The 55,303-nt window shown below is 62.8% G+C and carries 57 protein-coding genes, 1 tRNA gene and 1 pseudogene (2 of these 59 only partly in view); 31 read left to right on the plus strand and 28 right to left on the minus strand.

The window, feature by feature from the left end; all coding sequences use genetic code 11:
* Positions 1-383: the 3' portion of a M15 family metallopeptidase gene (locus ACKI1H_RS00795; protein WP_440467389.1), read on the plus strand. It extends 301 nt beyond the left edge of the window; the window shows 383 of its 684 coding nt (coding positions 302-684); its start codon lies beyond the left edge, outside the window; it ends in the stop codon at positions 381-383.
* 33 nt (positions 384-416) lie between these two features.
* On the opposite strand, the gene ACKI1H_RS00800 is transcribed toward ACKI1H_RS00795, so the two are convergent.
* Positions 417-905, minus strand: a complete 489-nt coding sequence (locus ACKI1H_RS00800; protein ID WP_138524664.1) for a hypothetical protein — start codon at positions 903-905, stop codon at positions 417-419.
* A 178-nt stretch (positions 906-1,083) separates the two neighbouring features.
* Here ACKI1H_RS00800 and ACKI1H_RS00805 point away from each other — a divergent pair, with 178 nt between their 5' ends.
* From ACKI1H_RS00805 to ACKI1H_RS00825, 5 genes are all read left to right on the plus strand, one after another.
* A complete protein-coding gene (locus ACKI1H_RS00805) occupies positions 1,084-1,515 on the plus strand; it encodes an anti-virulence regulator CigR family protein (RefSeq protein WP_138524666.1) in 432 nt (143 codons plus the stop codon).
* A 109-nt stretch (positions 1,516-1,624) separates the two neighbouring features.
* Entirely contained in the window at positions 1,625-2,257 is a 633-nt protein-coding gene (locus tag ACKI1H_RS00810; RefSeq protein ID WP_138524668.1) for a GrpB family protein, read from the plus strand.
* 55 nt (positions 2,258-2,312) lie between these two features.
* Positions 2,313-2,516, plus strand: coding sequence for a hypothetical protein (locus ACKI1H_RS00815; RefSeq protein ID WP_017520627.1), 204 nt, complete (start codon positions 2,313-2,315; stop codon positions 2,514-2,516).
* An 83-nt stretch (positions 2,517-2,599) separates the two neighbouring features.
* Positions 2,600-2,821, plus strand: coding sequence for a DUF6434 domain-containing protein (locus ACKI1H_RS00820; protein WP_440467390.1), 222 nt, complete (start codon positions 2,600-2,602; stop codon positions 2,819-2,821).
* 3 nt (positions 2,822-2,824) lie between these two features.
* Entirely contained in the window at positions 2,825-3,247 is a 423-nt protein-coding gene (locus ACKI1H_RS00825) for a hypothetical protein (RefSeq protein ID WP_440467391.1), read from the plus strand.
* Here the strand turns inward: ACKI1H_RS00825 and ACKI1H_RS00830 are convergent.
* Both ACKI1H_RS00830 and ACKI1H_RS00835 read right to left on the minus strand, forming a co-directional pair.
* On the minus strand, positions 3,209-3,658 hold the full coding sequence (locus ACKI1H_RS00830) for a hypothetical protein (protein ID WP_138524674.1): 450 nt from the start codon (positions 3,656-3,658) through the stop codon (positions 3,209-3,211). The two genes, ACKI1H_RS00825 and ACKI1H_RS00830, sit on opposite strands and share 39 nt — an antisense overlap.
* Positions 3,655-3,915 carry a DNA-binding protein gene (locus tag ACKI1H_RS00835; protein ID WP_440467392.1) on the minus strand — a complete coding sequence of 87 codons (261 nt, stop codon included), beginning with the start codon at positions 3,913-3,915 and terminating at the stop codon, positions 3,655-3,657. Before ACKI1H_RS00835 ends, ACKI1H_RS00830 begins: the two co-directional genes overlap by 4 nt.
* A gap of 227 nt (positions 3,916-4,142) precedes the next feature.
* On the opposite strand from ACKI1H_RS00835, the gene ACKI1H_RS00840 reads away from it, so the two are divergent.
* Positions 4,143-4,439, plus strand: coding sequence for a hypothetical protein (locus ACKI1H_RS00840; RefSeq protein WP_440467393.1), 297 nt, complete (start codon positions 4,143-4,145; stop codon positions 4,437-4,439).
* Positions 4,440-4,447: 8 nt separating this feature from the next.
* Here the strand turns inward: ACKI1H_RS00840 and ACKI1H_RS00845 are convergent.
* The 6 genes from ACKI1H_RS00845 to ACKI1H_RS00870 form a co-directional block, all read right to left on the minus strand.
* Positions 4,448-4,543, minus strand: a tRNA-Sec gene (locus ACKI1H_RS00845).
* An 8-nt stretch (positions 4,544-4,551) separates the two neighbouring features.
* A complete protein-coding gene (locus ACKI1H_RS00850; RefSeq protein WP_440467394.1) occupies positions 4,552-5,592 on the minus strand; it encodes a phage integrase in 1,041 nt (346 codons plus the stop codon).
* On the minus strand, positions 5,592-6,887 hold the full coding sequence (locus ACKI1H_RS00855) for a hypothetical protein (protein WP_440467395.1): 1,296 nt from the start codon (positions 6,885-6,887) through the stop codon (positions 5,592-5,594). Before ACKI1H_RS00855 ends, ACKI1H_RS00850 begins: the two co-directional genes overlap by 1 nt.
* A gap of 630 nt (positions 6,888-7,517) precedes the next feature.
* Positions 7,518-7,907: a hypothetical protein gene (locus ACKI1H_RS00860; protein ID WP_440467396.1), complete on the minus strand. Its 390-nt coding sequence runs from the start codon at positions 7,905-7,907 to the stop codon at positions 7,518-7,520.
* Positions 7,900-8,115: a hypothetical protein gene (locus ACKI1H_RS00865; protein WP_440467397.1), complete on the minus strand. Its 216-nt coding sequence runs from the start codon at positions 8,113-8,115 to the stop codon at positions 7,900-7,902. The genes ACKI1H_RS00860 and ACKI1H_RS00865 overlap by 8 nt, the downstream gene beginning before the upstream one ends.
* A gap of 22 nt (positions 8,116-8,137) precedes the next feature.
* Positions 8,138-8,353, minus strand: a complete 216-nt coding sequence (locus tag ACKI1H_RS00870; RefSeq protein ID WP_023084896.1) for a hypothetical protein — start codon at positions 8,351-8,353, stop codon at positions 8,138-8,140.
* An 81-nt stretch (positions 8,354-8,434) separates the two neighbouring features.
* On the opposite strand from ACKI1H_RS00870, the gene ACKI1H_RS00875 reads away from it, so the two are divergent.
* From ACKI1H_RS00875 to ACKI1H_RS00890, 4 genes are all read left to right on the plus strand, one after another.
* Positions 8,435-8,755: a helix-turn-helix domain-containing protein gene (locus ACKI1H_RS00875; RefSeq protein WP_440467398.1), complete on the plus strand. Its 321-nt coding sequence runs from the start codon at positions 8,435-8,437 to the stop codon at positions 8,753-8,755.
* A 51-nt stretch (positions 8,756-8,806) separates the two neighbouring features.
* Positions 8,807-9,769 carry a hypothetical protein gene (locus tag ACKI1H_RS00880; protein WP_440467399.1) on the plus strand — a complete coding sequence of 321 codons (963 nt, stop codon included), beginning with the start codon at positions 8,807-8,809 and terminating at the stop codon, positions 9,767-9,769.
* A 71-nt stretch (positions 9,770-9,840) separates the two neighbouring features.
* A complete protein-coding gene (locus ACKI1H_RS00885) occupies positions 9,841-10,923 on the plus strand; it encodes a toll/interleukin-1 receptor domain-containing protein (protein WP_440467400.1) in 1,083 nt (360 codons plus the stop codon).
* Between the two features lie 135 nt (positions 10,924-11,058).
* Positions 11,059-11,631 carry a hypothetical protein gene (locus ACKI1H_RS00890; protein WP_440467401.1) on the plus strand — a complete coding sequence of 191 codons (573 nt, stop codon included), beginning with the start codon at positions 11,059-11,061 and terminating at the stop codon, positions 11,629-11,631.
* A gap of 357 nt (positions 11,632-11,988) precedes the next feature.
* Here the strand turns inward: ACKI1H_RS00890 and ACKI1H_RS00895 are convergent, their stop codons facing one another.
* Entirely contained in the window at positions 11,989-12,774 is a 786-nt protein-coding gene (locus ACKI1H_RS00895; RefSeq protein ID WP_440467402.1) for a hypothetical protein, read from the minus strand.
* 447 nt (positions 12,775-13,221) lie between these two features.
* On the opposite strand from ACKI1H_RS00895, the gene ACKI1H_RS00900 reads away from it, so the two are divergent.
* Together ACKI1H_RS00900 and ACKI1H_RS00905 are read left to right on the plus strand one after the other, a co-directional pair.
* Complete coding sequence (locus ACKI1H_RS00900) at positions 13,222-13,440, plus strand: hypothetical protein (protein WP_440467403.1); 219 nt, start codon at positions 13,222-13,224, stop codon at positions 13,438-13,440.
* A gap of 337 nt (positions 13,441-13,777) precedes the next feature.
* The gene (locus tag ACKI1H_RS00905) at positions 13,778-14,077 is read left to right on the plus strand and encodes a hypothetical protein (protein ID WP_440467404.1); all 300 of its coding nucleotides are present in this window, start codon (positions 13,778-13,780) and stop codon (positions 14,075-14,077) included.
* A gap of 201 nt (positions 14,078-14,278) precedes the next feature.
* Here the strand turns inward: ACKI1H_RS00905 and ACKI1H_RS00910 are convergent, their stop codons facing one another.
* Positions 14,279-14,683 (minus strand): hypothetical protein, encoded by a 405-nt coding sequence (locus ACKI1H_RS00910; protein ID WP_440467405.1) that lies wholly within the window; start codon positions 14,681-14,683, stop codon positions 14,279-14,281.
* 990 nt (positions 14,684-15,673) lie between these two features.
* Between ACKI1H_RS00910 and ACKI1H_RS00915 the strand changes: the two genes are divergently transcribed.
* From ACKI1H_RS00915 to ACKI1H_RS00925, 3 genes are all read left to right on the plus strand, one after another.
* Positions 15,674-16,555 (plus strand): M24 family metallopeptidase, encoded by an 882-nt coding sequence (locus ACKI1H_RS00915; RefSeq protein WP_440467406.1) that lies wholly within the window; start codon positions 15,674-15,676, stop codon positions 16,553-16,555.
* 383 nt (positions 16,556-16,938) lie between these two features.
* Entirely contained in the window at positions 16,939-17,409 is a 471-nt protein-coding gene (locus tag ACKI1H_RS00920; RefSeq protein WP_138525844.1) for a hypothetical protein, read from the plus strand.
* Positions 17,410-17,474: 65 nt separating this feature from the next.
* On the plus strand, positions 17,475-18,929 hold the full coding sequence (locus tag ACKI1H_RS00925) for an alpha/beta hydrolase (RefSeq protein ID WP_440467407.1): 1,455 nt from the start codon (positions 17,475-17,477) through the stop codon (positions 18,927-18,929).
* A gap of 37 nt (positions 18,930-18,966) precedes the next feature.
* On the opposite strand, the gene selB is transcribed toward ACKI1H_RS00925, so the two are convergent.
* The 7 genes from selB to ACKI1H_RS00960 form a co-directional block, all read right to left on the minus strand.
* Entirely contained in the window at positions 18,967-20,883 is a 1,917-nt protein-coding gene (gene selB / locus ACKI1H_RS00930) for a selenocysteine-specific translation elongation factor (RefSeq protein ID WP_440467408.1), read from the minus strand.
* Positions 20,880-22,286, minus strand: a complete 1,407-nt coding sequence (selA, locus tag ACKI1H_RS00935) for an L-seryl-tRNA(Sec) selenium transferase (protein WP_440467409.1) — start codon at positions 22,284-22,286, stop codon at positions 20,880-20,882. Before selA ends, selB begins: the two co-directional genes overlap by 4 nt.
* A 153-nt stretch (positions 22,287-22,439) precedes the next feature.
* Positions 22,440-23,372: a formate dehydrogenase accessory protein FdhE gene (fdhE, locus tag ACKI1H_RS00940; RefSeq protein ID WP_440467410.1), complete on the minus strand. Its 933-nt coding sequence runs from the start codon at positions 23,370-23,372 to the stop codon at positions 22,440-22,442.
* Between the two features lie 124 nt (positions 23,373-23,496).
* A complete protein-coding gene (locus tag ACKI1H_RS00945) occupies positions 23,497-24,123 on the minus strand; it encodes a formate dehydrogenase subunit gamma (RefSeq protein WP_138525837.1) in 627 nt (208 codons plus the stop codon).
* A 57-nt stretch (positions 24,124-24,180) separates the two neighbouring features.
* Positions 24,181-25,113, minus strand: a complete 933-nt coding sequence (gene fdxH / locus ACKI1H_RS00950; RefSeq protein ID WP_138525836.1) for a formate dehydrogenase subunit beta — start codon at positions 25,111-25,113, stop codon at positions 24,181-24,183.
* A gap of 8 nt (positions 25,114-25,121) precedes the next feature.
* Positions 25,122-28,199, minus strand: coding sequence for a formate dehydrogenase-N subunit alpha (gene fdnG, locus ACKI1H_RS00955; protein ID WP_440467411.1), 3,078 nt, complete (start codon positions 28,197-28,199; stop codon positions 25,122-25,124).
* A 155-nt stretch (positions 28,200-28,354) separates the two neighbouring features.
* Positions 28,355-28,543, minus strand: coding sequence for a hypothetical protein (locus ACKI1H_RS00960; RefSeq protein WP_081515654.1), 189 nt, complete (start codon positions 28,541-28,543; stop codon positions 28,355-28,357).
* Between the two features lie 190 nt (positions 28,544-28,733).
* Between ACKI1H_RS00960 and ACKI1H_RS00965 the strand changes: the two genes are divergently transcribed.
* Positions 28,734-30,758 carry an oxidoreductase gene (locus tag ACKI1H_RS00965; RefSeq protein ID WP_440467412.1) on the plus strand — a complete coding sequence of 675 codons (2,025 nt, stop codon included), beginning with the start codon at positions 28,734-28,736 and terminating at the stop codon, positions 30,756-30,758.
* Between the two features lie 120 nt (positions 30,759-30,878).
* On the opposite strand, the gene ACKI1H_RS00970 is transcribed toward ACKI1H_RS00965, so the two are convergent.
* Entirely contained in the window at positions 30,879-31,280 is a 402-nt protein-coding gene (locus tag ACKI1H_RS00970; RefSeq protein WP_440467413.1) for an SRPBCC family protein, read from the minus strand.
* Positions 31,281-31,406: 126 nt separating this feature from the next.
* Here ACKI1H_RS00970 and ACKI1H_RS00975 point away from each other — a divergent pair, with 126 nt between their 5' ends.
* The 7 genes from ACKI1H_RS00975 to ACKI1H_RS01005 all read left to right on the plus strand — a co-directional run bounded on the left by ACKI1H_RS00975 (position 31,407) and on the right by ACKI1H_RS01005 (position 36,743).
* Positions 31,407-31,856 (plus strand): DMT family transporter, encoded by a 450-nt coding sequence (locus ACKI1H_RS00975; protein WP_081515646.1) that lies wholly within the window; start codon positions 31,407-31,409, stop codon positions 31,854-31,856.
* Positions 31,857-31,906: 50 nt separating this feature from the next.
* A complete protein-coding gene (gene idi, locus ACKI1H_RS00980; protein WP_440467414.1) occupies positions 31,907-32,446 on the plus strand; it encodes an isopentenyl-diphosphate Delta-isomerase in 540 nt (179 codons plus the stop codon).
* Between the two features lie 104 nt (positions 32,447-32,550).
* A complete protein-coding gene (locus ACKI1H_RS00985) occupies positions 32,551-32,952 on the plus strand; it encodes a YkgJ family cysteine cluster protein (protein WP_138525831.1) in 402 nt (133 codons plus the stop codon).
* Between the two features lie 158 nt (positions 32,953-33,110).
* Positions 33,111-34,460: an MATE family efflux transporter gene (locus ACKI1H_RS00990; protein ID WP_440467415.1), complete on the plus strand. Its 1,350-nt coding sequence runs from the start codon at positions 33,111-33,113 to the stop codon at positions 34,458-34,460.
* A gap of 17 nt (positions 34,461-34,477) precedes the next feature.
* Complete coding sequence (locus ACKI1H_RS00995) at positions 34,478-35,521, plus strand: sensor domain-containing diguanylate cyclase (protein ID WP_138525829.1); 1,044 nt, start codon at positions 34,478-34,480, stop codon at positions 35,519-35,521.
* 32 nt (positions 35,522-35,553) lie between these two features.
* On the plus strand, positions 35,554-36,009 hold the full coding sequence (locus ACKI1H_RS01000; RefSeq protein WP_138525828.1) for a DUF2214 family protein: 456 nt from the start codon (positions 35,554-35,556) through the stop codon (positions 36,007-36,009).
* 95 nt (positions 36,010-36,104) lie between these two features.
* Positions 36,105-36,743, plus strand: coding sequence for a hypothetical protein (locus ACKI1H_RS01005; protein ID WP_440467416.1), 639 nt, complete (start codon positions 36,105-36,107; stop codon positions 36,741-36,743).
* 2 nt (positions 36,744-36,745) lie between these two features.
* Here the strand turns inward: ACKI1H_RS01005 and ACKI1H_RS01010 are convergent, their stop codons facing one another.
* The 3 genes from ACKI1H_RS01010 to ACKI1H_RS01020 are packed head-to-tail and all read right to left on the minus strand — an operon-like array spanning position 36,746 to position 38,851.
* Positions 36,746-37,585 carry an arylamine N-acetyltransferase family protein gene (locus ACKI1H_RS01010; protein ID WP_440467417.1) on the minus strand — a complete coding sequence of 280 codons (840 nt, stop codon included), beginning with the start codon at positions 37,583-37,585 and terminating at the stop codon, positions 36,746-36,748.
* Between the two features lie 22 nt (positions 37,586-37,607).
* Positions 37,608-38,114 carry a cupin domain-containing protein gene (locus ACKI1H_RS01015; RefSeq protein WP_440467418.1) on the minus strand — a complete coding sequence of 169 codons (507 nt, stop codon included), beginning with the start codon at positions 38,112-38,114 and terminating at the stop codon, positions 37,608-37,610.
* Positions 38,111-38,851, minus strand: coding sequence for an NAD-dependent epimerase/dehydratase family protein (locus tag ACKI1H_RS01020; protein ID WP_440467419.1), 741 nt, complete (start codon positions 38,849-38,851; stop codon positions 38,111-38,113). Before ACKI1H_RS01020 ends, ACKI1H_RS01015 begins: the two co-directional genes overlap by 4 nt.
* Before the next feature lie 183 nt (positions 38,852-39,034).
* Here ACKI1H_RS01020 and ACKI1H_RS01025 point away from each other — a divergent pair, with 183 nt between their 5' ends.
* Together ACKI1H_RS01025 and ACKI1H_RS01030 are read left to right on the plus strand one after the other, a co-directional pair.
* Complete coding sequence (locus tag ACKI1H_RS01025) at positions 39,035-39,595, plus strand: NADPH-dependent FMN reductase (protein WP_440467420.1); 561 nt, start codon at positions 39,035-39,037, stop codon at positions 39,593-39,595.
* A 159-nt stretch (positions 39,596-39,754) separates the two neighbouring features.
* Positions 39,755-40,504 carry a hypothetical protein gene (locus ACKI1H_RS01030; protein WP_138525823.1) on the plus strand — a complete coding sequence of 250 codons (750 nt, stop codon included), beginning with the start codon at positions 39,755-39,757 and terminating at the stop codon, positions 40,502-40,504.
* Positions 40,505-40,510: 6 nt separating this feature from the next.
* Here the strand turns inward: ACKI1H_RS01030 and ACKI1H_RS01035 are convergent, their stop codons facing one another.
* Positions 40,511-40,813: a chaperone modulator CbpM gene (locus tag ACKI1H_RS01035; protein ID WP_225594885.1), complete on the minus strand. Its 303-nt coding sequence runs from the start codon at positions 40,811-40,813 to the stop codon at positions 40,511-40,513.
* Entirely contained in the window at positions 40,810-41,778 is a 969-nt protein-coding gene (gene cbpA / locus ACKI1H_RS01040; RefSeq protein ID WP_440467421.1) for a curved DNA-binding protein, read from the minus strand. The genes ACKI1H_RS01035 and cbpA overlap by 4 nt, the downstream gene beginning before the upstream one ends.
* Positions 41,779-42,041: 263 nt before the next feature.
* Between cbpA and pdxR the strand changes: the two genes are divergently transcribed.
* The 3 genes and pseudogenes from pdxR (at position 42,042) to ACKI1H_RS01055 (ending at position 46,714) form a co-directional block, all read left to right on the plus strand.
* Complete coding sequence (gene pdxR / locus ACKI1H_RS01045; RefSeq protein ID WP_440467422.1) at positions 42,042-43,472, plus strand: MocR-like pyridoxine biosynthesis transcription factor PdxR; 1,431 nt, start codon at positions 42,042-42,044, stop codon at positions 43,470-43,472.
* A gap of 339 nt (positions 43,473-43,811) precedes the next feature.
* Positions 43,812-46,010: pseudogene (locus ACKI1H_RS01050) on the plus strand (ribonucleoside triphosphate reductase); the annotation flags it as partial.
* Between the two features lie 5 nt (positions 46,011-46,015).
* Positions 46,016-46,714: an anaerobic ribonucleoside-triphosphate reductase activating protein gene (locus ACKI1H_RS01055; RefSeq protein ID WP_138525819.1), complete on the plus strand. Its 699-nt coding sequence runs from the start codon at positions 46,016-46,018 to the stop codon at positions 46,712-46,714.
* Positions 46,715-46,878: 164 nt separating this feature from the next.
* On the opposite strand, the gene speA is transcribed toward ACKI1H_RS01055, so the two are convergent.
* The 4 genes from speA to ACKI1H_RS01075 form a co-directional block, all read right to left on the minus strand.
* A complete protein-coding gene (gene speA, locus ACKI1H_RS01060; RefSeq protein WP_440467423.1) occupies positions 46,879-48,792 on the minus strand; it encodes an arginine decarboxylase in 1,914 nt (637 codons plus the stop codon).
* Between the two features lie 285 nt (positions 48,793-49,077).
* Entirely contained in the window at positions 49,078-49,449 is a 372-nt protein-coding gene (locus tag ACKI1H_RS01065; RefSeq protein ID WP_138525817.1) for a translation initiation factor Sui1, read from the minus strand.
* Positions 49,450-49,758: 309 nt separating this feature from the next.
* Positions 49,759-50,298, minus strand: coding sequence for an NUDIX hydrolase (locus ACKI1H_RS01070; protein ID WP_440467424.1), 540 nt, complete (start codon positions 50,296-50,298; stop codon positions 49,759-49,761).
* 3 nt (positions 50,299-50,301) lie between these two features.
* On the minus strand, positions 50,302-51,366 hold the full coding sequence (locus ACKI1H_RS01075; RefSeq protein ID WP_045216423.1) for a DUF2333 family protein: 1,065 nt from the start codon (positions 51,364-51,366) through the stop codon (positions 50,302-50,304).
* Between the two features lie 288 nt (positions 51,367-51,654).
* Between ACKI1H_RS01075 and ACKI1H_RS01080 the strand changes: the two genes are divergently transcribed.
* Positions 51,655-53,265: a GGDEF domain-containing response regulator gene (locus tag ACKI1H_RS01080; RefSeq protein WP_440467425.1), complete on the plus strand. Its 1,611-nt coding sequence runs from the start codon at positions 51,655-51,657 to the stop codon at positions 53,263-53,265.
* A 1,513-nt stretch (positions 53,266-54,778) separates the two neighbouring features.
* Positions 54,779-55,303: the 5' portion of a methyl-accepting chemotaxis protein gene (locus ACKI1H_RS01085; RefSeq protein ID WP_425048997.1), read on the plus strand. It continues 63 nt past the right edge of the window; the window shows 525 of its 588 coding nt (coding positions 1-525); its start codon is at positions 54,779-54,781; its stop codon lies off the right edge, out of view.

The following is a 55,303-nucleotide window of genomic DNA, read 5'->3' on the forward strand; positions in this document are numbered from 1 at the left end:
TGGATGAATTCCGCCGCTGGGCGGCCGACCCGCAGGACATCCGGCAGAAGGCCCGCTACTACCCGGACCTGGACAAACCCGCACTGTTCCGCGACGGCTACATCGCCAAGCACTCCGGGCATTCGCGCGGCAGCACGGTGGATCTCACCCTGGTGGACTCAGCGACTGGGAAGGAGTTGGACATGGGCAGCCCGTTCGACTTCTTCGGGCCCATCTCCCATCACGGCACTGCGCAGGTCAGCGTGCAGCAGACGCGCAACCGCGAAACCCTGCGCCAGGCCATGCTGCGGCATGGCTTCGAACCCTACGGTGCCGAGTGGTGGCACTACACCTTGAAAGCCGAGCCCTATCCCGAGACTTATTTCGACTTTCCGGTGCAGTAAAACCGTCGCGGCCGTCCCTGGCCGCGGGATGGATCAGTCGTCGTTCTTCGTCGAGTTGTCGCCGGCGTTGTCCAGGCCCTTGGTGTTGTGGGTGCCCGGAGTCGTGCCGGAAATCGCCGTCGCCTTGGACAGGCCACGGGTGTCCTTGGAATGCGCCACCGAAGAGGTCGTCTGGCCGTGGCCCTTGCTGTCGTTCTTCTCGCTGCCGTAGTGGTTGCCACTCAGGCCGTGATCGCGAGTGGCCTTGCCGGCGTGCTCGCCGCCATCGTTGGCGCCGTTGCTGTTGCTGCCGTGATTGCCACCGGCGCCACCCTTGCCACCACCATGGCTGCCGCCGTTACCACCAGCATTACCGCCGCCGTGGCCACCACCGTTACCACCGCCATTGCCGCCACCGTTACCACCGCCGCCGCCATTGCCCTTGGCATAGACCGAACCGATCGGCGAGAGGTCGGCGGGCAGCAAGGCTGTCGTGCCGAGTGCGAACGCACAGGCTACTGCAACAACCAGGGACTTTTTCATCTTGTAATCGCCTCCATGGGCGGGGGTTGAGATACCTCTATGACTCCGCTACAGACCCCGTGGTTCTTGGCCTTCCGACGAAATGCCAGCACGCGGGTGCCAGTTCTGGCGCTGCCATCACCGCGCCTCAGCGGCTACGCTTTGCAACACAGGACCCTCAACATGGAGCAGTACGGAAATGTCCAGACTCAAGCCTCTGCTATCGGCAATCCTCGGCCTCGCCCTGCTGGGCTCCAGCCCGCTGCTGCTGGCCGATCCAGGCAAGAACAAGGGCCATGGCAACAGCGGCCAGCACGGCAACCAGGGCCAGGGTGGTGGCAACAACTGGCAGGGTGGCGGCCCCAGCATCGATATCGGCGGTGTACAGGTCATCCTCAATGACAACCGCAGCTACTGGAACCCGGGTGCATCGCTGCCACCTGGCATCCAGAAGAACCTCGCGCGCGGCAAACCACTGCCACCGGGCATCGCCAAGAAGCTCGACGGCCGCCTCGTCGGGCGTCTCCCTCACTACGACGGCTACGAATGGCAACAGGCCGGCACCGACCTGCTACTGGTAACCATCGCCACCGGCGTCATCTACGAAGTGCTGCATAACGTGCTGGATTGATCCTCCCGAACCTGTAGGGGCTGGTCGCTCCTACAGGCTTTACCTGGAACTCCGCCCTTGCGATTCTCCTCAAACCTTGCCCCCATCGCCTTGCCGCTGGAGTTCCCGCATGCCCCCTCAAGCCCCCGAATTCGACGGCCAGCGTTGGAGCAACGCCGACGAAGACCGTGTCGAAGTCGTGACCGCCGATCCCCGCTGGCCGCAGCGTTTTGCTGAAGAAGCCGACGCCATCGCCCAGGCAGCCGACCTACCCGGCCTGGGCATCGAACACATCGGCAGCACCGCCGTGCCGGGGCTGGACGCCAAGCCGATCATCGACATCCTCCTGCTGCCGCCGCCTGGCAGCGACCCGCACCACCTGATCGAACCTCTGCAGGGCCTGGGCTACCAGTACTGGGCCGAAAACCCCGACACTTCGCGGATGTTCTTCGTCAAAGGCATGCCGCCGCTGGGCAGCGGGCGCACCCACCACGTCCACGTCATGGGCCTGAACGAAGCCTCGCGCCGTCTGCTGTTTCGCGATTGGCTGCGCACCCACCCCGAAGACGCCCGGCTATACGCGCAGGTGAAACACGAAATGGCCCGGCGCTTCCCCACCGACCGCGACGCCTACACCGAGGGCAAGGACGAGGTGGTCGCGCAGATACTGGGGCGCGCGCTCAACCCACCGGAGCACCACCGCGACAGCTCAGGGGATGCACCCCAAGGTGGAGAAATCCAGGGCCCGGGCTGCCCGCGTTAATCCGCCGTTAATCCACCCGGCAGAAGCTCGGGGCTCACTCCCAGGAGGAAGTCCCATGCTCAAACTCTCCGTGGTCACCTTCGCCTGCGTCACCCTGGTCGGCTGTGCCGATGCCCCGCACTACAACCACTTCGGCGCCATCGAATCGCCTGTGCGCGAATCCTTCGGCGAAGACAACCTCGAACGCCAGCCCACCCGCGTGCGCCTGCAAAGCGACGATTACTCCGCGCAGCAACAGCGGATGATGTGGGGCCAGTGACGCCGCTCCCCCTCGGCAGACCGCGCCAGCGGCTGCCGATTGCGTTATAACGGGCGCTCCACCACGCCACAGGAATGGATGCCATGGCCTTCGACTGGCACAGCGACCCGATCACCCGGCAAACCCCGCTGGATGCCCACTACCGCAACACCCAGAACGTCCGCCGCTTCATGACCCAGCATTGCGGTGACGGCTTCCACTTCGACCGCGCCTTCATGGCCTGGGTACGCAGCGGTGCGCCGGCGAACATGGGGGCGGTGGTGGATGAGTGGAAGCGCCGCACCATGGACCATAGAAAGGCGTAGTGAATGCAACGACCGACATTCACTGCCGAACAGGTATGCAGTCGCACCGGCAAAGGGAAACAGGACAAAAACGTCCGCCAGTGGCTCATCAGCGTCCCCGTTACCGAAAGAGCTGAATTCCTCAAGAAACTCTGGTCGCTGAACTACCGCTACGCTCTCGAGCTGTTCCAGGCCGCGCAGCTTCCTGCCAATGAGAACAGGCAACTGGTCCAACATTGGCTCCTTACCGGTCACCACAATGCAGCCCAAGCTCTTATTCAGCGCGCCACGGCAGTCGTGGGGGAAAAAACGTTCTGGCGCATCGCCTCTGAGGAGACGCTGACTCCTGCCATGCGAGAACTTCTGAACTACTACGGCGGCAGCCAATTGGATCCAATGTGCGCGGTCTCAACAGCTCCCAGCGTTGACTCCAGCTCCCAACCATAGTGTGAAGCTGCCATCGGGAATCGGCATCGCCTGCCGCACCACGCTATAGCGCATCGGCAGCACACCGCCGGTGCTGACCTTCAAGCGATCAGCCAACGCCAGCACCTCCTCGAAGGAAGCCTCCGGCAGGTACTTGTTGAGGGCGTAGCTGTCACGGCCGATCAGCACCTGCACTGCATGGACGTCCTGCCCGAGAGGGTCATAGGCCAACAGGCCCTGCAACTCGATGCGCGCCGGCAGCCGGAACAGCGCCCTCACCAGCAGCAACGACACACCGGGCACCACCTCCGCTGCCGTCGCCAGCGGCACCAGAAAGACATCCTCCCGCGCGCCATCCTGCCAGCGCCACAGGTCGCTCAGTTCCAGATGCTCTTCGGTGAATTCGTCCAGCCTGACCATGGCCTGCTTCAAGAGTCGTTGTCGTTCTCGGCGGGAGTCCCGAAGTCAGGCCTGAATTGCTCAACTTGAGGCACAACCTCTCCGGTCAGCAACCAAACGGCGTACTGCGGATAGACCCGCAGCAGAATGCTCACCTCTTCAGTGCCCATGCGAATGATGCCTTTGCTGATGTTCTTCCAGCGCTGGTGGTTCGTATCACCCTGGAAGCTCAGATATTTGGGGCCCGCCAAACGAACTAATTGGACCGCCCTGCCGAGGATTTCATCCATATCGGAAATTTCATGCAGAGTTCAATATTTACCCCAAAGAAATCATGGGAGTAATATTTGAACCGTAAGTGAATACCTACCCACTAGCGATGGGCGTTATCGCTCGAATACTGAATGAATGACTCAACAACGAAAAGCGCGGCGGTCCGGTTTGCTCATCGGGGACAAAGGACGTGAATTCGTCATGGAGCCGCCAGGTTGGAATCCTCGATGCCCAGGAGAAAGACATGGTTAAGCTCGACCTAACCCAAGCCGCCGATCTCATTGGTAGCTACGTCCTCGTCGAAACCGTCTGCGACTCCGAACCAATCCCCGAGCAGTACTGCATGCAACTCGTCGGGGTAGTGCCACCTTTGGCCGGAGTGATCGAGCATCCCTATTTTCTCGTCATGGACCTGCTCGCCCCGTCGAAATTTCCCGAGGAACTGTTCTGGCACAACATCCAGTCATTGATTGTGCTCGGTTCCGAGGTGGCAAGCGCTCGCAAAGAATTGATGCCCGAAGAGGGGATCATGATCTGCTGAAAGAGAAGTGGCGGAAGGCAGTGAGAGTCGAACTCACCCAGGAACGGCTGCCGTCCCCCACCGGGTTTGAAGCCCGGCCACGCCACCGGGCGTGATTGCCTTCCATATTGATTTACAAGGCTTTTTCTCCAGCTTCCGTGGCCGACTCCGGTGGAGTGTCGAAGAAGTGTCGAAAATCTCTGCTGGGACCGAACGCTAGCACGTCCTGCATGTGCCCTGGAGCGAGGTGCGCATAACGCATGGTCATCGCAAGGGTCGAATGGCCGAGTATCTTTTGCAGGGACAGGATGTTGCCACCGTTCGCCATGAAGTGGCTAGCGAAGGTATGTCGCAGGACGTGTGCCTTCTGACCTGGCGGTAACTCTAGACCAGCCTTGGTGACAGCTTCATCAAACGCATTGCGACAGTTGGTGAACGGCCCGAAGCGTTTGAAGTGATCGAGAATTCTGCTCTCCAGTTCGGGTGAAATCGGTATCGAGCGTCGACGCTTGGATTTGGTGTTGATGAAGTGCACAGCAGCTCCCTTCACCCTAGATGGCACAAGCCCCTGCGCCTCTCCCCATCGGCAACCCGTGGCAAGGCAAATGGCTGATATCAGCTCTACGTGGACGTGCGGCATCTGGTGTAGCGTGTCGAACAACGCCGCGATCTGGTCATGATCCAGATAGGCCAACTCGTTCTCTTGCAGCTTCAGCGGCTTCAGAGTGGCCAGTGGGTTCGGGTAATCAACCTCACCGAACTGGATCAGGCAATTGAACATCGCGCGCAGGTACGACAGCTCATTGTTGAGAGTTTTTCGGCTGTAGCCATCCGCAAGACGCTTGGCTCGATACTCCGCAAACTGAGTGGCCGTGAAGGCCCGCCCAATAGGGTTCTTGAGCCGTTCAATCATTCGCCGCATCAGCAGCTCGCGCCCGTCGTAATCACTCAGCGCATGACCATGCAGAACGCCCCAGCGATTGAGCAACTCCAGCAACCGGCGTTGATCCTTCGGAGTGGGGTTCCAACCAGGGCTATCGATGCACTTCTGACGCACAGTAGCCTCGAAGCGCTGGGCCTCTCCCTTGGTGCTAAACCGCTTCCGAAAGCGCTTACCCTTGATCGGCTCGACATCGACGAACCAACGACCATCGGGGAGCTTCGTGATGCTCATCAGATGGCGTATCCCCGCCTCAAGTAGCGATCATTGATCAGCCCGCAGATGTGCTTTTCGAGGTCGCGAGTGCTGTAGCCCTTGGCGGTGTAGTGGTCTTCGATCACGTGCCAGAAGGGGAGCGTTCTCCCAACCTCAAGTGCCTTTTTTGAGGGGATGCGCTCCCGCGCGATCAGGCTGGCGAACTGGCCCAGGAACATCTCGCAGTTCTTGCCGGAGAAGCCCTGTGCGGTCTTGTAGTAGCGGCGATATTCGGTGCGCTCAATCAGCGGATCGGCCTCTACCTGGACCTTGGTATCCAGGGTGATCAACGACCAGAACGGGTCGTACCACTTCGGGTCTTTCAGCAGCAGCCGGAAGCTGTCGCAGGCGTATTCCCACAGGCCTTGCAGGTGCGGACATAGGCCGGCGTAGGTGCGGCAGCCGATCACCTCTCCAGAGGACAATTTGGAGCCTTCGGAGAACTGCTGGACTATCGAGTGATGGAAGCGAAACTCGATACGCCACACGGTTTCCTCTGGGTTGTAGGCGGGCTCGCCATCACCGAAGGGATCGCCATTCAGTGACGCCCATACGTTGCTCCAGTAATCGAGCTTGTCGGTGGCGCGTGCCTGGAGCGTCTTGTTGTAGATGCAGAGCTGCATACCGTTGGCCGAGCCGAACATGAAGGTCTCACCACGCCCATACACCGAGGCGTTGCCGTGGAACTCGATACGGTCGATGCCGCTGATCTGCCGCACGCGAGTGGAACGACAGCGCATGCGCTCCACGATGTCCGCGGAAGGCGTCCAGCCCTGCACGTCCAGTGCGAGATGCACGGCGCACTGGTTCGTTTCGCAGTGAGCGAGCACGGCACTAGCCAGGTCATCGAGCATGCCCTGCAGGATCGATGGTTCGGCGCCATCCAGGGCGTGTGGGGACACCTCGATCTTGAGGTGCGGCCCGATGTTCTCCAGCTTCACGTTGTGATTCTTGATCAGCAGGATCAGGCCCGTATCGGCGTTCTGCAGGCGGTACTGGTAGCCGGAGTCGCGCCCTACCCTACCCTTGACCCATTGGTAGCCAGCGAACTCGACGATGTCTTCCGGCTCATCGAACAGCGCCATTACTTCCAGGCGGATCATGCCGTTGTACAGCTGGCGGACCGTATCCACGCCGCAGCGCAGCAGGCGCACGCCGGACAGATCAGTGAACTTGGCCAGCTTGTCGTCGAAGAACAGGCGCCCCTCGGGCGACTCATAAATCTCGCCAGCGGACTTAACCGTGACACGGACTTGATGCTTTGGCTTGGTCATTGAAGTGCTCCAAATAGCTACGTAATGAAACAGTGATCAGTGGGTTATCCGACGTGTTACAGGGGCGTCGGCCGCGCCCTCCGGCAGGGCGCTCGTGCCTTACGCTACTTGCCGGGGGCGCGGCCAACGCCCGAGCTCTCGACCATCAGTAGGGAAACGCCACCGCAGGCGAGGAAGAACCCAGGACCGAGAGCGCGCCCAGCAGGAAGGCCAGCGCCAACAGCACAAGGTCGTATGTCCAATCGGGTAGTTGCATCGCGCTGCCTCCATTGCCTTTTCGCAGGCATGAGTTGGCCCGGCACGGATAAACAGGCGCGCTCGCCGGTTCATCTGCGCTATCGAGGTTTTGCAGTGGGATATGGGTATTGAATCAAACAGCCGGCGGCACGACTAATCGTTTGACTTGATGGCTATAAGCCCGTTCTAGACGCATTGGAACGAATAGCAACGTATTGGCACTCGACGCCAAAAACTCGTTCTACGAGCCATCAATTCCTTTGATGGCTGACGCCACCAACACACACCAAGGGCGCTGCCCTTGTCATCCCGCTCTTGCCGCCGAGGGCTCGGGAGCGCGGGGCGGAGAAGCTGCCCCACGCTCACCGGCCGAGGCTGATGAGGGGCATGCGTTCAAGGGTTCGCTCCGCCCGTGCTTCCGTTCGCCGGAACGGTGGAGCTGTTCCGACGAGCCGGGAGCGCGGCCCTTGAGCGCGAATCGTCAGGGTGGGTGACGCGGCCCAGTACGTTGCCGGAACCGTGCCGGTCGCGGTACCGCATCACCCGAATCGTGCGCACGTTTGACCAGAACATCTCGTTGGGAAATGGCTCGTCACCAGCAACGTGCTTGACCAGGAAATACGGCTCTTCCTGGATGCCGGCCAGTGGCAGGACGATGCCCACGATGTGCATACAGCACCAGAGCGATTCGGGGTCCTGTTCCCACGCCAACTCAACGAGCACGGTCTTCCCCAGATAAGGCAGGGCGCTTTCGGCATCGAGGACAGGGAATTGGCTATTCATTGCTGTAGTCCCCCGCACCGAAGGTCGCCTTGCCGCGCTCCATATCATCGCGGAACCGAGCGAGGTTGATCATGCGGAAGCACCCCATTTGGATGCTCGGTACGGTGCCGTCTTCCGCCCACTGGGCCGCTTCGTCATACGTCACACTACACATCTCCGCGAAGGTAGCGATGCCGCACAGGTCCAGATTCCATTTGTCCTTGCTCACACGCGCTCCCCTTTTTCGTCGCTCATGCCGTCCACTCCTGTTCCAGCAGCCAGGCGCGGAGCAATGCACTGTTCACCACGCGTAGCTTGCCGAGTTTCACCGAAGGCAGGATGCCTCGGTACACCCACGCTCGGGCAATGCCGTAACTGATGCCGTTTCTGTCAGCCCACTTCTCGATGCGCTCCAAATCTTGCTGCGGCCCTACCAGGGCGCTGGGGTTCAGCTCTTCCAGTTCCATGCTCGTTCCGTCACTATTCGTTCCAATAAATCGATTCGCCATTAAGCGATCCATTTTGGATCAACTCGAAACGGATAGTGCATGGATTTATCCATTTTGGATAGATCAACTATAGATCATTTGATTATGATAAAGGCTCGCGTTATAGAAATTCTGAAAAGCTCGGGCATCCGTTTGCCTGAGCTTGAGGCGCGCACGGGGATTAGCCGCTACACGTGGAATAACCTGAAGAATCCAGCGCGCAACCGTGAAATCAAGGAGGAAGAAATCTTGGCAATTGCCGAAGTCTATCCCCAATATCGCTGGTGGTTAATTACAGGCGAAGTGATGCCTGAGGCTGGACAAACCAGCCCAGAGTACGACCAAGCTCATTCAAAATTGCCCAATAAAAACGCGGGATAGCGATTACTAAAAAAGCAGCTAGGCGATGGTACGCCCGTAGAGAGAATGCGAATGGATGAGCAACTGAATAAAGTAAATTCAAAACTAGAAAGCTTAAATTTTTCTTCAGCAATAAAAGCACTGATAGCTAAATTCAAAGGCGTGGCGACCTGGTCATTTCCCGCTAAAATTTTACTGACCGCGCTCATTGGAGGGCTGGGCGGCTCAAGCTTTGTAGGCTTTTTAAGTGAATACGCCACTTATGTTTACTGCGTAAGCTACGGAATTAGACCCCCAGCCGAAGGGATTCCATACCTAAAAGCATCCGTAACTGCAGCCAGCATATTTCTACTGACGTCAGGCTCAACAATATTCATTGCAGTATTACTAGCAATAAAATACATAATGGGAAATCTAACGGTAATAGAAAGCATATTCAGCCGACTGAAGTCCGATAAAGACGACACACTCCTAGATAAAATAAGGAACGAGCTAGCCTCCCCTTCTCGCCAAGCCATTAGAAACTTAAACTGGAAGCAGTTTCTTTTCATTTTGGTCCCAGTATTTATTTTGCTTGGATGGTTTCTTGCATTTTCAATCCTTACCAAGACTGATGTCATCACCGACCCAACTTTTTTCCAACGACACTCCGCACACACAATAAGCATTCTGCTTTCATCATTCTTTTTAATTCCAGCGATTGTAATTTGGCGCCCTGCATCTTTATGGTGGGTAGCAGCAATAGCCAGCATCACGAACGTATTTTTCTGGATTACACTATTATTTACACCCAAATATCATGCTGAACTTCTGCAAGCCATAGGCTACGGCGGAGGCCTTCCGATTACTATAGAACTAAAAGAAAAGAGCTCCGCACCAATTAACGGCCAAGTTAACCTCCTATTAAGAACAGGAAGCTCAATTATTATCTTGGAACCGAAATCTTCTTTAATAACAGAAATATCAATCGATCAAATTGCAAAAATACAGCATGGCACAGGGGGGCTCTACAGAATGGAAACCAAACTCCCCTAATATGCGCACACATTATCTTTCCAATCAAAATAACAAAACAGCAGACTGCCCAGGAATCGAGAGGCCCGCCAATGGAAAAGCCAACCATATTCTTTAGCCACTCTTCAGCAGACAAAGACTACATAGATCACCTAAGAAAGATCGTACAAAAAAGAACATCAAAAACAGTAGAAATATTTCAATCCAGCGACGGCGAGAGCATACCTTTCGGGAACAACTGGATTCATAAAATAGAAGAGAACTTAAAAAAATCTAAAATAATGCTGGTTTTCACTTCTCCAAAATCCATTCAATCTGGCTGGATTTATTTCGAAGCAGGATTTGCATATTCAAAAGGAATAAAAGTAATACCTATTGGCATCCTTGGGGTAGATATCGGCCTACTAAAACCCCCACTAAATCTTTTGCAAGGATTCAACATCTCAAGCACCGAAGGCCTCAACAACATAATAGCCATTTTGAATAGAGAGTTCAGTACAGAGTACGACTTCGAATTCTCATCAGACGACTACGCAGCATTACCCTCAAACGACACATCACAATCCAACGAATCAAAAACACTTGAACTCATAGACAAGGTAGTATTTGACTTCGCACCAAGAGTTAGAAACTCTATAGGAGGCACATCAACAATCGTAGATGAGCCAGAAGAGATAATTAAACAACTAATAGAATCTTCCGGGCTAGAGTGCGTAACTCAAGAAAACGTCAAAACGCGATTATTCTCCCACGGACTTTCCTCAAACTCACACGGAGATGGAAAACCCCGATCTTATCGAGTCGAAATTGACCCTTATTGCTTAGACTACTACGACTGCATTACAAATTTGTCTCTTGGAAAAATCTACAAGCCCGGCGATTTAAAACTGGCTTGGTGCGACGTGGTACTAAATCCTGGCCAAAACATAGTAACTGATACAACCAGGCTTTCTTCACTACTCTTTAATGCCGGCCTAAAAAACTTCTCAATCGGAAAGCTATACGAGTACAACAACTGGGGAATAACTACTAACACAAAAAGCAGCCACGGGAATCACATTGAGGACCGTAGAGACACTATACGCATAGTCTACCCAGAAGGAAGCTTCTCAAGTAAGAAGCTGATTTCAACGATACAAATGCTAGTCTCAGCAAGGGTTATCACACAAAGCTAAAACCCAATTTACGAGGTGAAATAGTTTCCCTGACAAAAGCCAATTAACTATTCCACCTCAACCCACATCCTTCTCTAGCCCAACGAGCAAATGGCATTAGTACACCTAGAACCTTAAACCAGGAGAGAAATCATTATGAATACCTCCGCCCCAGAGGTGCTTGCAGATCATCTAGCAGCGAAGCTCGGTGACGAGCCCACATGGATATTAGGGGTCGATGGAAAAGATGGAGCTGGAAAATCCAAACTCGCAACCCAACTCTCAAAATCTCTAAGTGCTCAAGTAATATCTCTGGATGATTTTATAGAAAAGCACCAAGATAATTACGTTGACTCACTTCGGTTCAACGAATTATCCGAGGCAATTCGCGGCGCACACTCCCATCTCATCATCGAGGGAGTTTGTTTGCTCGCAGCTATCGAGCACCTCGACCTAAAAATCAATGAATTTATATATGTAAAACGAACAAAAAATGACATCTGGCTAGACGAGGAGACTTTATCACCAGCTGGATCAGTGGATGAGATATTAGAAAACGAGAAGAGGAATCTACTCCTCTCTATGCGGTGGCTTTCATCGCAAGAAGGAAAAGAATTCTCTGAGAACGAAATTAAGCTACCACCACTCTCTGAGGAGATTATTCGGTACCATGCAAAATACCGCCCATCGACAATGGCATCATATATATTTGAGGCTATACATAGGTAGCAAACTCTTAATCACCACCGCTCTCATTATCTGAATGCGTTAAATCATGACCTGACTAGTTCCACTCCCTAAAATACCAGGAACTTTATAATTCTGCCGAATTTTAGGATCAATTCCTGGCCGCTGCTGACCCTCAGACACATGTCGAAAATGTGTCGAATTCAATGGTACGGAAAGCTACGGAGTGAGAGGCCCCAACAGCGAAAAAAGTGGCATTGGAATGTATAGGAACGCTTCAAATCACGATTTTTGAGGGGTCGATTCTCTGTGCATAAAAGGTAGATGACGATCTTAAACGGGCATCAATACTGCGGGGTGGTACCGTCAGCAAGGCACGCCCCGCAGTCGTTCGAATAGTCAGGCGTCTGGAAGTGAAAACTCATGAATGGCTTTGCACTTGAGACATTGAACATGCGAGTGGCCCGCGAGGGCACGACGATCTACCTCGATCCGTGCACCACACTTGGGACAATCCCCATAGATCAAATAGGGGTTCCCGCCGAAAACAATTCCGGAGTTAGCTCCGATGCTGATCCCACTTCCAGACACATTAACGTTGCCGTGGGTGGAGATACTGTTCATCGAGACAGCCCCTCCCACACCTCTGAAAGTAGTTTGGTTGACGTAGTTGCTACTACCACCTCCAGAGGAGTGGAGGAGAGTACTCTCCGCATTCACCGTAGTATGCTCAATGGAATTATGCCCACCAGATCTAGCCAAAAACTTGGCTGATTCCGCTGCGATGAACGAGTGGACAATGTGCTGGAAGCCACTGTCATCCGCAATGGCACAAAACTCCTTTTGATGGGTTCCGAGCTCACGCAGAAATCCCATCACGTTTGCGCGAAGGTGCGGATTAGCCTCTACCGTTTTAGCAATTTCCAGCATCGAATCTTCTACGGACTCAGCCTCAACCGTTCGGCTATTGAGACGAGTGATCTCCCCCCAGATCTCTTCCAGACGCGCGTCGAACTCCTTGTCGGAAAGGTGACGATCAAGGGCTTGTCCAGCCTGCTGTATTACCGGGAGAGGTAGCAAACTCAAACAAAATCCCAGAAATCTGAGTGGCGCGCGTATGCCATGACGCTCCCACAACTTCCTGATCTGAGAGCTGGAAGCCTCGACTTCTGCAGAATGACTCATGAGAACTCCTAACGTTTCACTGTGCGTTGCGCTCTGAAAAGAGCACCTGGGTTCGTTGTTGGATGCCGGATAGGCAAGATGAAAAAACAAAAAATCTCGCCCCGAGATTACGAAGTCGTCAACAGCGTGTCTACGCGCACACGGCACGTGTCGAATAAGTGTCGAAATCAATGATACGAAAAGCTACGCAGTGAGACGTCGGAACAGCGAAAACAGTGGCATTGGAACGTATAGCAACGCTTCAAAGCACTATTTTAGAGGGTTTGAAGCCCGGCCACGCCACCGGGCGTGATTGCCTTCCCTGGACAGAAGCCGGCTGCGCGAGTGCAGCGGCGAAAGCGGGAGCCCGGATGTTGCCACTATTGACGTGACGGATGCCAGCGCAGTGATGCCGCAGCAGCCGATAAATCAGCCAGTCCCCACCATCCACCGAGCACGGGAGTCCCCATGGGCAACCTGTTGTTAAGCCGCAATATCCTTGAAGCCATCCATCTCTTCGCGGACCCTGAGTGCTCCGACGAAGAACTCATCCGCCAACTTCGCAGCCAAAAGCTGGTGATCAGAATCGGCGGGGTCTGGGAAAAACAAGTGAGACTTGTCATCTCCGCGCCGCCTTGTATTCGAGTTTTGCGCGAGGAACTGCTGCCGGCCGACACGCACCAGTAACGCAGCGCAAAGAACCCGTCATCCTTTCGGATCGAGTGCGCTCCTAAGGTATCCACCTTCGACGAAAGCCCCTTTCCCGGTCGAAGACAAAGGTCCAGACAAGAACAAAACTAGCTTTTCGTCCGCGAAAATCCGCTCATCGAGCACATTGCGATGCTCCGGAGGAGTAGTTCCAAGAGTTCAACTCCCTCTGCCCGGAAGGTCCACTTAACCCCAAGCGGTCCGCCGCCTCAGGCAGCTACCGACCCATAGCGGTCATTAGCTTCTGCCTGTCTACGAGTTTGTATACCCTCTCGAAATTCGTTTCGCACACTCGTTTCAATGATCGGGATCTTCTATGCAGACTGACCAGACCAGGCTACTCGCCCTCGCATTGCTTGAGATCAGGACGCTGCTCGCTGACTATTTGGGCGGCGAAGCAGATGCTCCAATGTGTGTTCGTGTTGCGGCACATATGGCCTATGCCCTCCACAATGAGGCGGAGGCTGCATACAGCAACACTGACTATCAACTTGAACACGCGATCCGGAAAATCTCAGCGATCGATGAAGTCCTTGGTGTTTCGGACGGCGCCGCATTGCTGAGTAGATTTGAAAACGAGGCGACACTCACTCCACATGGCTCTCAACCTGGATGACCCCTTCTGGCCGATTGCTGCCTCTGAGGAGAGGCAGCTACCGACCCAAAGCAGTCGTTCGTGAATGGCCCTAGACGACCGAAAGCAGTCTATTGAAGAGCTGAGCAGCAAAGGTCGGAAGTCTTACCGTCATGCGAGTTCTATTGCGTTGCCGCCATCTCAAAGAACCGCTTGCGAGGCTCAGGAAGAGCAGGCAAACCTTTAGCTCGCCGTAATCAGTTGCGCGATGATGGCGCCCACCGATAGTGCGAGCGCTACCAGCGACACGCCCAAAGACCAAGCGAATTTCGAGTGTTCTTGATCGGCAGTTGCCAGAATCGCGGCCAGGTAAGGCAAGTTGACGGCGTGTTTCAGTTCGCCGGCCTTCACAGCGAACAGCTTGACTGACGAGTTTTCACCGGTCGGATATGCATACTTGTGGTCTAGGTAGTAGTAGAGATACCCGAACAACATGTGCTTGTCGCATTTCAGCTTGGCCGCTATCGCCTCAATGTCCGTCTCAATCATCACCGTTCCGGCTGTCGAAGCCTTCGTCGGAAAGGATGGGGCGTACGTGTCGTAGATGCACCGGAGCACTTGCCTTTCCGTCGGAATATTCAAGGTCATTCAACGTCGTCCTGTAGTGATGGGCTGGCCTAGCCAGCTGGATCAAAGCCAGAGAACAGAATCAGATCCATTCGGCGCCCGCTTCTGGCCGGCAGCGGCCCATGCCGTTCGGCAGCTACTGACCCATAGCGAAAATCAGACAATCCGATCACGAATGGCCGAAGGCCGACGCCGGCGAGCTTGGCAAGTTCAGCAGACTTTACATCTGGCCTTCAATATATCTAGCCAAGACCATTGCATCATTCACACTTTCAAGCCTGACAGTAAACTCTCCAGCGTTAGTTTCTTTTGCTCTTGGAATTCGACTAAAGATCTCTTCGCGAGAATACTTCGGGAGCCGCAGACATGGCTTCCGAAAATAAAATAACATCCATTTCTGATTTGGAATGAACGAAAAGTCCCAGTCGTTCCCGCGTAGAAAACGAAAATCCTTGATGTGTCCGTGCGAGCTAGGAAAGAATTCATAACCTTTTAGTACTGAGGCCCACCCAATCATATAAAGGAACGCTTGTTTGACCTCTGTCGTGCATAGGACTTCGTAGTATTCTCGATAAAGCTCGCTATTCTCAGCTCCACGCAGCATTTCACCACCTCTCAAGCCTTAGTGAATATTTCTGAGTATGGTCTATAGCCCGCATGTGTCCTGCCTGAACTACTGATTGTCGCCACTCCAAGTTCCCCACCATCGCCACTCTTTGCAGCGGTGCGTGGCCTTCTGAAGGGGATAGTGTGGGCTAGACCCGATTCCACCGAGTGAATCAGCCGCTGTTCCTTAGGCAAATCGACAGACTGCTTCTGGCCGATTGCTGCCGCTGGCTCGCCCGGTTGCGCCCCTTGGCAGCCAGTGGGATCAGGTAGTATTCGGTTAGGGAGGACATTTTGCATTTGCTCCACTTGAGCAGGGCCGCTAGCTTCGGCCGATAACTGCGGAGCACTTTGAGTTCGACTGATCCATAATGCCCGGTTATAGCTAGAGCAAGGATGCAAGCGATGTCTTCCCGATTGAAAGCCGTTCTATTTGCATGTGCAGCCGCACTGGCTTGCCAGGAGAGCTTCGCCAGCACTTCGTTGATGGACCAGTTTTTTCATGGCAATGGCCAGCTGGCACTTAAGATCGCAGGCACAGCAAGTGACCAGCGCCTTGCAGACCAGCGCGAGCAAGCACCTGAGATCAGTGTGCTACTGCAATCCATCTCACCCCTCATCGCCAGAGGCGAAAGTGGCCTTGCCATTCAACGCCATGTGCTGAAGCGGTTTCATGAACTGGGCTGGCAACCGATGATGGTTGGTTACAATGGCTATCCGGCGGCGATAGCCATTTCCGTGAATGATGGCGTGTTGAACGGTTTCCCCACATCGCAACCGATCCCGCAAAACACACTGGTAAAGGTTGAGTTGGTAGCGGGAACGCCTTACTCGCACTTGGCCCAGACTTGGACATTTGCCGGCAAGAATGCCACCCAGAAACAAAAGATGATGTTGGAAGCCGCCCGGCTTGCACTACGTGAAGGCGTCGAGCAGGTACATGCCGGGGCAGAGCTGGATGGTATTGGCGAAGCAATTTCGAAGACGCTGAATGCGAGCCACATTTATCCCGTCAAGGAGTATTGTGGTTACGCCATGGGGGCCGCGCGTATTGAGCCGCCGCAGATTCTCGGTTACCGCCCTGCACATCCGAGCAATCTCCTGATGCATGCAGGCCAGGTTCTCAATGTGTATGTGCTGGCGCAAACAGGCGAACACAACACCCGTGTCAGTTTGAGCAATGGGCTTGAAGCCTTTACATCAGACGGAGGCGACTCCGTGGTGCTCTCGGTGATGGTTGAAGTCACCAGCGACGGATATCGCTTGCTGACCAGATTTGTCGATTAAAACAGAGGTGCCAGGCTGATTTGAATGCTGCGGTTGTGAAGTAGTTTCTTGGATTCTCTCAAGTTGCCGATGTTGCCCCGGAAGCGTGAAAGAGATTGCCCGGCGTGTTCCTGTGAAGCTCAAGCCAGCTAGTCAGCATCCAGCGAATGCCGTCCGTCCGCTTCTGGCCGACTCCTGCCAGAGCAAAAAGAGAGCGGAAAAGGGAACAGATTTATTTTTCACACGCCGCAGTGGGCACCGGGTCATCCGATGCACCCCACGCAGCGCGGCAATGTCACTATGGCCAAATAACATCTAATTGCCATTTATTGGCCAGGAAAAAGGCGGCAAATTGTCGGGCCGTGCTCTAACCTCGCTAGCAGTGTCCCAAAGAGCCCCACGGCATGAAGCCCACTCTACCCATCCTCGACATTTCTCCTCATCAGGGTATTGGTCCCATCTGTCTAGGCGACACACGAGCCATGGCGCGGGATGCGCTGGCCGCCGTGGGTTTCCCGCTGGAGTCGTACAACGGGCCGACGGATTACTTCTGTCAGGCCGCGATCCAGACCGAGTGCGACGAGCACGGGTTCGTCTGGTTCATCGGCCTGTCCCAGAGTGAGCGTTACCTCGCCCGCTACCGGGGGGTGGATGTTTTCTCACTGGCGGCCGGCGAGCTGTTCTCGCTGATCGCCTCGGCGGACGGTTCCGGCGCGCACGAATTCACTGACAGCGAGTACCTGTTTCCGGGGCAGATCGTCACGCTGTGGGACGCGGACGAGCAGTACGACCGACAAGGCAACGAGACGCGCCCGGTGTGGGCTCAAGTGGGCATCGGCAACGCCGATTACGTCGAGGCGGTCTCGACCCTTTGATCCACAGGCGAACTTTGTGGCGCCGGGGGCTCTATGCTTGTCCCGCACGCTGACAAGGGAATTCCATGCTGAACGCAAAACTCACCAGGGCGCTGCTCTGGCTGGTCATCGTCATACTCGCCATCGCCGTGCTGGCGCTGGGGCTACGGGTCGCCGCGCTGCGCAATATCCCGCCGCTGGAGCCCTGGCACACCTGGGTGCCGAGCGATCTGCACAGTGATCAGATCGATCGCATCGACTGGGCCGGCTACCTGGCCGCCGAGGACAAGTTGATGCAGGCCATGCGCAAGGAGATGGCGGCCAGCCTTCAACCCTTCGAGCGCGTCGCCTACAACCGCTACTTCGACCAGAGCCAGGTCTACCCCGGCCACTTCTCCACAGACTGGAATCGCTCCTACGAGATGCGCCCCGCCAGTGACGTGCGCGGCGCAGCGGTACTGCTGCACGGGCTGACCGACTCGCCCTACAGCCTGCGCCACCTGGGCGAGCATCTGCGGCAGCAGGGCTTCGTGGTAATCGCGATCCGCATGCCGGGCCACGGCACTGTGCCGGCCGGGCTCACCGACGCGGACTGGGAAGACTGGATGGCCGCCACCCGGCTGGCCGTGCGCGAGGCCGCTACACAACTGCCCAAAGGCGCACCACTGCTGATGGTGGGCTTCTCCAACGGTGGTGCACTGGCAATGAAGTACAGCCTGGATGCGCTGGACGACCCGGGCCTCACGATGCCGAAACAGGTGGTCCTGATTTCGCCCATGATCGGCGTCACCCGTTACGCACAGTTCGCCGGACTGGCCGGGTTGCCCGCCCTGCTGCCGGCCTTCGCCAAGGCAGCCTGGCTGAACGTGCTGCCGGAGTTCAACCCGTTCAAGTACAACTCCTTCCCCATCGCCGCGGCACGCCAGACCGTGGAGCTGACTGACGCCGTGCAGGCCAGCCTGGAGAGCGCCGGCCGCAGCGGCAGCCTCGCCCGCCTGCCGCCTATCCTCACCTTCCAGTCCCTTGCCGACAGCACCGTCAGCACCCCGGCGGTAATCAGCAACCTCTACGACCGACTACCGGCCAACGGCAGCGAACTGGTGCTGTTCGACCTCAACCGCTCGTTGAACTATGGCCCGCTGCTGCGCCCGGAAATGGCCACGCTCGGTGATCGCCTGCTACCGGAGCGCGAGCGCAACTACGACCTGACCGTGATCTCCAACAGCCCACAAACCAGCCAAGCCAGCGCCCTGCACACGCCAGCCCACAGCCAGCAGCAGGCAAACCTGCCACTGGCGACCAGCTACCCGCCGGACCTGTTCTCGCTGTCCCATGTTGCGCTGCCCTTTCCGCCCGACGATGCGCTCTACGGCCAGCACCCGCAGGCCGGCGAAGACTTCGGTATTCACCTGGGCACCCTCACGCCCCGCGGTGAACGCGGTGTGCTGATCGTCGGGCTGGACCTGTTCCAGCGGGTGACGTCCAATCCGTTCTACGACTACCTCGTGCAGCGGGTCGATCAGGTGTTGCCGGGGCGTTGATTCCGCCCCTCGGCCTCGCGGTTGCTGCCGCAAGCCCTCAAGCAGAGGCCGAGCCCTGCGCCAGCGCCGAATCCTCCCTGATCCGCCGCTCATTGCCAAAGCGGCGGGTGAAGCCGATGCGGTCGAAGTACTCCAGTAACTGGATGCAGCGCTTGCGGCCTATGCCGATACGGTCACGGAAGGCGGCGGCGCGGATGATGCCGGCTTCGTCGCGCAGGTGCAGGGCATGGCCGGCGAGTTGACGCAGGGACTCTTCGGGGTAGAACAGGTCTTTCACCACCTGGTGCAGCTGGCCCAGACGGGCGAGCTTGCGTAACAGCAGGCGCACATCGCCCTCGTCCGCACCCAGCTCGCGGGCGAGGTCACGTACCCAAGGCGGGTCGAAGGCGCCGGCCAGCAACAGCGGCCAGAGGCGTTCGCGCAATTTTTCGTCCGCTTCGCCCAGCTGGACACGGTGATCCGGCAGATGCAACCAGGGGCCGCTGCTGTCGACGCTCCCCACCGCCAGCAGGCTTTCCAGCAGGGAGATGAAGACCGGACGTTCAAGCGCCGAGAAGGCATAGCGGCGCAGGCGATCACGGTCGGGGCCGAGTTCGTCGGGGGCTTCGGCGTGGAAGCGCCGCAGGGCATCGAGTAGTTGCTGTTGCAGCGCGGACCAGCGCTCGGCGGCGAACAGCCGGGCGCCGAGCCGGGTGTGGACTTCGACGAGTTCGCCGGGCAGCTGCCAGCCCTGGCGCGGGCGGTTGAACTGGCGCGCCAGTAGAGCGGGATCGAGGCCATTGCTGGCGTGTGCCAGCAGCGTCGGCAAAGCGCTTTCAAGGCTGTCGCCCTGCAGGGCACGGAGCTGTTCCAGACGCTCCGGGCTGCGCCGGTTGCGCGCGGGGGCAAAAGGGTCGAGCACGCGACCGCCGCCCAGCGTGCGTTGCGCGGACTGGTCACGCAGTACCAGGTGATCGCCATGCACGGCGTGGCTGGGGGCGTTCAGCACGAGCTGCGCAAAGCAGTGCTCGCCGGGCTGCAGGCGCTCACCTTCGAGCAGTGCGACGCGGCCGGTGACGTCCTGCGCACCGAGGTGCACATGCACTGGCGTCCAGTGGGCGAAGGCGCGGGTTTCGCTGGACAGCAGATTCAGGTCGATATCAATGCGCGTGGTGGGCGCATGCAGTTCGCCAGCGATCAGCCAGTCGCCCCGGTGAATCTGCTCGAGGCTCAGGCGTTCGCCAGCAATGTTCACCGCTACTCGCTGGCCGGCGTGGGCCTGCTGCGCTTCGCGGTTCTGCGCGTGCAGACCGCGCACTCGCACACGACGCCCAGCACTTCCCAGCAACAGCTCGTCACCGACTTGAACGCTGCCGGCGAAGGCCGTGCCGGTGACCACCACACCCGCGCCACTGACACTGAAAGCTCGGTCGACGGCCAGGCGGAATCCGCCTTCGGCTGTGCCTTCACGCGTCTTTCGGACCGCATCGCGCAGGGCCTGACGAAGCGTGTCGATGCCTTCGCCATTGCTGCTGGAGACAGGGATGATCGGCGCACCGGCCAGTGGCCCTCCGGCCAGCAATGCCTGCACCTCCCCCGTGGCCTGCTCCACCCGTTCGGACAGCACCCGGTCGACCTTGGTCAGGGCGACGATGGCGCGGCGAATACCCAGCAGCTCGACGATGGCGAGGTGCTCGCGGGTCTGCGGCATCACGCCGTCGTCGGCGGCCACCACCAGCAGCACCAGATCAATGCCGCTGGCGCCGGCGAGCATGTTGTGGACGAAACGCTCGTGGCCCGGCACATCGATGAAGCCGGTGAGCGCGCCGTCTCCCAGGTCGGCGTAGACGTAGCCCAGGTCGATAGTGATGCCGCGCTCGCGTTCGGCGGGGCGGCGGTCGCCTTCCACGCCGGTCAGGGCGCGTAGCAGCGAGGTCTTGCCGTGGTCGATGTGCCCGGCGGTGCCGACTATCACGCGTCGCCCTCGGCCAGCAGCGGCAGTTGGGCGACGAAGCCGGGCTCGTCGTCGAGCTGGCGCAGGTCGAGCCAGAGCGCATCGTCGTCGATGCGGCCGAGCACCGGGATCGGCAGACAGCGCAGGCGTTCTTCCAGGTCCAACAGGGCGCGGCCGCGTTGGCGCTTGGGCTGGTTTGGCCGCAGGCACAACGCGGCACTGGGCAGCCGCGCGACCGGCTGGGCGCCGCTACCGATCATACCCAGGGCATCTTCGGCGCTGACGCTCCAGCCTTCGCCGAGCAGCGTGGCAAACGCCGGCGCAAGGCGCTGGGCCTGGGTGCAGATATCGGCCTGCGGGCGGCTGAGCAGGCGCAGGCTGGTCAGGCGCTCGGCCAGGCGGTCCGGATCACGGTAGAGGTTGAGGACGGCCTCCAGCGCGGCGAGGGTCAGCTTGTCCACCCGCAGGGCGCGCTTGAGCGGGTTCTTCTTGATCCGTCCGATCAGCTCCTTGCTGCCGAGGATCAGGCCGGCCTGGGGGCCACCGAGCAGCTTGTCGCCGCTGAAGGTGACGATGTCGGCGCCATCGCGCAGGGCTTCCTGCACCGTCGGTTCCTTGGGCAAGCCCCAGCGGGTGAGATCGACCAGCGTGCCGCTGCCCAGGTCCTCCAGCAGCGGCAGGTTATGGGCGTGGGCGATCTGCGCCAGTTGCGGCGTCGGCACACTGGCAGTGAAGCCCTGCACGCTGTAGTTGCTGGTGTGCACGCGCATCAGCAGGCCGGAACGCGGGCCGATCACGGCCTCGTAGTCCTTGGCATGGGTACGGTTGGTGGTGCCGACCTCGACCAGCTTCACGCCGGCGCGGGACATGATGTCGGGGATGCGGAAGGCACCGCCAATCTCGATCAGCTCGCCACGGGAGATGATGCCTTCCTTGCGCGCCCCCAGGCTGTTGAGCGCCAGCAGCACGGCGGCAGCATTGTTGTTGACCACGGTGACGGCTTCGGCGCCGGTGAGCTCACGGATCAGCCCGGTGATGAGGTCGTCGCGGTCACCACGCTTGCCAGTGGCCAGGTCGAATTCGAGGTTGAGCGGGTAGCGCGCGGCCATCGTGATCGCTTCGATGGCTTCCTCGGGGAGCAAGGCGCGGCCGAGGTTGGTGTGCAGCACGGTGCCGGTGAGGTTGAACACGCGCCGCACGCGGCTGGCGTGGTGTGCCGCGAGGCGCTCGCCAGCGCGGCCAGCGAGCACTGACTCTTCCAGCTCGACGGCAGCCAAGTGGCCGTGGCGTGCGGGTTCGCGCAGCTCGTCGAGCAGATCGCGCAGGGTCTTGAGCAGGGCCTCGCGGCCATAGCGTTGCTGCAGCGGCTGGCAGGCCGGGCTACGCAGCAGGCGGTCGATGGAGGGCAAACGTACCGAGGTCATGGACGAACCTTGTGCGGGGGACGATGGCTGGAGTCAGTGTAGGGCGCATAACGCGAAACGCGTTATCCGCCGTTGTCGCTCGGCTTTCGTAGGACGGGTGGAGCCTGCGATACCCATGCTGTGCTCGATGGGTATCGCTTCGCTCCACCCGTCCTACGAGGAGCCGCCCGGCGCCAGCAGGAGGTTTGGCGCGGTGCGCAGGTAGCCGTCCTCGGCCAGGCGGATGTCCAGCGCGAGGCTGGCCAGGTCGTCCGCCTGGGGTTCCGCGTGCTTGTCGTGTTGCAGGTAGAACTGCTTGAGGTAGGACTGGCAGCCGGGGCAGGTCTCGGCCTTGAGCGGTGCCTGGTCGCTGGCGACGCCTTCGCGCTGCAGCGAGTAGTAGGCCAGGCCCTTGCTCTCGGCACAGTGGCTGCATTTGACGCGCACGTAGTGCCATTCGCAGGAACACAGCGAGCAGGCCAGGTAGCGCAGGCCGGCGTGTTTGCCCTGGTGGCGAATCATCCCGGCCACCGGGGGAGCACCGCAGGCCGGGCAGAGGGTCTGGCTGTCGGTCTCCACCAGGGTGTCGTCGGGCAGTTGCAGCAGCCACTGGCTGAAGGCGACCTGCAGCACGGCGCCGAGGAAGGGCACCAGCGCTGGCGGCAGCAGGTCGAACTGGCCGTTGAGCAACCCCAGCGCCCAGGCCTTGCGCTGGCCGGAGTCAGCGTTGCGCAGGGTCTTCAACGCTTCGACTATGGCTGGGTTGGCGGTCTGCTCATAAGCGTCGAGGAAGGCATCCAGCAGAGGCAACCACGCACCTTCGCGCACCAGCACTTCATAGGCCAACGGCGGCATGCGGTGTTCGCGACTGCGCGCCAGGGCGGCGGCGTCCGGCGTGGAGAGGAACAGCTTGCGGTCGAGCAGCGCCTGCTGGGTATCGCAGACGCCGGCAATCAGTTCGAGGTAGCCCTGCAGGGGATTGCCCGGCGCCAGTTCGCGCAGGCGCGCGGCGCGGTGTGAGAACAGGTCATGGGGCGGCAGGTTGAACAGCGGCGGGATGTTCGCGGCAGCTTCGATCTGCCCGGGTTCGAGAATTCGGCCTGACACGCAGGACTCCTTGTTGATGGGGGATTGGGGCCGGAAGAGCCCCTCACCCTAGCCCTCTCCGGTGGGAGAGGGGACTGTCCGTGCCGGCTGGCAGGTCAATGCCAGCCGGCGATTAGATCAAAGCTCAGTGGCCCTTGCCCTTGTCCACATCCTTGAGCCACGCCGCATGGTGCTTGCGCGCCCAGCCTCGGCTGACCCAGCCGTAGAGCATGGCGCCCATCGAGCCCTTCACCCAGATGCCGGCATAGATGTGCACCAGGATGCTGCAGATGAGCACGAAGGCGGCGAAGGCATGCAGCAGCGAGGCGATGCGGATGATGTCGATGCCGAACCAGTGGCTGAAGTAGGCCCGCCACATCACGATGCCCGTCACCAGCAGCACCAGCATGCACAGCAGCAGGGTCCAGAACAGCAGCTTCTGCCCGGCGTTGTAGCGGCCGACTTCCGGGAGGTTCTCCTCGCGGTTGGTCACCACGTCACGCCATTGCTTGAGCCACTGCACGTCGCGCTTCTCCACCAGGTTGTGGTGGGCGAAGCGGATCACCAGGCCAAGGAAGAACAGGAACATCGCCACCCCGAGGAAGGGGTGGAGGATGCGTGTCCACGGGCCGCCGCCGAACAGGTTGGTCAGCCAGAACATGGCCGGGTGGAACAGCGCCAACCCCGAGAGGCCAGCGAGGAAGAACAGAATGGCCACCATCCAGTGGTTGCTCCGTTCGTTGGCGTTGTAACGCTGGATATCTTTTTTCATGTCGTCGGGCTCCTTGCTGCCCTTATCCGCCCTCCCCGCGAGGAGGGCGGAAGTCAGTCAGCGGGGATCACGCGGATCGTAGTCATGCACCGAAGGGTCGACCTTGTGCACCGGCGCCTGCGGGTCGGGACCGTCTTCCTCGTCCTCCTCGACCCGGTTGGGGCCGATGCGGGTGTAGTGGAAGAACCCGGCCAGCACCACGCCCGCCATGGCCAGCAGGCCCAGCGGCTTGGTGAGTCCTTTCCACAGGCTGACCATCGGGCTGATGGCCGGCTTGTCGGGCAGGCCGGCGTACAGCGAAGGCTGGTCGTTGTGGTGCAGCACGTACATGACGTGCGTGCCGCCCACGCCTTGGGGGTCATACAGACCGGCATTCTCGAAGCCACGGGACTTCAGGTCCTCGATGCGTTCGGCGGCATGCTCCTTCATGTCTTCCTTGGTGCCGAAGACGATGGCGCCGGTCGGGCAGGTCTTCACGCAGGCCGGCTCCATGCCCACCGCCACGCGGTCGGAACACAGGGTGCACTTGTACGCCTTGTGGTCCTTCTGCGAGATGCGCGGGATGTTGAACGGGCAGCCGGTGATGCAGTAGCCGCAGCCGATACAGTGGTCCTGGTTGAAGTCGACGATGCCATTGGCGTACTTCACGATCGCCCCGGGGCTCGGGCAGGCCTTCAGGCAGCCAGGTTCCTCGCAGTGCATGCAGCCGTCCTTGCGGATCAGCCACTCGAGGTTGCCGTTGGGGTTCTCATGCTCGGTGAAGCGCATGACCGTCCAGGACTGGTCCGTGAGGTCGATCGGATTGTCGTAGGTGCCGTGGTTGTGGCCCACCTCGTCGCGCAGCTCGTTCCATTCCGAGCAGGCGACCTGGCAGGCCTTGCAGCCGATGCATTTGGACACGTCGATCAGCTTGGCCACTTCCTGTTCGTGCCGCACCGAGGGTGACGGCAAGGTCGTGGCGGAGCGGGCGTAGATGTCTTGACTACTCATGCTTCACCTCACGCCTTTTCCACGTTGACGAGGAAGGACTTGAACTCCGGCGTCTGCGTATTCCCGTCACCCACGAAGGGGGTCAGGGTGTTGGTCAGGTAGCCGTTACGCGCCACGCCGGAGAAGCCCCAGTGCAAGGGGATGCCCACGTGGTGCACGGTCTGGCCGTTGACCTGCAGCGGACGGATGCGCTTGGTCACCACCGCCACCGCCTTGATGAAGCCACGGTTGGAGGAGACCTTCACGCGGTCGCCGGCCTTGATGCCGAGTTCCTTGGCCAGCGCCTCGCCGATCTCGACGAACTGCTCCGGCTGGACGATGGCATTCAGACGGCAATGCTTGGTCCAGAAATGGAAGTGTTCGGTGAGCCGGTAGGTGGTCGCGGCATACGGGAACTCCTTGGCCGTGCCGAACAGCTCCATGTCGTTCTTGAACACCCGCGCCGCCGGGCTGCTGATCGCCTGCGGGTTCTTGTGCAGCGGGTTGACGCCGATCGGCGTCTCGAACGGCTCGTAGTGCTCGGGGAACGGACCTTCGGCCATCTTGTCGACGGCGAAGAAACGCGCCACGCCTTCGGGGTTCATGATGAACGGGTTCATCCCCGCTTCCGGCGCCGAGTCGGCCTTGAAGTCCGGGATGTCGGTGCCGCCCCAGGCCTTGCCGTTCCACCACACCAGGCGTTTCTTCACCGGGTCCCACGGCTTGCCGCTGACATCCGCCGAGGCGCGGTTGTAGAGGATGCGCCGGTTGGCCGGCCACGCCCAGGCCCATCCCAGGGTCTGGCCCATGGCGTAGGGGTCGCTGTTGTCGCGACGACCCATCTGGTTGCCCTGTTGCGTCCAGGAGCCGGCGAAGATCCAGCAACCGCTGGCGGTGCTGCCGTCGTCACGCAAGAGCGCGAATGCCGGAAGCTGCTCGCCGGCTTTCGCCAGGACCATGCCGTTGTTCGGGTCGACCAGGTCGGCCAGCGCCTTGCCGTTGTATTCCTTGGCGATCTCCTCCGGGGTCGGTTCGTCCGGCGTCAGGTACGGCCAGTCCAGGCCCAGGATCGGGTCGGGGAAGGCCCCGCCATCCTTGCGATAGGCTGCCTGCAGGCGGTGCAGCAGGCCGCTCATGATGGCGATGTCGGTACGTGCCTCACCCGGCGGCTCGGCGCCTTTCCAGTGCCACTGCAGCCAGCGGCCGGAGTTGACGATGGAGCCGTCTTCCTCGGCGAAGCAGCTGGTGGGCAGGCGGAACACTGTGGTCTGGATTGCCTGGGTGTCGACGTCGTTGTGCTCGCCGGCATTGCGCCAGAACTCAGAGGTTTCGGTCGCCAGCGGGTCCATCACCACCATCCACTTCAGCTTGGCCAGCGCGGCGCTGACCTTGGCCTTGTTGGGGAAGGAGGCGATGGGGTTGAAGCCCTGGCAGAAGTAACCGTTGACCTTGCCCTGGTACATCATGTCGAAGTAACGCAGCACGTCGTAGCCGGCGCCTGGCACGTCCAGTTTGGGCAGCCAGTCGTAGCACCAGTTGTTTTCCTTGGTGGCGGACTTGCCGAACCAGGACTTCATCAGGCTGACGTGGAACTTGGGATAGTTCTGCCAGTACGACAGTTGCCCCGGACGCAGCGGCTTGGCGGTGCGCTTGGCCAGGTAGGCGGTGAAGTCCTGCTCGGCATCGCCGGCCAGGGTCATGTAGCCGGGCAGCGAGTTGGACAGCAACCCCAGGTCGGTCAGACCCTGGATGTTGGAGTGGCCGCGCAGGGCGTTCATGCCGCCGCCGGGCATACCGATGTTGCCCAGCAACAACTGGACCATCGCACCGGTGCGGATCATCTGCGCGCCCACCGAGTGCTGGGTCCAGCCCAGGGCGTACATGATGGTCATCACTTTGGTCGGTGCCGCGGTGGTGGAAATCTCTTCCCACACTTTGAGCATCATGTCCTTGGGCGTGCCACAGATGTTGCTCACCACGTCCGGCGTATAGCGGCTGTAGTGCTGCTTCATCAGGTTGAACACGCAGCGCGGATGCGTCAGGGTCGGGTCGACCTTGGCGAAACCGTCCTCGCCGATCTCGTATTGCCAGGACGACTTGTCCGGATAGGTGCGCTTCTCCGCGTCGTAGCCGTTGAACAGGCCGTCCTCGAAGCCGAAGCCTTCCTTCACGATGAAGGAGACGTCGGTGTAGTTGTGCACGTATTCCTTCTGGTACTTGTCGTTTTCCAGCAGGTAGTTGATCAGGCCGCCGAGGAAGGCGATATCCGTGCCGGTACGGATGGGCGCGTAGTAGTCCGCCACCGAAGCGGAACGGGTGAACCTGGGGTCGACCACCAGCAGGCGCGCCTTGTTGTGCGCCTTGGCTTCGGTCACCCACTTGAAGCCGCACGGGTGCGCTTCAGCGGCGTTTCCGCCCATGATCAGAATCAGATCGGCATTCTTGATGTCGGTCCAATGGTTGGTCATGGCTCCACGGCCAAACGTCGGGGCAAGACTTGCCACCGTCGGGCCGTGTCAGACACGCGCTTGGTTGTCGAACGCCAGTACGCCGAGAGAACGAACCACCTTGTGGGTGATGTAGCCGGCCTCGTTGGAAGACGCCGACGCGGCCAGGAAGCCGGTGGTCAGCCAGCGGTTCACCGTCTGGCCCTGGGCGTTCTTCTCGATGAAGTTGGCGTCGCGGTCTTCCTTCACCAGCTTGGCGATGCGATCCAGCGCCTCGTCCCAGCCGATGCGCTTCCACTCCGACGAACCCGCTTCGCGAATCTGCGGGTACTTCAGGCGGTTGGGGCTGTGGACGAAGTCGAGCAGGCCGGCGCCTTTGGGGCAAAGCGTGCCGCGGTTGACCGGGTGATCGGAATCACCCTCGATGTGGATGATGTTCTGCGCAACGTTCTTCGCCGCATCACCCTGGCTGTACATGAGGATGCCGCAGCCCACCGAGCAGTACGGACAGGTGTTGCGGGTCTCGACGGTGCGCGCAAGCTTGAAATGGCGGATCTGGTCGGCGAATGCATCCGGGGGTGCCATCCCGAGTGCCGCCAGGCTCGATCCTCCAAGGCCCACGGCGCAGACCTTGAAAAATTGCCGACGGTTCATATCCATCGTGCGTCTCCTGATCAGGCAGCGTACGTCCGGTGCATGGCCGGACCCTTGCTGCTTAAAAGATAGCCAAGCTGAGGCAATAAGCCAGTCTTCAGCCGGGCGCTGACCATGCACGCGGAGACTTTGCGGCGCATTGACGCGCGTCAGTGCGTCACTTAGAACGCACTGCCAAGTACCCCCAAATGGGCAACGGGCGGGTAGGCGCAGGAGATACTCTCGCCGTCGGGGCGACAGGCGGATTGCGCGCGATCCGGCTGCAGGGACTCGTGCAGCCCGAGCAGCGCCACGCCGATGAGGGCAGCGAGCAGGTAATGGCGCGCGTGTCTTGTTCTTATCGCTTTCATGACGACCTCCGTCACTTCAGCCTGCGATCGGGGCCTTGCAGCCCTGCCATGGTTTCAGTCTGGAAGCTGTGGCGCTCCTGTCAACCGAAGCGCTTGACCGAAATGCCCGAACGGCACGGCAGCCGGGCCGTTAACCGCCCCACCACCCTCCCGTTAGGGTGGCAGGACCTGATTGCCCAAGAGCGCTTCCATGTCGTCCGCCGCCTCGCCCTACCCTCACCTGCTCGCCCCGCTGGACCTGGGCCCCCTCCAACTGCGCAACCGCGTGGTGATGGGCTCGATGCACACCGGGCTGGAAGACCGTCTGTGGGACTTCGGCAAGCTCGCTGCCTACTACCGCGAGCGTGCGCGCGGCGGCGTCGGGCTGATCATCACTGGCGGCTTTGCACCCAACCGCGAAGGCTGGTTGCTGCCGCTGGGCAGCAGTCTCACCAGCGGCCTTCAGGTGCCGGCGCACCGTCGCCTGACCCAGGCGGTGCATCGTGAAGGCGGGCGCATCCTGCTGCAGATTCTCCATGCCGGTCGCTACGGCTATCACCCGCTGGTGGTCTCGGCATCAGCGGTGAAGTCGCCGATCAGCTGGTTCACCCCGCGCGAGCTGTCCGAGCGCGGCATCCTGCGCACCATTGCCGCCTTCGTGCGCTGCGCGAAACTCGCCCACGCCGCCGGCTACGACGGCGTGGAGATCATGGGCAGCGAAGGCTACCTGCTGAACCAGTTCCTCTGCCCGCGAACCAACCAGCGCGAAGACCGCTGGGGCGGCGACCTGGGCAACCGCATGCGCCTGCCGCTGGAGATCGTCCGCCGCACCCGCCGCGCGTTGGGCGAGCGCTTCGTCATCAGCTACCGCCTGTCGCTGCTCGATCTGGTGGATGGGGGCAACAGCTGGGACGAGGTACGCACCGTGGCGCGCGCCCTCGAAGGTGCCGGCATCGACCTGCTCAACACCGGCGTCGGCTGGCACGAATCGCGGGTGCCGACCATCGTCACCTCGGTGCCACGCGCGGCCTTCGCCGAAGTGACCGCGCGCCTGCGCCGCGAACTGCGCGTGCCAGTGATCGCCAGCAACCGCATCAACACACCGGAAGTCGCCGAGCAGTTGCTCGCCGAAGGCCACGCAGACCTTGTCTCCATGGCCCGACCGCTGCTGGCCGATCCACAGTTCGTGGCCAAGGCCGCCGCTGGCCGCGCCGCTTCGATCAACACCTGCATCGCCTGTAACCAGGCCTGCCTGGACCACGCCTTCGCCAACCGCCGCGCCAGTTGTCTGGTCAATCCACGCGCAGCCTTCGAGACCGAACTGCGCTACCGAAAGGCACGCGTCCACAAACGCATCGCGGTGATCGGCGCGGGGCCGGCCGGGTTGTCCGCCGCCTGCGTCGCTGCCGAGCGCGGCCACCGGGTGACGCTGTTCGAGGCCGCTGTGGAGATCGGCGGGCAGTTCAACCTGGCCAAGCGCGTGCCGGGCAAGGAGGAATTCCACGAGACGTTGCGCTACTTCTCCGTGCGCCTGGGCGAACTGGGCGTAGAAGTGCAACTCGGCCGGCGCATCCAGCGCGGTGAACTCAGCGGCGAGTATGACGAAGTGATAGTCGCCACGGGCATCCAGCCGCGCACGCCGTCGATTCCGGGGATCAGCCACGCCAAGGTGCTCAGTTACCTCGATGTGCTGCGGGGTGCAGCGGTGGGCCAGAAGGTTGCGCTGATCGGCGCAGGCGGCATCGGCTTCGACGTCGCCAGCTTCCTGCTCAGCGAGCGCGACGGCCCGCAGCCACTGGGCGAATGGCTTGGCCAGTGGGGCATCGACCTCGACAACGCCACGGGAGGCGGACTGATCCCACCGGTCGCCGCATCCTCACACCGGCAGCTCTGGCTACTGCAACGCAAGGCCGGCCAGCCCGGTGCCGGGCTGGGCAAGACCAGCGGCTGGGTGCATCGCGCGCACCTCAAGCATCACGGCGTGCGAATGCTGGGCGCAGTGGAGTATTTGCGCATCGACGATGACGGCCTGCACCTGCGCATCGACGGCCAGGAGCAATGCCTGGCGGTGGACAACGTGGTGATCTGCGCCGGCCAGGAACCCCTGCTGGAACTGCAACCGACACTGGCGGCAGAGAACCTGCGTTACCACGTCATCGGTGGTGCCAGCGTGGCGCGGGAGCTGGATGCCAAGCGGGCCATTCGCGAGGGTGCCGAACTCGCCGCGCGGCTGTGAACGCTTTTCGTAGGACCGAGGGGGACGCCCAGCCCTTGCTCGCGAACGAATTTTCCGGCTACTCCAGCGCCGGACGGTTCGCGAGCAAGCTCGCTCCTACAACCATGCACTCGCCTGGACTCAGGACTCCAGCAACACCTTGATCGCTCGCAGGTCCTTCTCCACCCACTGGGCGTCGCGCTCGAAGGTGGCGTCGTCCATCTGCGGCTGGCGCAGCAGGGTGAGTTGCAGCTCGCAGCCATCGGCATTGGCGATCAGCCGTAGCGGGATGTGGACGGCCGGGGCCTGCTCGGGCAGCACGTCGTGGTCGAGCACACCGAACGCATTGTGTGGCGAGAAACGCACGTGCAGGGGGCCCTGGGGCGTCTGAGCCAGCCAGAGTTCGCCTTCCAGCGGCTCGATGGCGCTGCACAGGCCCGAGGCCCAATAGGGGAAGTTCTTCGGATCGGCGAGGAACGCGTAGGCAGCGTCGCGCGGACGCTCGATGCGCACGCTCAGCACGCGGGAGGCGCGGGTGGCCATGGTCGGGACCTCCATCAGGGCGGGAGCGATGCTCCCGTCTGGTGCATACTACGCGGCTAACTATTCTCGATCGACCGCAGGCCAGCCCTTCGCTGCCCTGCTCACTGAGCATTTCCGGAGTTTCCCATGCCTACGCCACCCTGGTGGTTGTTCGTCCTGCCACTGATCGCCGGCGCCTGCCTGCCACTTCAGGCCGGCATCAACGGCCAACTGGCCAAACAGGTGTCCAGCGTGCTGGCCGCCGCACTGATTTCCTTCTTCGTGGGCATGCTGGGTCTGCTTGCGCTGACCCTGGCCAACCGCGAATTCCCCAGCCTCGCGGCGATGCGCGGGATGCCCTGGTGGCAGTGGTGCGGCGGCTTCCTGGGGATGTTCTTCATCTTCATCGCCGCCTTCGCCGCACCGCGCGTCGGCGCGCTGATGTTCATGGTGCTGGTGCTCGCTGGCCAACTGGGCATGGCACTGGCGCTGGACCACTTCGGCTGGGCCGGTTTCAAGGAAGCGCCGGTGAGCACCCTGAAGATCGCCGGCATGGCCGCCATCGCCGTTGGTATCTGGATGATCCGCAAGGGCTGAACACCATCCGTCTACTCTGAGCTCGGATGGCTCGCCCGCAGGAGATTTCCATGACCGATATCCAGGTGATCCTGGTCGACGAACACGACAACCCGACCGGCACGATGGAAAAACACCAGGCCCATCATCTGGGGCTGCGCCACCGCGCCATCTCGGTCTATGTCTTCAACCGCGCCGGCGAACTGCTGCTGCAACGCCGCGCGGCGGGCAAGTACCACTGTGGCGGGCTGTGGAGTAACACCTGCTGCGGCCACCCTTACCCGAACGAATCCGCGAAGCACGCCGCCGAACGCCGGCTGCGCGAGGAAATGGGCATACAGGTCGAGTTGCACAAGCTGTTCGAGTTCAGCTACCGCCTGGAGTTGGCCAACGGCATGACCGAACACGAGTACGGCCACCTGTTCGGCGCCGTCGACGAGCAATCGCCGCACCCCGATCCAGAAGAGGCCGACGACTTCCGCTACGTCGCCCTGCCCGAGCTGGAAGCCGAGATGGCTGCGCACCCGGAGCGTTTCACACCCTGGTTCCTCATCTGCTACCCGACCTTCAAGGACTATCTGCGCAATAACGGCGGAATCGCCGCTCTGTAGATCACCCTGCTGTTCATCGCCACTCTGTTCGTCGAAAGCCCGAGCAAATCGGCGCGCCGACCACTATGATGCGCGCCTTCGCGCCACCGCACCGACTTGCCGCCATGAGAAAACCACCGCTGATCGCCAACGCCGAACTGGACCGCCTGGAAACCTGGGCGAAGTACACCTCGGGCCTGTGCAAAGACTGCAATGCCACCTGCTGCACCATGCCGGCGGAGGTGAACGTCAACGACCTCATTCGTATCGGCGTGGTCGACGAATTCGAGCGCGACGAGCCGGCGAAGCACATCGCCAAGCGCCTGCTGAAGGAAGGCGTCGTCGAGCGCTTCAACCAGAAGAGCGGCATCTTCACCCTGACCCGCACCAGCAACGGCGACTGCTACTTCCTCGACCGCAAGACCCGTCTCTGCAGCGTCTACGCCAAGCGCCCGGACACCTGCCGCAACCACCCGCAGGTCGGCCCGCGCCCCGGCTACTGCGCCTACCGCAAGAAGACTGCCTGAATAACAATCCGTCAGGGAGAAACGGCGTCTTTTGTGCTTTTCGTAGGAGCGAGCTTGCTCGCGAACCGAATAGCACCGTGCCTTGCAAGCTCGCTCCTACGGGGAACACCCGCGTCTGAGGTGGCTCGCTATACTGCGCGCCAGCTCAGGAGCCCCTCATGAATTCCCTGCTCGAAGCCTGGCGGCATTCGCCTACCCACCGTCGTGTCTGGGCGCTCGCCGCGCCGATGATCCTCTCCAACGTCTCTGTGCCGTTGGTCACCCTGGTGGACAGCGCGGTGATCGGCCACCTGCCGCACGCACACCAGTTGGGCGCCGTGGCGGTCGGCGGCGGGCTCTATACCCTGCTAGTCGGCGTGCTGGGATTCCTGCGCATGGGGACCACCGGCTTCGCCGCCCAGGCAGCCGGCCGTGAAGAGGGCGGAGCACTGCGGAGGATTCTCGGCCAGGGCCTGCTGCTGGCTCTCGGCCTCGCCCTGCTGCTCAGTCTGCTGGCCGTGCCGCTGACCGGCCCCGCGCTCAAGCTGATGCGCCCGTCCCCCGAGCTGGATGTGCTGGCCCGTGAGTTCTTCCACATCCGCCTGTTCGGCCTGCCAGCAGCTTTGGCCACCTACACACTGGTCGGCTGGTTCCTCGGCACGCAGAACGCCCGTGCGCCGCTGGCGATCCTGCTGACCACCAACCTCATCAACATCGTGCTCAGCCTGTGGTTCGTGCTGGGCCTGGGCTGGGGCGTGGCCGGCGCGGCGAAGGCTGCGGTGACCGCCGAATGGGGCGGCGCGCTGCTGGGACTGGCGCTGACCCGCGGCGCACTCAGACGCTTCCCCGGCCTGCCGGACTGGTCACGCCTGCGCGCCTGGGCCAGCTGGCGGCCGCTGCTGATGGTCAACCGCGACATTTTCATCCGCAGCCTGGCGCTGCAGGGCGTGTTCTTCCTGCTCACGGTGCAGGGCACGCGCCTGGGCGACGCCACGGTGGCGGCCAACGCCCTGCTGCTCAACGGCCTGATGGTCACCGCCTACGCCCTCGACGGCCTCGCCCATGCCGTCGAGGCGCTGTGCGGCCACGCTATCGGCGGCCGCGACCGCACCGCCCTGCGCCGGTCACTGGTGGTCGCGTGCGGCTGGTCGCTGATCGCCAGCCTGCTGTTCGTCGCCTTCTTCTCCGTCTTCGGGCATCTGTTCATCGCCCTGCAGAGCGACATTCCGGAAGTACGTGCCACCGCCGACCAGTACCTGCCCTACCTCGCCTGCCTGCCGCTCATCGGCATGTGGAGCTACCTGCTCGACGGTCTGTTCATCGGCGCCACCCGCGCCCGCGAGATGCGCAACGCCATGCTGCTGGCCTGCGCCGCCAGCCTGCCGCTCGGGTTCGCGCTGCAGGGCTGGGGAAATCACGGTTTATGGCTAACCTTCCTATGCTTCATGTTGCTGCGCGCGCTGGTCCTCGCCGGCTACGCGTGGAAGCTGACACGCCAAGATGCCTGGCAGGGACCTGCCAGCCCCTGACCTGTTGAGGAGACGCCATGCCGGCTTGTCCCATTCCCGTTGACGAATCCCTGCGCCAACAGACCCTGGATGAGATGAACCTGCTCGACACCCCGGCCGAGCACTACCTGGATACCCTCGTTCAGCTGACCCAGGACCTGGTGAAAGTCGATACCGTGCTGATCAGCCTGATCGACCAGGAGCGCCAGTGGTTCAAGGCCCGCGTCGGCCTGGATGCCAGCGAGACCCAGCGCGACGTGTCCTTCTGTGGCTACGCGATCCTCGGCGACGACACCCTGCTGGTGCCCGATGCCACCCTCGACGAACGCTTCGCCGACAACCCGCTGGTACTCGGCCCGCCCTATATCCGCTTCTACGCTGGTCGCCCGCTTCGCGCCGGCAACGGCCAGGCCATCGGCACCCTGTGCATGGTCGATCCGCGGCCACGCAGCATGACCGAGGCGCAGCAGGCCAACTTCCGCGACCTCGCCACCCTTGCCGAGGGCTATCTGCAACTGCGCAGCCTGATCCAGAGCAACCGCGACCTGCGCGTGGAGATGGACCGCGAACAGCGCAAGGCCCTGCTCGACCCCCTGACCCAGCTGTGGAACCGTGGCGGTCTGCTCACCTTCCAGGACCGCGAGTGCCGCCTGGCACGGGAAAGCCACGTACAGCTGGGCGTGATCTACGCCGACCTCGACCACTTCAAGGCGATCAACGACAAGTACGGCCACGCCGCCGGAGACCAGGTGCTCTGCGAATGCGCGCGGCGCCTGCGCGCTGCCCTGAGGCCGGACGACCTGCTGGTGCGCCAGGGTGGCGAGGAATTCGTTGCCCTGCTGAAGGTAAAGGATGGCGAGGAACTGCAGCGCGTTGCCGAACGCGTGCGCCAACTGATCGGACACGAGCCGGTGCCGTTGGCCTGCGGCCCGCTGCCAGTCAGCCTGAGCATCGGCTGCACCCTGCTGGCAGCGGAAGAACAGATCGACCAGGCACTGGAACGTGCCGACGCCGCGCTCTACAGTGCCAAGCAGGCCGGACGCGACCGGGTGAGTTTCAGCGCACCACCGGCTTCAGCCTGATCAGAAGAAAGGCCCCAGCAGAGGACCCTCTCATGGCCCAAGCCATTGCCGCGTACCTGCACTACCTGTCGATCTTCCTCCTGTTCGCCCTGCTGGTGCTGGAGCACCAGTTGTTCCGCCTGCCGCTGGACCTGTCGCGGGCGCGCAGCCTGGTGATAGTCGACCTGGCGTACGGCGCCTGCGCCGGCCTGGTGCTGCTGACCGGCGCCGCGCGCGTCGTCTGGTTCGCCAAAGGGACGGACTACTACCTGCACAACAGCCTGTTCCACGCCAAGATCGGTCTTTTCGTCCTCGTGGCTATCCTCTCGATCCTGCCGACCATGACCTTCCTCAACTGGCGCAATGAGCTCAAGGCCGGGCGCGTCCCAGTGCCCAGCGAACGCCAGGCCAAGCTGGTGATCATGACGATCCGCATCGAGCTGCTGGCTCTGGTGATCCTGCCGCTGCTGGCAACCTTGATGGCGCGCGGTTTCGGGATGATCGGCTGAGCGCATTCCTACACGCAGACCGGACCTATCCGATTCTGGCGCCGCGATGATCAGTGGATGCTCCTGCGCAGTTTCGACTGCCGCAGGACTTCGTCATGCCTCCCCGCCCCTTCCAGTGCCACCTGTGGCCGTTGCTCTCCGTTATGGCGGCTCTCGCACTGACTGGCTGCGCGAGCGACGACTTCACTTTCGAAGCCGACCTGCCCGGTGACTTCCAGCTCACTGGCGATGCGCAGTACAGCGGCGCCAACTGCGGAGATTCCGCCGGTCAGACGGTCACCCATCACCTCTTCGAGACGCCGGGCCACAGCGAGCGGCCGCACCGGGTCAGTTTCCAGGTACCACTGAGCACACACGAGGGCGGCTGCAGGCGGGACCTCAGCCGAATTCAGATCCGGCTCGACGGCGACTCCGCCGATCTCGCCGGCAGTCCCAGAGCGCCGGACCAGGCCTTCGCCACGCTCGACTTCCGCAATCGCCTGCCCGACGCAGCCCAACGCATGCCGGACAGGGGCGCGCGCATTTTCGACGGTCGCTGCCGTTGGTTGCAGCCCGCGCCCGGCGAACTGCTGATGAAGGAGCGCACCCTGCAATGCCAAGCCTCCGACCTCGCGGGAAGCTGGCTGGAGGGCTCACCCGGTGGCTCGCTGCAACGCGACGAGTTGCCGGGGCGCATCGTGCGGCTGGCCATCGGCATGGCGCCGGACGTGCCGGCCACCGCCGCTGGCGAATGACCTTACGCCAGCAGCAGTTGCCCAAGCCGGCGATGTAGCGCATCGCTATCCACCACCTCCGGCTGCAGATGGAAACGCTCACGCAGCAGGCCAAGCAGTTCATCGGCACTCTCGATGCTGTGCTGCTCGACTTCGCCGTCCGCGCAACGCCGGGTGAACTGTCCATTGAGCAACGACAACCGCGCGCCCTCCTCGCTGAGTGCCACCCGCAGGGAGTTGCGAAACACGCTCTGCGGATAGGTCGAGGTGTACCAGTTGCGCATGCCGTAGTCCGCCCAGTGCTGAGGGGCGAGGGTGAAGCGGTACAGCGTCTGCCAGCCGGAGGATGAACGCGTGGCGATTTCCAGCTCCTCCTCGAGAGAACCGGCGATGCGCCAGCCACCGGGCAACTCGTCGTTCACCCGCAGTGGCAGGGCTTTCGGCGAGGCAGGGCCGCCGAAACCGATATCCACCAAGTGTGGCCCCTCGGGCAGGTCGACACGCAGCAGCAGGTGCGTCTGCGGGGTCAGCGGCGCATCCACAGGAAGGCCCCAGCGCACCCGCGCCACCAGCAGCGTCACCCGGTAGTCGAGGCTGGACAGCAGGCGGGCGAACAGACTGTTCAGCTCGAAGCAGTAACCGCCGCGTCGATGTTCGACGACTTTGGCGAACACGGCCTCCGGCTCGATCAGGATGGGTTTTTCCAGCAGCACGTCGAGGTTCTCGAAAGGCAGGTGATGCAGTGCTGCGACGATCAGCCGGTCGAGGTTCTCCAGCGTCGGCGCGGGGCGCCGCGGCGGCAGACCGAGGCGTGCCAGGGCCGCATCGAGCTGGGCGGCGCCAAAGGGGGTGAGCGGGGTCATGCGAGTCTCCTTTCGCAAAGCATCAATGGCGGTGGTCGACGGTCGGTTCGGGGATCACCAACGGGCCGCAATTCTCTTCACTGACAATCACTGCCAGCAGGCGCGCAGGCTCGCTGGCGCTGGGGTTCTCGGCGAACAGGTGCAGCTCGCGGCTGGGCTCGAACCAGGTCTGGCCCGCGGCGTAAGTCTGCGCCGGCAGGCCCTGCATCTGCGAGCGCACCTGACCACTGAGCACAATGGCGGTTACCGCGCCGGGATGGCGGTGCGCCGGGGTGTAGCCGTTGGGCGGGAAGTCCACCTGCAACGTGGTGACGACCTTGCCGGGCATGTCGGCCAGCGGCTCGCAGGACAGGCGCTTCACCTGTGTGCCAGGCCGTGCACTGGCCAAAGGCCCGGCATGGCTTTGCGCAAGGCTCGCCACTGGACGTGACCCGGGCTGCCAGAGCAAAGCGCCTGCGACGATGGTCACGACCAGCGCCAGCCCGGTGCGTACCTCACGTCGCGATACGAGAATCACGGCGAGGTTCACGCTGACAGTCCCGCCAGGCGAAAGCCCGGCTGCCAGCCCAGGCGATGGCGCGCCTTGGCCGAACTGACGTCGATGTCCTGCTCGGCGACGTTGTAGACGCCGTGCGCCCCCCACTCCAGCGCCAGCAGCGCGGCGCGGGCGGCATCGTCGACATGCACGGCCAGCCTCGGATCAGCCATGTCGGTACCGGTTCCAGGCCCATAAAGCCGGCCATAGCGCAATACGATGCCCTCCATGGGCCGGGCACCGAGCACCGCCTCTTCGAGCGCGGCGACACCCCCGACACTGATGGCGCGCGGGACTTCAGCACCCAGGTCCAACGGCTGTTCCTCGTGCAGCGGCAGCTCGCCCGGCGCGTAAGCCCAGGCGATGCTCTGCGCGACCATGCGCTCGACGCCGGCGGCACGGGCCGCAGCCACCAGATTGGCGGTACCTTCTCGGCGAACGCGCGCGTTGCGCGGCTGGGCGGCGGGCATCAGGGCTGGCTCCAGACCGGCTGGCAGGTCCGTGAGCTGATGGATCACCCAGCGCGGCTGGAACTCCAGCAGCGCGGCATGCAGGGCTGGCGCGTCATAAACGTCCAGCAGCATCGCCCGCGCGCCGGCGCTTTCCAGCGTTGCGGCGCGTTGTGCGGAGCGGCTGATCGCCAATACCTGATAGCCGCGCTCCAGCAGCATCGGCAACAGTCGCTGGCCGATGGCACCGCTGGCGCCGGCGAAGAAGACTTTCATGCACATGGGAGACCTCGAATCGGACGGGCGGGACATGGCACCACTCTAGTGACGCCATGCCCCACCCCACAGAGCCAAGATCATGCAGAACAACTAGGACATGATTGCCGAACCTTGATCCATGTCCACGCAATGTCACGCTCATCGTCTATAACAAACGGCTCAATACCCCGATCCTGAGGAGTCGCCATGAGCCAAGTCTTCGATGTTGCCGTTGTCGTCGGCAGCCTGCGCAAGGAATCCCTGAACCGCAAGATAGCCAAGGCGTTCGCCGCATTGGCGCCGGCCAACCTGAAGCTGGAGATCGTGGAGATCGGCGACCTGCCGCTGTACAACGAAGAGCTCGATGTGAGCACTCCGCCCGCCAGCTACAGCGCCTTCCGCGAGCGCATCGCCCGCGCTGACGCGGTGCTCTTCGTCACTCCCGAATACAACCGCTCGGTACCCGGCGTGCTGAAGAACGCCATCGACGTCGGCTCGCGCCCCTACGGCAAGAGCGCCTGGAACGCCAAGCCCTGCGCCGTGGTGAGTGCCTCTCCGGGGGCCATCGGCGGCTTTGGCGCCAACCACCATCTGCGCCAGTCGCTGGTGTTCCTCAACATGCCGGTGCTGCAGCAGCCTGAAGCCTACCTGGGCGGTGCGGGCGGCTTCTTCGACGAAGCCGGCAAGCTGTCGGAGAAGACCGAGCCCTTCCTGAAGAGCATCATCGATGCCTTCTCCGCCTGGATCGTGCAGAACCAGCCGCGCTGATCGCCGCGAGCGCCGGCACCCGCCGGCGCTTTCCCTCCCCGCCATTCTGAGTAGCCGGTCGCAGGCCGCTGCGGCACCCGGCATTCACGATCGTTCCGGCTGGCCCCACGACTCCTCACACGCCAAGGTTCAGACCCGCTACCTGCGCCCGGACCGTCAATGCTGCGCCACCTTCTGTTTTGCATCCTAGCCACCGCCCTGCTCACCGGCTGCACTTCACCGCCGGTGAAAAAGAAGGTCGACGGCGAGGGCTTCAGCTCCGGGCAGATGCTGCAGAACGACGCCAACCGCGCCGCCAACCTGGCGATGCGCGACAACCTCGGCAGCCTGTCGCTGCTGCTCGACAAGCTCTACAAGCGCAATCCCGGCCAATGGAAGAAAACTGGCGCGACTTCACGGGAACAGGCTCACCAGCGAGTCATGGACGCCATCCGCAACCAACAACCGCTGCCCGGGCTGGACGGCAGGAAGTCGGTGGACGTGCTCCCCCTGGCCTTCGCCCCCGAATTCCAGGGCGACCGGGCCGGCACGTTGATCTACGGGATAGGCAGCATGCTCTTCGAGCTTTACGGCGGAACCGACACGCAGCACCTGCTCAGTGGACTGAACGCGCAGATGACCGCCAATGCGGCCTGGAACATCGAGGTGGCTGCCTGGCTGCTGGCCAGTCGAACCGACAGCAATGGCCAGCCGTTGCTGCTCTCCAACGAGATCAGCAGCAGCGGGCGCAACCTGTCCTTCGAGCGGGAGTTCGGCCGCATGATCGGCCGCCTGGAGCTGCTGGCGCAGATGACCCATGAAAGCCTGCGCCGCAGCGGTATCAACTACGTGCAGGGCATCCTGGCCGCGCCGATCCTCGGCCTGGTGCAGTTCATCCCACTGGACCAGGCTGCGGCGGCAGTGCAGTAGCGGCGGCTAATCCTCCAGCAACCGTGCCAGGCGCTGGCGCAGGTAGCGGTTCTCCGCACGCAACTCGTCCACTTCGTCCAGCAGGCGCAGCGCCAGGGCGATGCCCGGCCAGTCGAGCTCGAACTCGCGGCGCAGACGCACCGCGCGACGCACCACGCTGACCGCCTGGTAATCGAAGACCCAATGCCCTGCGCGTTGTTCGCGGGGCTCCACGATACCCACCTCGACGATCTCGACGAGCACGTCGCGGGGGAGGTTCACCGACTGGCAGAGCTCGTCGAGGTCCACCACCATCACTGTCGTCGTCATGCGCGTTTACCCCAATCGGCACGGGGGTCGAAGGCCGCCTTGGCAGCCAGTTCTTTCCAGAGTTTGCGGGTCGCCTCGTCCGCCGTCTTCGGCATTACCACCTTGAGCACGGCATACAGATCGCCGGCGGAGGCCTCGCCCTTGTTCGGCAGGCCCTTACCCTTGATGCGCAGGCGCTGGCCGGCCTGGCTGTTGGCCGGGATGCCGAGGTTGATCCGCCCGCTCAGCGTGGGTACTTCCACCTTGGCGCCGAGCGCAGCTTCCCAGGGCGCCACCGGCACGGTAACGACCAGGTCGCGGCCATCGACATCGAAGACCGGGTGCGGAACCAGGCGAATCGCCAGGTACAGATCACCCGCCGGCCCGCCGTTGATACCCGGCGCACCCTGCCCCTTGAGGCGGATGCGTTCGCCGTCGGCGGTGCCCACGGGAATCTTCACGTTCAGCGTCTTGCTCTGCGGAGGCAGCTTGCGGCCGTACTCGTCGTAGCTGGGCAGGCTGAAGCTGATCGGCCGGCTGTCGCCTGAGAGGGTTTCCTCGAGGAACAGCGGGACTTCCATCTCCACGTCCTGGCCACGATGGGCCTGCGGCTGGCGCGCACCGCCGAAGCCAGCGTGAGCGCCACCGGCACGGCCACCGAATATCTGCTCGAAGAAGTCGCTGAAGTCCTGTTCGTGCCCCGGCGACGGGCCGTCGAAACCACCGCGTGGCTGCCAGCCGGGCGGCGCCTCGAACTGCGGTCCTTGCGAGCCGTACTTGCGCAGTTCGTCGTACTCGGCACGCTTCTCCGGGCTTTTCAGCACCTCGTAGGCCTCGGAGACGTCCTTGAACTTCGCCTCGGCGTCCGGCTCCTTGCTGACGTCCGGATGGTACTTGCGCGCCAGCTTGCGGTAGGCGGTCTTGATCGCCTTGTCGTCGGCATCGGGTTCGACCCCGAGCGCCGCGTAATAGTCCTTGAATTCCATCGGTAACGGTCACTCCTCACATGCGTTGGACCTGTCGGCGCCTGGGACACGGGGGATTCGCGCGGGCAGCCGGAGCCGCTGCGCGCACTGCGAGGCGAACAGGTGAAAAAAGCGGGTTCTGCCCTAACAGATGGAGTCGCGGCGCCCGCTTTTCAACACTGCCTGCAAGCCTAGACGCTGATCCTGCATCGCGGCCGCCGGGACGACTTGATATCGGTCATGGCATAGTCGTCTTCCGGAATCATCCCCACCCTGGATAGGCCATGACCTCGCCCCTCGATTCCTTCCGCCAGCCGCTGGACCCGAGCCACGAGCTGCCGATCTATCGCCAGCTTTACCAGCGCTTCCGCGATGCCATCACCCGCGGCGCGCTACGGCCGGGCGAGCGCGTACCGCCGGTTCGGGGGTTGGCCAGCGAACTGGGCGTGGCACGCGGCACCGTGGAGCTGGCCTATCAGTTGCTGACCAGCGAGGGCTACCTGCTGGCACGCGGACCGGCGGGCACCGTGGTATCGCCGCAACTGGCGGGGCGCACCACCGCTGCACCGCCCGTGGTCGTTGCGCCGGATACCGTCGAACGCGCCCTGCCCGGCCTGATCGCCCACGGTCCGACCCTGCGGCCGTTCCAGCTCGGCGTGCCGGCACTGGACGCCTTCCCCCGCGCGCTCTGGTCGCGGCTGTGCGCGCGGCGTCTGCGCCAGCAGAGCGCGTCCATGCTGGCTTACCCGGAGCCTTGCGGTTACGGGCCGCTGCGCGAGGCGGTCGCCGGTTACCTGGGAATCTCCCGTGGCATCGTCTGCAACCCTGCGCAGGTGTTCATCTGCGCGGGTTACCAGGGTGCACTGGACCTGATCAGCCGCACCCTGCTCGAACCCGGCCAGCGCTACTGGCACGAAGACCCCGGCTACCCGCGCGGCCGCGAACTGCTGCGCCGGGCCGGTGGCGTGCCGGTGCCGGTCGCGGTGGACGCCGATGGCCTGCGCGTGGAAGACGGTATCGCTCGTGCGCCGGATGCTCGCTTCGCGCTGGTCACGCCGTCACAGCAGAGCCCCACCGGCGTCGCCCTCAGCCTGCCGCGCCGTCTGGCCCTGCTGGACTGGGCCGCCAGCAGCGGCGCGTGGATAGTCGAGGACGACTACGACAGCGAGTACCGCTACGCCGGCTTCCCGCTGCCAGCGCTGAAAAGCCTAGACCGCGCCGGCCGCGTGCTCTACACCGGCACCTTCAGCAAGGTGCTCTATCCTGCCCTGCGCCTGGGCTACCTCGTCGTACCGGCGGGGTTGGTGGAAGACTTCGTACGTGCGCAGCAGGTGTTCTCCTCCGGCTGCGCGGAACTGCTGCAGGCGACCCTCTGCGACTTCATGCAGGAGGGCCATTTCGCCCGTCACCTCAAGCGCACCCGCGCGCTCTATGCCCAGCGCCGCCAGTGGCTGCGCAAGGCGCTGGAAGAGCGCCTGGGCGAACGCCTGCGCTTCGCCGACACGCCCGGCGGGCTGCACTTGATCGGTGCGCTGGACCAGGACGACCTCGCCGTCGCCCGCCGCGCCCATGCCGAGGGCCTCGGTCTGCAAGCGCTGAACGCCTGGTGCATGGAAGCCAGGCGCGAGCCGGCGCTGATCATGAGCTTCACCAACGTCACCGACGAGCAGCTCGCCGGGCGCCTGGCAGAGCGGCTGGCGCCGTTGCTGACCTGAAGTTTCCCCGCGCTCAGCGCGCCTTCCCGTTCGCGAGCAAGCTCGCTCCTACAAGGCCGGCGCCGGCGCGCCCTGCGTAGGAGCGAGCTTGCTCGCGAACCGACCGATGACGACCACAGCCAGCGTCACCGTGAGGTCTTGCCGGGCCCCAGGCAGAGCGACTGGCGCTCTTGCTCGGCTGATTCTGGAGTGCGGGGCGGTCAATACCTCCGATGGCAAAAATTGACTGACAGGTGACGTTGACCGAGGTCAATTTTCCTACGGACGAAGCCGTTAGATTCCCACAACATATTGTTGTCTCGAATACATCGAGACACATCATGTTGTGGAATCAAGCCAATGCCTCCGACACGGACCGCCCCTCTTCCCACCAGCCTGCGCAAGCGTAACGGCAGCTCCGCCGCCTTCGACTCGAGCAAGATCGAACGAGCCATTGCCGCCGCCGGCGAGGCCAGCGGCGAATTCACCGCGCCCCATGCGCAGGAGCTGACCCGTCGCGTAGTGGCCCGCCTGCCGGCACAAAACGACCTGGACGTGGAGCAGGTGCAGGACGTGGTCGAGCGCGCTCTGATGGAAGCCGGCCACTACCCCACCGCGCGCGCCTACATTGTCTACCGCGAACGCCACGGCCGCCTGCGCCGCGAGCGCAAGACGCTGGTGGACGTCGCCGCGTCGATGAACGAATACCTCTCGCGGGAAGACTGGCGGGTGCGCGCCAACGCCAACCAGGGCTATTCCCTGGGCGGGCTGATTCTCAACGTGTCCGGCAAGGTCACCGCCAACTACTGGCTGGACGAGGTGTACAGCGAGGGCATCGCCATCGCCCACCGCGAGGCCGACCTGCACGTCCACGATCTGGACATGCTCGCCGGCTACTGCGCCGGCTGGTCGTTGCGCACCTTGCTCAGCGAAGGCCTGAACGGCGTCCCGGGACGGGTCGAGGCCGGGCCGCCGAAGCACCTCTCCAGCGCCCTGGGGCAGATGGTCAATTTCCTCGGCACCCTGCAGAACGAGTGGGCCGGCGCCCAGGCCTTCAGCTCGTTCGACACCTACCTCGCGCCTTACGTGCGCCAGGACAACCTGAGTTATCAACAGGTGCGCCAGGCGCTGCAGGAGTTCATCTACAACCTCAACGTGCCGTCGCGCTGGGGCACCCAGACGCCCTTCACCAACCTGACCTTCGACTGGGTCTGCCCGGAGGACCTGCGCGAACAGATTCCCTATATCGGCGGCGTGGAAATGCCCTTCGCCTATGGCGATCTGCAAAGCGAGATGGACCTGATCAACCGCGCCTACATCGAGGTGATGCAGGCCGGCGACGCTCACGGCCGGGTGTTCACCTTCCCGATCCCGACGTACAACATCACCCACGACTTCCCCTGGGACAGCGACAACGCCACGCGCCTCTTCGAGATGACCGCGCGCTACGGCCTGCCGTACTTCCAGAACTTCCTCAACTCGGACATGCAGCCCAACCAGGTGCGCTCCATGTGCTGCCGCCTGCAGTTGGATGTGCGCGAACTGCTCAAGCGCGGCAACGGGCTGTTCGGCTCGGCGGAGCAGACCGGCTCGCTGGGCGTGGTGACCCTCAACTGCGCACGCCTGGGCTACCGTCATCGCGGCGACGCTGCCGCCCTCTACGCGCAACTCGACTATCTGCTGGAGCTGGCCTTCGACAGTCTGGAGGTCAAGCGCAAGGTCATCCAGCAGCACATGGACGCCGGGCTGTACCCCTACACCCAGCGCTACCTGGGCACCCTGCGCAACCACTTCTCCACCATCGGCGTGAACGGCCTGCACGAGATGCTGCGCAACCTCACCGATGACCGCGAAGGCCTGCACACCGAGGTCGGCCGGCAGATGGCGCTGGAGCTGCTGGACCATGTACGGGCGCGGCTGGTGCGCTTCCAGGAAGACAGCGGGCACCTCTACAACCTGGAAGCCACGCCAGCCGAAGGCACCACCTACCGCTTCGCCCGTGAGGACCAGAAGCGCCACCCGGACATCCTCCAGGCCGGCACGCCGGATGCGCCCTACTACACCAACTCTTCGCAGTTGCCGGTGGGTCTCACCGACGATCCGTTCGAGGCCCTGGAACTGCAGGACGCCCTGCAGTGCAAATACACCGGCGGAACGGTGCTGCACCTGTACATGGCCGAACGCATCTCCAGCGCCGAGGCCTGCAAGACCCTGGTGCGCACCGCCCTCGGGCGCTTCCGCCTGCCCTACCTGACAGTGACTCCGACTTTCTCCATCTGCCCGGTCCACGGCTACCTCGCCGGCGAACACGAGTTCTGCCCGCGGTGCGACGAAGCCGCACTGCAAAAAGCCGACACCAGGAGCTGTTGTGCCCGCTGATTTCCACTTCAACTTTCATCCACGCAAAAAGGAGCACCACCGATGACCGCCAACCAATTACCCGAAAGCCAGCGCCAGCGCTGCGAGGTGTGGACCCGCGTAATGGGCTATCACCGCCCGGTGACGGCATTCAACGCCGGCAAGCAATCCGAGCACCGCGAGCGCCGTCACTTCCGCGAGACGCGATGAACAGTACGCTCAGGGTCGGGGGCCTGGTGCCCCTGACCACCTTGGACTATCCCGGATTGCTCGCCTGCGTGTTGTTCTGCCAGGGCTGCGCGTGGCGCTGCCGCTACTGCCACAACCCGGAGCTGATTGCGCCGAGGGGCGAGCACGAAATCCACTGGGACGACATCCTCGCGTTCCTCCGGCGACGCCAGGGCCTGCTGCAGGCGGTGGTATTCAGCGGCGGCGAGGCAACGCTGCAGGGCGCTTTGCCGCAAGCCATGGCCAGCGTACGCGCGATGGGTTTTCGCGCCGGGCTGCACAGCGCCGGCATCCGCCCGGAGGCTTTCGCCCGCGCGCTGCCCCATGCCGACTGGGTCGGCTTCGACGTGAAGGGATTGGCCGAGGACGTGGACGCCACGACCGGCGTGAAACGCAGTGGGCTGGCCAACTGGCGCAGCCTGGAACTGTTGCTGGCGAGCGGTGTGGAGCACGAGTGCAGGACGACAGTGCATTGGCAGTTGTTCGATCTGCAGCGATTGCGACGGCTGGCTTTGCGCCTGCGCGAGACCGGTGTGGATAACTTCGTGGTGCAACTGGCCCGCAGCGAGCGGCAGCTCGATCCTGAGCTGATCGCCACGCCGTCTCCTCATGGCGCATCTGATCTCTGGCGGGAGCTGCATGCACTGTTCCCGACCTTCGAATTACGCGACACCTGACAGGATTCGACTGTAGGAGCGAGCTTGCTCGCGAAGGGGCCCCGCTGCAGGCGTCGGTTCGCGAGCAAGCTCGCTCCTACAACGGGCCTACGGCATTGGTGATTTGCAGGCAAAGAAAAGCCCCGCCGAAGCGAGGCTTTTCACTTACCCGAACCGCCAGCCCATCAGGACGACAGGTAAGCCGAACGCGTCAGCCCCAGGCGCAGCGCATCGAGGTACTGGGTACGCTCGCGCACGGTGAGCTTGGCCCCGGCCACCTTGTCGCGGTAGTGGGTCATCAGCTCCTCGGGCGACAGGTGCACGTAGCGCAGCATGTCCTCGATGGTGTCGTGGGTCTCGATGCCGGCGTGGTAGTAGCTGCCGTCAGCGTTCTGGTAGACGTTCACCGAGTCGGTGTCGCCGAACAGGTTGTGCATGTCGCCGAGGATCTCCTGGTAAGCGCCGACCAGGAAGGTGCCGATCAGGTAGTCCTCGCCTTCCTTCACGTCGTGCACCGGCATGCTGGTCTCGATGCTCTGCTCGTCGACGTACTGGGTGATCTTGCCGTCGGAGTCGCAGGTCAGGTCCTGCAGTACCGCGCGGCGGGTCGGCTCCTCGCTCAGGCGGTGGATCGGCAGGATCGGCAGCACCTGGCCGATGGCCCAGGTGTCGGGCAGGCTCTGGAACACCGAGAAGTTGCAGATGTACTTGTCGGCCAGCTTGTCGTTCAGCTCGTCGAGCACCTGGCGGTGCGAGCGCTGGTGCGCCTTGAGCTGGTTGTGCAGGCGGCGGCAGATGGCGAAGTAGCACTGCTCGGCCAGGGCCTTCTGCGCCAGGCTGATCTTGCCTTCGGCGTACTGCGCGGCGGCGTCGCTCATGTAGTGGGTCGCGCGCCAGTAGGTCTCGGTGACCATCTCGGCGTCGGTCGGGCCGAGCAGGTCGGCCAGCCACTGGACGATCTCCGGCTGTTCGGCGAGGTCGGTGATCTTCGGTACTTCGTCGTTGTGGCGCTCGACGTCGGTGACCTGGGTGATCAGCACCGCGTGGTGCGCGGTCAACGCGCGGCCGCTCTCGGAGAAGATATGCGGATGCGGCAGGCCCTGCGCATCGCAGAACTCTTTCAGCATGCCGACCACGACACCGGCGTAGTCGTCGATGTCGTAGTTGATCGAGCTGGCGTTGCGCGAGTGGGTGCCGTCGTAGTCCACGCCCAGGCCGCCACCGACGTCCACGTGGTCCACCGGCAGGCCGAGGGCGCGCAGTTCGCCGTAGTAGCGGATGGCTTCCTTGAAGCCGTGCTGGTAGTCGGCCAGGTTGGCGATCTGCGAGCCCATGTGGAAGTGCAGCAGGCGCACGCCCTGGTCCAGGCCGGCAGCGCGGAAGCGCTCGACCACCGACAGCAGTTGCGCGGCGGACAGGCCGAACTTGGCCTTCTCGCCACCGGTATCGGCCCACTTGGAGGACGCCAGCGAGGACAGGCGCACGCGCAAACCGACCTGGGGCAGCACGCCGATCACGGCGGCTTCCTCGATCACCAGCTGCACCTCGGATTCCTTCTCGATCACGATGAACACGTTGTGGCCGAGCTTCTGCCCCATCAGCGCCAGCTTGATGAACTCGCGGTCCTTGTAACCGTTGCAAACGATGGTGCCGCCCTTGGGCGCCAGGGCCAGCACGGCCATCAGCTCGGGCTTGGAACCGGCTTCCAGGCCGATGGAGACGTTCTGGGTGGCGATGATGCTTTCCACCACCGCTTCCTGCTGGTTCACCTTGATCGGGTACAGCGCGGTGTAGCGGCTGCCGTATTCCAGGCGCGCGATGTTGGCATCGAAGGCGCCGGTGAGCTTGCGCACGCGGTCCTGGAGGATGTCCGGGAAGCGCACCAGCAGCGGCATCGACAGGCCCGCTTCACGCAGCTGCTCGACCAGCCCGTGCAGATCGATCGGCTGGGCATCGGCGCCCTGCGGGCGAACTTCCACGTTACCGGCGTCGTTGATGGCGTAATAGCCCGCGCCCCAGTGGCGAATTCCGTAGATGCTGCGGCTGTCTGCCACGGTCCAGTTGCTGCCGTCGTCTTTGCGGGTCCGTCTAGCGGCCATGCGTGGTGGTCTCCTCAAATTGCGCGAATGTATGCAGGCGCCCGCCCGGCGTGCGGGTGAGTCGTCAAGGCCTGGTGGTGTTAACCTAGCCGGGCCTGATGACGTTGCCGTGTTGACCGCCGGGGTTGGCGGTAAGTTTAGGAAAATCCGACGACGCGCCCAGGACGCACCGATAAATCTCCCATCTAGGGAAAGGGCTTGCCGGCCATGTGCGGGGCACATCGCCTGGAACCCGTTCTCGACAGGGGAGAGTCGCTTGCCCCTTCAGACAAGCAGCAGGGCGGCTCAGCCGCCGGATTTCTTCGCCTTGAGGCCGCGCTTGGTCAGCTCTTCGAGCAGCAGGTCGACGTGGTCGCCCTGGATCTCGATGATGCCGTCCTTCAACGCGCCACCCGTGCCGCAGCGCTTCTTCAGCGCGGTAGCCAGGTCTTTCAGCGCATCGGCCGCCAGCGGCACGCCAGTCACCGTGGTCACGGTCTTGCCACCGCGGCCCTTGGTTTCACGACGCACACGAGCGATGCCATCGCCGGCCGGAATCTCGGCCTGCTTGCAGATGCACGCGCCAATGGGCTGATTGCAGTCCGGGCAGTGCCGGCCGGTATCAGTGGAGTAGACGAGCCCGCCGAGGGCGGACAGGGAGGATGCTTTCTTGACCACCGGGCGTTTCCCCAGGATTGGCCTCTTCGGGCCAGGTCAACGAATGGCCGGCGGGTGCCGACCGCGACGCCCCACTCAGGCAGGGGCTGCGCAATTCCCGGCGGAGGACCCTGCCGGAAAGGTCGCGCAATTTAGCAGCATTGAAGGCAAATGCTAAGAGCGAAAATGCGTCATTGATCGGCACATTGGCGACATGCCTGCGCGGCAGGGCGGTTGTAGGAGCGAGCTTGCTCGCGAACGGGCCCGCTGCGGAGTCGGTTCGCGAGCAAGCTCGCTCCTACAGAAGAGCTGCCCAGCCCGAGGCCGGGGTCAGAAGCTGACCAGGTACTTGCGCAACGCCGCCAGTGAATCCGGGCAGTAAGGCGTGCCTGCCTTGGCTTCGGCCAGCGCCTGGTGCGGGTCGATGAATTTCGCTTCCAGCACTTCTTCGGGCTGCAACGTCAACGGCGCATCGGAAACGGCGGAGAACACCGCGCACCACAGGCGGTTGTCCGGCTGGTCGAAGAAGAAGGTGCCATGGGCGCGCAGTTCGACGCCAGCGATGCCCAGCTCTTCTTCCAGCTCGCGGGCGGCGGACTCGGCGTAGCTCTCGTCCGCTTGCACCATGCCGCCGGCGGCCGGGTCCCAGTAGCCGGGGTAGACCGCCTTGCTCAGGGTACGCCGATGCACGCACAGCTCACCGGCGGAATTGAACAGCAGGATAAAGGTGCCCCGCCCGATCAACCCACGCGCGCGCAGCTCAGCGCGTGGCAGGCTGCCCAGCAACTGATCGTCGTCGTCGACCCAGGCGATCTTCTCGGCGTCCGAAGCCGCCCGATGGGCGGCTTCCTTCTGGCTGATGCCTTCCATCGATCAGCCCTGGGCCAGCAGCTGGCGCAGGTCGATGATCGCGGCGTTGGCGCGGGAGATGTAGTTGGCCATCACCAGCGAGTGGTTGGCCAGCACGCCGAAACCGCTGCCGTTGAGGACCATCGGGCTCCACAGCGGCGCCTCGGCGGCCTCCAGCTCGCGGATGATCTGGCGCACGCTGACGGTGGCGTTCTTCTTCGCCAACACGTCGGCGAAGTCCACCTCGATGGCGCGCAGGATGTGCGACAGCGCCCAGGCCTGGCCGCGGGCTTCGTAGAACACGTTGTCGATCTGCATCCAGGGGGTTTCCTGGATCACTTCCTCGACTTCCGGCGCCTGGCCCGGGGTGACCGGCTGCATCGGCGTGATGTTGGTGTTCAGCTTGACCCGGCCGACGCTGGCCGAGAGGCGCTGGGACAGCGAGCCCAGGCGGGTGGACACGTCACCCAGCCAGTTGTTCAGGCTGTCGGCGCGGGCATAGAACTGCGCGCCGGCCGGATCGGCAGAGAGACGGCCGAGGTAGCGGTCCAGGGACTTGATGCCCTCGGCGTACTCCGACTCGGAGGACGGCAGCGCCCAGCTCTTGTTGTCGAAATTGAAGCGCGGCTCGGCGCGCGCCAGGTCGGCGTCCTCGGTGGACTGCGACTGGGAACGAGCGAAGTCCTTGCGCAGCGCGCGGGACAGGTCGCGCACCTGGACCAGGGCGCCGTATTCCCAGCTGGGCATGTTGTCCAGCCAGACACCCGGCGGGAAGATGTCGTTGGACAGGTAACCGCCTGGCTTGTTGAGCAGCGTGGCGACCACTTCCTTGAGGGTTTCCACCGTGGTGTAGCCCACCACCATCTGCCGGCCGGCACGCTCGGCGGCGGCCTGGGCGTTCTGCTGCACGGGGAAGAGGTCCGGCTCCTGGCTCCAGTACCAGCCGATCGCGCCGCAGATCACCAGGTAGACGCCCAGCAGACCACCGAGCACACGGCCCAGCCAGGGGCCGCCGAAGTAGGCGCGCGCGTCGTCCACCGAGTCGTTCACGCGATCACGTACGGAGCCGCGTTTCTTCCAGTTCCACATGGCAAGTTCCTTGATGTCCCGAATTCGAAGATAGCTTGGACCCGCAACCGGCCCCAGGGTGCCGCGATTTTAGGCCTCGCTGCGCAAGCATGCCGCACGCAGGCACGTCAGCGCAGCCTACCCTGCGCATGGTGCTAGGTAATGGTGCGAATTACAAAGCTTGAGATGTTTGACCGAAGGCACTGTTATTGCCATCAAGGATTGGTAGCATAGGGCCATCAGTGTGTATCACGGCGGAAACATGTTCGCCCCGCAGGCCGCCGGTACGGCCCTATAAAGAAGCGCGCGATGACCGAGCTCGACGATCCATCCCTCGACCGCCTCAAGCATCACTTCGCCCAGCGGGTGATCCACCAGGCCCGTCACCTGCTGGAAGTCTGGCAGCGCCTGTCGCGCGCGGAGTGGAACAGCGCCGGCACGGCCGAGCTGGCCGAGGCCTGCCTGCGCCTGCAGCGCTACGCCGAACGCTTCGAGCAGGCCGAGCATGCGGACCTGGCCAAGGCCATCGACCAGTGTCTGCGCGCCGTTCAGGACAACCGCGGGCGCCTCTCCAGCGAACTGATCACCGAACTCAATCGCCTGATGCAGCGCCTGTCGCGTACGGGCCTGCGTCATGGCGACCAGTTTGAGCAGACCCACCTGCCGCCACTGCGCAAGCCCGTCTACCTCGCCCTGCAGGACCTCGAGCGCGCCGAACGCCTGGCCCAGCAGCTGGAATTCTTCGGCATGGCCGCGCAGCCCTGCGAGCACGCCAACGCCTTCCGCGCCGCCATGGCTGACCGCCATCCGGCGGCCATCGTGATGGAAATCGACTTCGCCGGTGGCCAGGGCCTCGCGCTGGCCGACGAGGCCCAGGCCGGCCTCAAGCAGAAGCTGCCGGTACTGTTCTTCAGCCACGAGGAAACCGACACCCCGACCCGCCTGGCCGCTGCCCGCGCCGGTGGCCAGGATTTCTTCAGCGGTGCACTGGACGCCTCCGGCCTGCTGGAGAAGATCGAGACGCTCACCCGTGTGGCTCATTACGAGCCGTTCCGCGTGCTGATCGTCGACGATTCCCGCGCCCAGGCCGCGCACACCGAGATGGTCCTCAACAGCGCCGGCATCGTTACCCGCGCGCTCACCGCGCCGTTGTCGGTGATGGCCGAGCTGGCCGAGTTCCAGCCAGACCTGATCATCCTCGACATGTACATGCCCGAATGCCTGGGCACCGAGCTGGCCAAGGTGATCCGCCAGCACGAGCGCTATGTCAGTGTGCCGATCATCTACCTGTCCGCCGAGGACGACCTGGACAAGCAGCTCGACGCCATGAGCGAAGGCGGCGATGACTTCCTCACCAAGCCGATCAAGCCGCGCCACCTGATCGCCACCGTGCGCAACCGCGCTGCCCGCGCGCGAAGCCTGAAGGCGCGTATGGTGCGCGACAGCCTCACCGGCCTGTACAACCACACCCATACCCTGCAACTGCTCGACGACGCCCGCTTCCGCGCCCGCCGCGAAGAGCGCCCGCTGACCTTCGCGATGCTCGACATCGACCACTTCAAGCGGGTCAACGACACCTACGGTCACCCTATGGGCGACCGGGTGATCAAGAGTCTGGCACTGTTCCTCAAGCAGCGCCTGCGCAAGACCGATCACATCGGCCGTTACGGCGGCGAAGAGTTCGCCGTGGTGCTGCCGGACACCGACGCCGACTCCGCGCGCAAGGTGCTGGAGGAAATCCGCCAGCGTTTCGCCGAGATCCACTACCCCGCGCAGCCCCACGACCTCTCCTGCACCTTCAGCTGCGGGATCGCCGAGCTGGGGCCGGAGATGGACATCAAGACCCTCGCCAAGCAGGCCGACGAGGCGCTGTACACCGCCAAGCACGGCGGCCGCAACCGCGTCGAGGTCTACAGGTAACCCCCGTCCCGGTCTGGCGCGGCGCTCTGCCGCGCCATTTTCCGACCGAATGCTGGCATCGTGTCATCAGCCAGTAACGAAACTGCAATAGCTTCAGGGCTCGCCGTTTTTTCGCTGTCGGTCGAGACCTGCCATGCGCCTCAAGCTGCTCACCAACCTCAACACCTTCCTGCTTCTGCTCGTCTGTCTCGCGCTGGGCGCCACCCTGTGGTGGTCGCAACGCGCGCTGGAGCGCCCCTTCACGTTGATGGACCGCTACCTGGAACTCTCCCAGGGCTTCGAGCGCAAGGTCGCGCAGAACATTCAGGCGTACCTCGCCAGCGGCGACGCGCTCAAGCAGAAAGCTGCCCAGCAAGGGCTGGACGAACTGGCCCAGGAGCTGCCACGACTGCCGGACAGCCTCAGCCAGCTGCTTGGCCAGAGCCTCGAGGAACTGCACCAGTTCAGCGGCAACCAGCTACTCGCCGCCGGCAAGCTGGCCGGTGATCCGCAGGGCCTGCTGCTGCAGGCCGAACGCGACCTGCTGGCCGCGCTGGACCAGCTCGGCGCCTATACCGATGCCAGCCAGAACCCCGCCGCCGCCGAATACCGCACCCCGCTGCTGCAGGCCGGCCTGCACCTGACACGTCTGGCCCACGCCCGCGCCAAGCTGGTGGAAAGCGGCAACCCGGCGCTGGCCGAGGATATCCAGCGCGAGCTGGAATCCCTGCGCCAACTGGCCGAACGCATCGACGCCCTGCCGCTGCTCGGCGTACTGGAACAGCAAGCCTCCGCCTCCGACGACTTCGCTTCGATGATGGGCCTGGAATCCCAGCCGGCCGCCGAGGCACAGAGCGAGGACCGTGGCGTCACCCTCAAGCGCGACCTCGCCAGCGTGTTGCGCCGCTATCCGGACGAACTCGATCGCACCCGCCAGCTGATCGCCCAGCGCCAGCAACTGGCCAACGCTACTGCCCAGCGCGTGGGCGCCGTGCAGCAGGCACTGGCGACCCTGGAGCCGCAGGTGCGCGAGGAACGCTCGAAGATCCAGACACAGGTGCGCGTCATCCAGGGCGCGCTGATCGCCCTGATCCTCGCCACCGCGCTGCTCATCGACACCCTGCAGCGCCGCCTGGCGCGCGTGCTCGGCCTACTGGTTCCGGCGCTCTCGACCTGGGCGCGCGGCGACTTCGCCAACCCCATTGCGCTGAATACCCGTACCCGGGACCTGGTGGAGCTGCAGGAATCCCTGAATCGCCTGCGCGACTTTCTCGGCACCCTGGTCGGCACCATTCACCAGCGCGCCGAGGAAGTGGCCGGCAGCAGCCGCGCCCTGGCCGAACTGAGCGGCGGCCTGCACGCCGGTGCAGAACGCCAGGCCAGCGACACCGGGGAAATCCGCGACGCGCTGGGCAATATGGAAGCGGCGATCCAGCAGGTGGCCGGCGATGCCAGCCAGGCCGCTTCGGCCAGCCACGCCGCCGGCACGGCCGTCGAGCAGGGCCAGCAGGTGATTGGCAACAGCTTGAGCGGCATGCGCGCGCTGGTGGACGAAGTGCAGAGCAATGCCCAGGCCATCGAGAACCTGGCGGAAGAGTCGGCCACCATCGGCAATGTGCTGGGAGTGATCCGCTCCATCGCCGACCAGACCAACCTGCTGGCGCTGAACGCCGCCATCGAGGCCGCACGAGCCGGTGAGCAAGGCCGTGGCTTTGCCGTGGTCGCCGAAGAGGTCCGTTCATTGGCCCTGCGCACGGCCGGCGCCACCGAGGAAATCCAGCAACTCACCGCGCGCCTGCAGCAGGCCGCACGGCAGTCGGTGGAGGCGATGCGCAGCCAGGTCGAGCACGCGGAAGTCACCGCCAACCAGGCTGGCGCCGCCGAGGGCGCATTGGACGAAGTAGTCGGTGCTATTCGCACCATCGCCAGCATGGCCGAGCGCATCGCCGAGAGCTCCGCACAGCAGAGCGGCGCGGTCAGCGAAATCCGCTCCCACAGCGAACGCATCCACGAACTGGGCAGCCAGAACCTGCGCCTGATCGGCCAGGGGCGTAGCCAG

It is taken from the genome of Pseudomonas sp. YH-1 (assembly GCF_051990045.1).
Lineage (GTDB): Bacteria > Pseudomonadota > Gammaproteobacteria > Pseudomonadales > Pseudomonadaceae > Pseudomonas > Pseudomonas nicosulfuronedens.

Coding starts and splice junctions, on each gene's coding strand:
- ACKI1H_RS00815 (WP_017520627.1), top strand. CDS start 2,313: ATGCTCAAACTCTCCGTGGTCACCTTCGCCTGCGTCACCCTGGTCGGC.
- cbpA (WP_440467421.1), bottom strand. CDS start 41,778: ATGGAATTCAAGGACTATTACGCGGCGCTCGGGGTCGAACCCGATGCC.
- ACKI1H_RS00805 (WP_138524666.1), top strand. CDS start 1,084: ATGTCCAGACTCAAGCCTCTGCTATCGGCAATCCTCGGCCTCGCCCTG.
- ACKI1H_RS00855 (WP_440467395.1), bottom strand. CDS start 6,887: ATGACCAAGCCAAAGCATCAAGTCCGTGTCACGGTTAAGTCCGCTGGC.
- ACKI1H_RS00975 (WP_081515646.1), top strand. CDS start 31,407: ATGCCTACGCCACCCTGGTGGTTGTTCGTCCTGCCACTGATCGCCGGC.
- ACKI1H_RS01025 (WP_440467420.1), top strand. CDS start 39,035: ATGAGCCAAGTCTTCGATGTTGCCGTTGTCGTCGGCAGCCTGCGCAAG.
- ACKI1H_RS00875 (WP_440467398.1), top strand. CDS start 8,435: ATGGATTTATCCATTTTGGATAGATCAACTATAGATCATTTGATTATG.
- ACKI1H_RS01000 (WP_138525828.1), top strand. CDS start 35,554: ATGGCCCAAGCCATTGCCGCGTACCTGCACTACCTGTCGATCTTCCTC.
- ACKI1H_RS00885 (WP_440467400.1), top strand. CDS start 9,841: ATGGAAAAGCCAACCATATTCTTTAGCCACTCTTCAGCAGACAAAGAC.
- selA (WP_440467409.1), bottom strand. CDS start 22,286: ATGACCTCGGTACGTTTGCCCTCCATCGACCGCCTGCTGCGTAGCCCG.
- ACKI1H_RS01005 (WP_440467416.1), top strand. CDS start 36,105: ATGCCTCCCCGCCCCTTCCAGTGCCACCTGTGGCCGTTGCTCTCCGTT.
- pdxR (WP_440467422.1), top strand. CDS start 42,042: ATGACCTCGCCCCTCGATTCCTTCCGCCAGCCGCTGGACCCGAGCCAC.
- ACKI1H_RS00870 (WP_023084896.1), bottom strand. CDS start 8,353: ATGGAACTGGAAGAGCTGAACCCCAGCGCCCTGGTAGGGCCGCAGCAA.
- ACKI1H_RS00895 (WP_440467402.1), bottom strand. CDS start 12,774: ATGAGTCATTCTGCAGAAGTCGAGGCTTCCAGCTCTCAGATCAGGAAG.
- ACKI1H_RS00915 (WP_440467406.1), top strand. CDS start 15,674: ATGTCTTCCCGATTGAAAGCCGTTCTATTTGCATGTGCAGCCGCACTG.
- ACKI1H_RS00800 (WP_138524664.1), bottom strand. CDS start 905: ATGAAAAAGTCCCTGGTTGTTGCAGTAGCCTGTGCGTTCGCACTCGGC.
- ACKI1H_RS01055 (WP_138525819.1), top strand. CDS start 46,016: ATGAACAGTACGCTCAGGGTCGGGGGCCTGGTGCCCCTGACCACCTTG.
- ACKI1H_RS01020 (WP_440467419.1), bottom strand. CDS start 38,851: ATGTGCATGAAAGTCTTCTTCGCCGGCGCCAGCGGTGCCATCGGCCAG.
- ACKI1H_RS00835 (WP_440467392.1), bottom strand. CDS start 3,915: ATGGATGAAATCCTCGGCAGGGCGGTCCAATTAGTTCGTTTGGCGGGC.
- ACKI1H_RS00810 (WP_138524668.1), top strand. CDS start 1,625: ATGCCCCCTCAAGCCCCCGAATTCGACGGCCAGCGTTGGAGCAACGCC.
- ACKI1H_RS01075 (WP_045216423.1), bottom strand. CDS start 51,366: ATGTGGAACTGGAAGAAACGCGGCTCCGTACGTGATCGCGTGAACGAC.
- ACKI1H_RS00840 (WP_440467393.1), top strand. CDS start 4,143: ATGGTTAAGCTCGACCTAACCCAAGCCGCCGATCTCATTGGTAGCTAC.
- ACKI1H_RS00900 (WP_440467403.1), top strand. CDS start 13,222: ATGGGCAACCTGTTGTTAAGCCGCAATATCCTTGAAGCCATCCATCTC.
- ACKI1H_RS00825 (WP_440467391.1), top strand. CDS start 2,825: ATGCAACGACCGACATTCACTGCCGAACAGGTATGCAGTCGCACCGGC.
- ACKI1H_RS00995 (WP_138525829.1), top strand. CDS start 34,478: ATGCCGGCTTGTCCCATTCCCGTTGACGAATCCCTGCGCCAACAGACC.
- speA (WP_440467423.1), bottom strand. CDS start 48,792: ATGGCCGCTAGACGGACCCGCAAAGACGACGGCAGCAACTGGACCGTG.
- ACKI1H_RS00920 (WP_138525844.1), top strand. CDS start 16,939: ATGAAGCCCACTCTACCCATCCTCGACATTTCTCCTCATCAGGGTATT.
- ACKI1H_RS00905 (WP_440467404.1), top strand. CDS start 13,778: ATGCAGACTGACCAGACCAGGCTACTCGCCCTCGCATTGCTTGAGATC.
- ACKI1H_RS00925 (WP_440467407.1), top strand. CDS start 17,475: ATGCTGAACGCAAAACTCACCAGGGCGCTGCTCTGGCTGGTCATCGTC.
- ACKI1H_RS01070 (WP_440467424.1), bottom strand. CDS start 50,298: ATGGAAGGCATCAGCCAGAAGGAAGCCGCCCATCGGGCGGCTTCGGAC.
- fdxH (WP_138525836.1), bottom strand. CDS start 25,113: ATGAGTAGTCAAGACATCTACGCCCGCTCCGCCACGACCTTGCCGTCA.
- ACKI1H_RS01035 (WP_225594885.1), bottom strand. CDS start 40,813: ATGACGACGACAGTGATGGTGGTGGACCTCGACGAGCTCTGCCAGTCG.
- ACKI1H_RS00910 (WP_440467405.1), bottom strand. CDS start 14,683: ATGACCTTGAATATTCCGACGGAAAGGCAAGTGCTCCGGTGCATCTAC.
- ACKI1H_RS01010 (WP_440467417.1), bottom strand. CDS start 37,585: ATGACCCCGCTCACCCCCTTTGGCGCCGCCCAGCTCGATGCGGCCCTG.
- ACKI1H_RS00820 (WP_440467390.1), top strand. CDS start 2,600: ATGGCCTTCGACTGGCACAGCGACCCGATCACCCGGCAAACCCCGCTG.
- ACKI1H_RS00960 (WP_081515654.1), bottom strand. CDS start 28,543: ATGAAAGCGATAAGAACAAGACACGCGCGCCATTACCTGCTCGCTGCC.
- ACKI1H_RS00965 (WP_440467412.1), top strand. CDS start 28,734: ATGTCGTCCGCCGCCTCGCCCTACCCTCACCTGCTCGCCCCGCTGGAC.
- ACKI1H_RS00860 (WP_440467396.1), bottom strand. CDS start 7,907: ATGAATAGCCAATTCCCTGTCCTCGATGCCGAAAGCGCCCTGCCTTAT.
- ACKI1H_RS00850 (WP_440467394.1), bottom strand. CDS start 5,592: ATGAGCATCACGAAGCTCCCCGATGGTCGTTGGTTCGTCGATGTCGAG.
- idi (WP_440467414.1), top strand. CDS start 31,907: ATGACCGATATCCAGGTGATCCTGGTCGACGAACACGACAACCCGACC.
- ACKI1H_RS00985 (WP_138525831.1), top strand. CDS start 32,551: ATGAGAAAACCACCGCTGATCGCCAACGCCGAACTGGACCGCCTGGAA.
- ACKI1H_RS00990 (WP_440467415.1), top strand. CDS start 33,111: ATGAATTCCCTGCTCGAAGCCTGGCGGCATTCGCCTACCCACCGTCGT.
- ACKI1H_RS00880 (WP_440467399.1), top strand. CDS start 8,807: ATGGATGAGCAACTGAATAAAGTAAATTCAAAACTAGAAAGCTTAAAT.
- ACKI1H_RS00945 (WP_138525837.1), bottom strand. CDS start 24,123: ATGAAAAAAGATATCCAGCGTTACAACGCCAACGAACGGAGCAACCAC.
- ACKI1H_RS00890 (WP_440467401.1), top strand. CDS start 11,059: ATGAATACCTCCGCCCCAGAGGTGCTTGCAGATCATCTAGCAGCGAAG.
- ACKI1H_RS01080 (WP_440467425.1), top strand. CDS start 51,655: ATGACCGAGCTCGACGATCCATCCCTCGACCGCCTCAAGCATCACTTC.
- ACKI1H_RS01030 (WP_138525823.1), top strand. CDS start 39,755: ATGCTGCGCCACCTTCTGTTTTGCATCCTAGCCACCGCCCTGCTCACC.
- ACKI1H_RS00970 (WP_440467413.1), bottom strand. CDS start 31,280: ATGGCCACCCGCGCCTCCCGCGTGCTGAGCGTGCGCATCGAGCGTCCG.